We start from the raw sequence: 56,025 nt of genomic DNA on the forward strand, positions 1-56,025 counted from the left end.
CAGCTTATGACAGCTAGGTCCGCTGTGCCGCCGCTGTAGACGCTGCAGACGCAAGATTGCTGCATCTTGCATGAACGGCCGCTACGAGGAAATCGCATTGCAGCATTCAAGATCTGGCGATCGGCAGCTCAAGGCCGCGGTTGAATTATGGTAAGATCTCAGTCGACCATATCTGTATCGCGCTGCGCTAGATCGCTTGGAGCCTGTTCTTGACAATTAGAAATTATGGTCTGTCGTGAGGGCACTACAAATTACCCGGAAAGAGTAATTTCTCAATGCATCAATGACTGTGGCCTGCGTGGCTGTGGTGACCAGCATGGACATCTTCAACTTCGACGTAGAGCATCAAATCTCCTATGCTGGTATTAAGCTGAACCTCGAACACATCTCCCTCAACGAGTGGAGTGGATAGACCGCTCAACATAAGGGCGAGACCATGGGGTTCGAGATGAAGGTCATGATTGGGTTGAACAGGCATACTCGGTATGTCCTGCCAAGCTTCCGCACCATCCTTCAAAACAAAACCAACGAGCTGGCCCGACGAGGCGATTTCACTCTGACCACCATTTACAACAATGGCTGCGGAATTCTCATTCTCAAGTTCCATAAATACCAAAGTGGTGTCATCAGAGGTTGCTCGGGTCCAAGCATGGACAGCGTGAAACCCATCAAGATCTGAAACATGCTCTGAATGGTCGTCATGGTCTGCCGCCCCTGCGGCGAATGGCACCAAAAGTAATATGAGAAAAGCTAAGAGACGCATCGGTTCAGTCCTTTCAGACTAGGCACGCAAGCCCGGAACAACGGGTTGGCGCAGGACGACGGCTGCAGGAACCAAAGAGAGCAGCAATGTTACGGAAATGAAGCCTGCGAGGAGATGGATTTCACTCATCCCAAGTGAAGCCGTTACGAGGATATCAGTGCGCGCGGTCACCACCCCGGAGAAGATCGAAGCGGCCCCAATCCCGATCACTAGACCGAGAACTGAGCCAGCAAGAAGCAACGAAGCACCAAAGCACCAGACGACAGAGACTATAAACCGCGCAGGAGCGCCCAGTGCGCGCAGCAAAGCAATCTGGCGATGAAACAGGCGCGAAATGATGAATAGTCCGAGCAAAACTGCCGCGGCAACGAGTATCTGCGTGACAACCGCCATGAGCGACATGATTTGGCGTATGTCGCCGAGCAGCCTATAGAGTTGAGCAAGGACCGCACCAGGGAAAAAGGCCATGGTCTCGCGATCGCGCGTAAATTCAGAGCGCAGAGCATAATTGGCCCAGAGAGCCTCGGACCGGACGATAACGGCAGGCGTGCCGGGGAAATATTTGGCGGAAAACGGCGGTCCAATCTGATCGCGCCGTTCTGGGGCATGGCCATTGCCAAGACCGTGGACTTCCCACACAAGTTCTACCGGAACCAGAATCGCTCGGTCCCAAGGTGTGCCCGTGGGAGCTAGACGTCCGACGACAACCAGATTTGAGCCTTCATGGGCATCCGCTTCGGCACCATCGCCATGACCATGGGCGGGAGTGAAACTCTCTCCGACCTTAAGAGGAACAAGCGCCCCGACGAGGGCTTCGTGCGAGGTCTTCCACATGCGGCCATTTATCTGATCATCGGCGAGATAGCGGGCGAATTGCGCAGTGGTTCCGATCACCGACGCAGTCCCGTAGCTGTCACCAAAGGCGAGCGGCGCAGCGATTGACACATTTTCGTGATTGGCGATCTCATTGTAGGTTTCTCCATCGAGAAGAGGCATGTCAGTAGGTTGGAGAAACACGGTTGCCATCATGACGGTCAGCTCGCTTCCGGGGGCAGACACGATCAAATCAAACTTGTCGGCAGCCTGTGCCGTGCTGCGTCGCACCCCCCTCTCCTGCGCTAGAAGACCGACCCCCATGCCGACCGAGATCGCAATCAACAGGACGAACAGGATCGAGGATCCCCTGAAGCGCCAAAGAATTGCTCGCACCAACGACCAAGGTGCATAGCCATAAAGGGCGATGGTGCCAACAACCAGAGAAGGGGAAAGCAGCAGGAGTGTCAACAAGATGTCTTGAGACAGAGCTGAAAGGTTGTCCCAGAGCGCGATCATGTGGCTGCCTTTCGGTCTCCGGAGATGATGCCATCGGAGATGGTCAAAACACGGTCCATGCGGGAAATGAGTGACTGGTCATGGCTGACAGCGATCAACGTTGTGCCGCTGCTGCGCGCCAGATTAACAAGGTCCTCAATCAGCCGGTTGGCTGCGGCTCGGTCAAGGCTTGCCGTCGGTTCATCTGCGAGCAGAACAGGCGCTTGTGCGGCCATCGCGCGCGCTATGGCGACGCGTTGGCGCTCCCCTCCCGACAAGCTTACGACATTGCGGTCTTTTGTCTCTCCGCCCAGTCCAAGAAATTCCAGCCTTTCGGCGGCTTTCGTCCTAAGGGTTGCACGCTCTCGGCGCGGGCGAAAGAGCGCGGTCAGTGAGGCATTTTCGCCAGCATTGAGTTCCTCGAAGAGCAGAAAATCCTGGAAAATCATGCCAATTTTATCTGCACGAAAACCAGCACGTTGCTCTGAGTTAAGCCCCAGAAGATCCTGATCGCCCCAGCAAATTTTACCTTCTGCTTCCAATAGCCCAGCCAGCGAATAGAGAAGCGTCGATTTGCCCGCACCAGATGCCCCCACAATCCCGACAAGGGATCCTGCAGGTAGGTCTAGTTCGGGAACAGACAGCAAAAGACGACCACGTTTGCTCGAAACAGAGAGACCAGTAATAGAAAGCGGAAGTCCCATGGATCACTCGTAACTTGCGTTCATAAGTCTGACGAGACTCACAAACCCCGTCTCGGGATCGCGGTAGCTGCCGAGTTCCAGAATGCCGGAGGTGATGATTTTCACGTTATAGGGCACCACATCGACGACTCGCTTGGTATAAACGGCGAGAATATCGCTCGGCCATTCGGCTTCGTTTTCGCAAAAAGGGCAGACAGACATCGGCCTGCGGGTCAACACAAAGAAATTACTCTCCGCCTTGAGCGGCGGGGCCATATAACCATCGACAGAAATCCTCTTTCCTTGGCTCGACTTGGCTAGTTCGGAAATGGCTTTTCGATCATAAAGATAGCGCAACTTGATGGGGCCCTCAGCGGCCAATGCAGGGCGCGCCAGCATTGGGGCTGCGAGTGAAGCGGTCAGGAAGGTGCGGCGCGTCAACAAAGGTCTTCTCCATCAATTGTGCCTAAATAATGCCGGACAAGGCATAACAAGGGACCATGGCGATGCATGGCCCCTTGCATGTATCATATCGTCACGATTACTTGCCGGAATGAGCTGCGTGGTTCATCACGTGGAAGATAACATTCTGCTCGATGGTGCCGTCGACCAGGTGAGCCCAAGGGCCTTTGGCATAGATGGCAACATCTTCACCGGAGTGGGTTTCGGAGGACATTGGAATCAAAGCCTGTTGGAGATAATCTAGATCCATGGCCTCTTCCTGAGTGACTTCTGGGCGAGATCCGGAAAAATCATTCTTGCCTTCGCCTTTTTTCAGGATGGTACCCGAGCCGTTGGTATAGCCGATAACGGAGTAAGGCTTGCCATCGTCAGCTAGCGCCAGTTCTTCAGAGTATTTTTCGCCGGTTTTAGCGATCTTGTAGCACAGACCCTGAATTGGAGTGCCGCGACCACAATAGCCATTGAACGCAATTGCGTGTTCATGGTCGGCGGTGACAATGATCAGCGTGTCTTTGTCGTCGGTCATTTCATCCGCCAAAGCAACAGCTTCGGTCCAGATCATGCCATCTTTAGCGGTACGGGCGAAGTTGCCTGCGTGGTTGGCGTGATCCACGCGACCGGCTTCGACTTCCAGATAGTAGCCTTCATCGTTCTGGCTGAGGAATTCGATGGCCTTTTTCGTCATATCAACCAGAGAAGGCTCGGTGTCCGGACGGTCGGCTTCGTAAGACGTGTGGCTATCGGTCCACATGCCAAAGATTGGCTTGGACAGGTCTAGCGCATCAAACTCGTCTTTGTTGGAAGCATACTGAATGCCAGCCGCCTTGACGTCGGCCAACAGATCAAGGCCATCCTTGCGGTGTCCTTTGCCGTTATTCGGGGTCGTGCTGCCCTTGGGAACGAAGTAGCGGGAACCACCTCCGAGAGCAATATCAATGAAGCCAGACTTCAGTCCATCAACGAGCTGAGACGCGATGTCCTTTTGAGCAGAACAGCCTTCCGGCAGGCTGTCTTCCCAGTTGCGGTTTGCCGTTTTGGAATAGACGGCTGCCGGAGTTGCGTGGGTCAGACGAGCGGTGGTGACGATGCCGACCGACTTGCCCTCCGCTGCGACAATTTCTCCGAAGGTGGTCAGTTCGTTGCCTGCAACAGTGGAGCAATCATCATGGATGCCAGTACCGCCAAGATTGATCGTGTTGAAACGCTGTTTGACACCAGTGTTCATCGCCCCCGCAGTCGGTGCAGAGTCCGGTGTCTGGGCGTTGATGTTGTAGGTTTTAACGATGCCGTTGTAGAAACCGTTCGTCTCGTAGGGAAGAACATGCTCTTCGCCTAGTTCGCCGAGCTGCTGGCCGACATAGAGGCGCGTTGCGTAATTGGTGCCGATGCCGTTGCCATCAGCGATCATGAGAATCACATTCTTGGCGCGACCTGTGTTCTTTTCGCGCGCGATCAGTTCCTGAATGGTGGTTTCTCCAGCAGTAAACCAATCGCTTGTTTTCTGCACATCTGGCAGATCCTGAGCGCTAGCTGCAGTCGTTGCTGTCAGAGCCATAGCAAATATCAATGTCGATCTCATGGGGGAATTCCTGTTGTGTCGTTCGATTAACGGCGACGGAGCCAATGGTACAGGAATGGTTGTAGGGACGCTTTGTTACAGTTATTTGTAAGCTGTCTTGTTTTTTAAGGAAATTTAATACCACCTTTTGATCAAGGCCTTGAATCAGAAAACCTCTGACACGTCACACTCGTACGTGCAGTAGATCGTTTACATTCCGCCGGCATAATGGCAATCGAAAATATGGCATCGCCACATCTCTGGGTGCTTTTAAGTATCGAAATGGCGAGTGCTTTGTCATCTGGCGAGGGAAACTCGCCACTGCCCGCCTCAGGTCAATGTCTTCTGACCGTGCTGTAAAAAAGAAGACCCTGACAGGGCCTTCTTTCATGTTTGATTATGGAATTAAACCGGACAGATCATTTCATCCCAAGCTTGCTGCTGACATCTTTGGCAACGGCTTTGATGGTTTCTGCCGGATCAGACCCGTCAATCACTTCAACGATGCCTGCCGCAATAAGATCAGTAACAGCGACACCTTCTGTACCTGGATAAGAGTACCAAGGACCAGCAAAACTGGATACCTGAGCATGTGCCCGTTTGGCATTTGGGTTTGCCGAATAAAACGCACCAAGATAGCTTTCGTCTTCTAAAACAACCGCGTTGGTTGGAGCATAACCTGTGTTCTCAACAACAATCTTTGCACCCTCGGGTCCAGTCACAAAACGCATATATTTCCATGCCGCTTCTTGTTTTTTTTCATCGTCCGTCAGCATGACGACAGCAGATCCGCCGGTTGGGAAGTAGATCGACGTCTTGTCGTTGGCTGCGGTGATGAAGGGCAAGAGAGTCACGTCGAAACGGTCACCAGCGCCCTCGACCATGCGGGTGAGATAAGAAGAGCTATCGATATAAACGCCCAATGTGCCTGCAGCGAAGGCCTGCCGGGCATCATTGCCGGAGTATTTTTTCATCCCAGCTTCCTTGGCCATGCGGCCGTAGAATTCAGCTGCCTTTACGCCCGCTTCGCTATCAATGGTGATCGCGGTTTCGTCTTCATTGAGCGGGCGGCCGCCATAGGACCCCAGCACCGACTGGAAGCGCCAATCATGTGCCGCAATCCATGCTCCGTCTATTGTTTCACCCAGAGAGTTGATTTTGGCAGACAGTGCGATCAAACCATCAAAGTCTGTTGGGAAATTTGCAACAGACCCACCGGCTTTCTCAACAAGATCAGGATTGACATAAATGACGAGGGTAGAAGCAGATGCCGCCAACGCCCATTGCTTGCCTTTATACTGACCAAGAGACCGAAGTGCGTGGGTGTAACCAGCCTTTTCAAAAGCAGCCTGATCACCGATAAAACCGTCTAGGTCTTTGGCAAGGCCACGAGACTCCAGAATACGCCAACGGTTAAGGCCAAGATAGGCAACATCTGGCAGAGTGCCAGCAACAGACTCGCGCAACAAACGTTGAACACCATCGGCATAGGATTCTGCAGGGCTGTCGAGATCAATTTTGATGTCGGGGTTTTTAGCCATGAAAGCTTCGGACATTTTGTCCTGCACATCAGCCCAAATATTGGGGATGGCATAGTGAACGCGCAAGGTGACATCTTCAGCTTTGACAATACCAGTGGACATTAGGCCAGCAGCAAGAGTTGCCAGAATAAGTTTTTTCATTGGAACATTCCCAATTGAGACATTAATAAAATGTGGGTTTGGGGGTAAAAATCCAAAGGACCCCAGTGAATGGATTTGAGCGGAACGTTTGCTACGTCCTTGTCTTTATTTATTGATTAGGTGGCTTGTTAATCTGCAGTGCCTTTGTAAATGGCATGTGAGAATAGAAAGATGCATGTGTCATCCCTTGATGCCAGCCATGGTCATGCCTTGAATGAAGGCGCGTTGCGCCAAGAGAAAGCCAAGGATCAGAGGAGCGGTGATAATGGTGGCGGCAGCCATGAGTGGGCCAAAATTGGAGCCGGCTTCTTCATCTCGAAAAAACAGAATGCCTCGAGGCGGTGTTGCTAAATCAGGGTCAGAGACCGCAATCAACGGCCAGAAAAGGTCATTCCAATGCGCAACCACCGAAAAAATTGCAAAAGCCGTGGCTGCGGGCCAAGCAAGGGGGAAAGCAATCCGCCAGACGATGGAAACTTCCGATAAGCCATCAACCCGCGCAGCATCCATTAAATCGCGTGGAATGGTCGCAAAATACTGGCGGAATAAAAAAATCCCAAAGACGGAAGCCGCAAAGGGCAGCACCAAGGCACTGTAACTGTCGAGCAGTCGCAACTTGGACAGGCCGAGAAAAACCGGGATCGCCGTAACGTGATAGGGCACCAGAAGCCCTGCCAAAACCAGCCCCATGACGAGAGCCTTACCGCGAAAATCGCGTTGTGCCAGCGCATAGGCGCAGGGCACGGCGATGAGAATTTGCAGCCCGAGAATGCCGAAACAGACCATCACACCGTTGAGCAAAAAACGCCCAACCGGCACCTGTGTGACAGCTTCTAAATAATTGCTCCACTCAAAGCGCGAGGGGATGAAGTGTATGCCCTGCTGAAAGATTTCATCCGCCGGCTTAAGCGACAAAGAAATCATCCAAACAAAAGGCAATAAGATGATTGCGGCCCCTACCAACAACATAGTAAGCGCAAGCGCACGAGAGAGGATGCAAGAAAGTCTCATCGATAATGCACCTTTTTTTCAACAATGCGGACCTGAGTAAGCGTCAAGATCAACACACCAATGAAAAAGACCACGGTGATGGCACTGGAATAGCCCGCTTTGAAATAGACAAAACCTTCGCGATACATGGCATAAATCAGCGTATCGGAGGCAAAGGCAGGCCCTCCCTGTGTTAGGGTGGCCACGGTCTCAAACACGCGAAACGAGCGCGTTGCTGTAATGACCAGAACGAACAAGGTGGTCGGCCCCAACATCGGCCAAGTGACCGTCCAGAAACGATCCCACCAATGGTCCGCTCCATCAATTTCAGCTGCATCATACAATTGAGACGGGATGGCAGACAGGCCCGCCAGAAACAATACCATATTGTAGCCGATGGTTTCCCAGAGCCCGATCACGGCAAGGGTATACATAACCAATCCCCTGTCCGACAGCCATTCCTGACCAGGAAGACCAACTTGCGCGAGCACCTGATTAACGAGGCCAAGGCTGGGATGCAGCAACATCTGAAAAACAGTGGCCATGGCAACAAGGGTCGCCGCCACAGGCATGAAATAGGCGGTGCGTAAGAACGCCGCCATGCGCGGACTCCAACGAGCGACCGACTGAATACCCAGCGCAACGATCAGCGCCAAAAACATCGACAGGGGCATCACCAAGGCAACATAGAGCAGAGTGTTGACCACAGCGCGTCGACCAAAGCGGTCGGTGAACATTGAAATATAGTTATCAAACCCGACCCAATTGAAGCTCTGCGCACCAAATTGATAGTCGGTGAAGGAAAAGAGCGCGACGAGCAAGGCCGGTATAAAAATGAGCACGATCATCGCGATCGTGGCAGGCCCCGTCATGATCATCGTAGTCATGGCTTCTTGAATGCGATGGCGGGTTTTTGCTTTCTGTGCAACAAAAGGGTTCATTCACTCAGCCCTTCCGCCTAATAATGGCATTATCGGACAGGCGTCGGCCGGTTGCATGATCAAAAAGATGAATATCTTTGGCCGCAATATCAAGCCGGACAAGATCGCCCACCTGCGGTATGCGTTCCACATCTTTCTGAGCAATACGCAAGATTGTGCCGTCGTCAAGCGCAACATCAAGCAGCTCTCGTCCCCCCAGATATTCTACGGCAGTCACATGTCCAGATATAAGGCCATCGTCACTGATAAAGAGGCTTTCGGGGCGCAAACCAAGTATGATGAACCTGTCTACAGCCTTGCTGAGCGCAAATGCAGAAAAAGAAGCCGGTAAATTTGCACCATTGGGTTGGATGGTTACAAGATTGATCGGGTGTTCGCCGATGAAAGCTGCGACATCAGTGTTGGCTGGTTTGGCATACAGATCTCTGGGTGGAGCAACTTGGTGAATATGCCCTCCCATCATCACAGCGACCTGATCAGACAGGCTCATAGCCTCGGTCTGGTCATGGGTAACATAGATAAAGGTTTTTCCAGTGCGTTTGTGCAGCCGACCGATTTCTTCACGCATTTGACCGCGCAACTTGGTGTCCAAATTGGAAAGAGGCTCGTCAAACAGGAAGGCAACAGGATCGCGCACCAATGCCCGCCCCACAGCCACCCGTTGTTTTTGCCCGCCTGACAGCTCAGATGGCTTTCGGTCAAGTAAGGCCGTCAGTCCAAGCAATTGGGCAATACAATCGACCTCAGAGCTATTGGCAGCACGTTTACGTTTGGCAGACGCAAGTAAAGACGTAACAAGAGGTAGCCTTTCTAGGCGGCTCATGGAACGCATCGCTAGCGGCAGAACGATATTATCTCGTACGCTCATATGTGGATAGAGTGCATAGGATTGGAAGACCATCGCAATGTTGCGTTCAGTCGCACTTTTATATTGCACATCCTGACCATCAAACAGCACCGCACCGGACGTTGGCTGGTCCAATCCAGCAAGAATGCGCAACAGAGTCGACTTGCCGCATCCTGATGGCCCGAGCAGCGAAGTAAAGCTGCCGTCCGGGATAACCAGATCAACGGCATCAAGAACTCGATTGCCGCCGAACGCGCGTGTGAGGGATTTTAACTGGATCACCTAATGCCCCTGATAGACCTGCAAGGTTTCGTTGTAAGCTATCTTACAATTATGGGAGTTAGATGTTAGTTTTATGACATCTAGCGAAGATGCAGAAGAATTGGTACCAACGCGTTGATGGCGCTCTCAACGGTCTCTAAATGCTGCACCCCATCAATGTCGGGAGCCTGACAGAGACCAAAGACCTGCTTGCCAAAATTGAGACCGAATGCGGCTTCACTATGGGTGCCATATTGGCCGCCAACGGCAACGAGAGCCAAAGAAGATTGCGCAATAATCGCATTGCGCGCATGGCCGATCCCGGTGGCCAGAGGAAAGGTTACATAGTCATTGGCATCCCGCCAATCGTCCCCTCTCAAAAACCCTAATATTTGGCCGCCCTCTTCATATGCTCCACGGCTTGCAGCTTCCATAACGCCGCCGCGTCCGCCACAAAGAATCGGTACATTCAATTTGGCCAAGGCTCGCCCTAGTTTTTCGGCTGCCTCACACATATCTTTGGTCGGCTCGTTGGGACCAATGACCCCTATAGGCAAACGACGTGCCGTCGGACGGCCATAGACATATTGTACAGCGTCAAGTGGAGCCAATTGAGGAAGGTGTTCAATGCGGTCATCACAGTCGGCCACGACTTTAGGGTTCCATCGCCAATGGCGTTCATCGAGCCGTGCACCACTTTCATCTATGAGACATCCATCATCAACTCGGAAATTCATTTATTCGCCTCTTGCCTTCACGTGATCGGACTGTGTAGGATATCTTACACAAAGTTCATTTGTAAGATAACTTACAGCCAATTAAACGTCACTTTTATGACAAGGTCGCGATGATGGATGCTCTATCACCACGTCAACAACAAATTCTTGAACTGGTAGACCGCGTTGGATTTGTGACCATTGAGGCGCTTGCAGAAAGCTTCAAAGTATCTGCACAGACCATTCGCAGGGAAATCATCACACTTGACAGCAAAGGCATCCTGCAGCGCTTCCATGGCGGCGCAGGACGGGCCAACGGCACAGACAAACTGCGCCTTGGGCATGAGTATAAAAGCCAGCAAGAGCATCTCGAAAAAGAAATCATAGCAAAACAAGTTACGCAGCATATCGCGTCAGGTGATACACTTTATATTGACGTCGGCACGACAATGGAACGCGTTGCGCAGGAGCTTAATAAATTTGATCAATTGACGATCTTGACCAACAGCATCCTTGTGGCCACCAAGTTTGATCATGCGCGTCATTCCGTGAATGTGCTTGGCGGTGAAATCGCCGGTCAGGATGGATCCCTGGTTGGGGAGCAAGCCGTTCAGCAACTGCGCAATCTTCGGCTGGACCATGCCTTGATCGGTTGCTCTGCAATTGAGCCAGACGGAAGTGTGATGGATTTTGATCAACGGAAGATAGCAATAAAACAGGCTGCCAAATCGGTTTCGCGGCACAGCTACCTTCTCGCCTCGCAGCACAAGTTTGGCCGTACCGCTTTTGCCCGAATTTGTCATATGGATGAATTTACAACAGTCATTTCAAACACTGGCAAAGGCATTATAACGGCAACCGGGTGACTGTCGGTCCATGAGGTTGCAAACTGCCTTGATTCAGAAGATTTCTTATTCCCGTCATCAATTTTCGCCGCAAGTCATTCAGCATGCGATCTGCTCTATTTTAAGTTCTCGCTTAGCGACCGGGATGTTGAATATTTACTGGCGGAACGGGGGAGATGTTTCCTACGAGACCGTTCGCCGCCAGGTTATGAAGTTTGAATCGATTTATACGAAAACTACTGAAGAAACAACGCTTTGCGCCAGGTACTGTTGTGACCGACAACCGACCATCTTACGCAGCTGCATTCAGAAAAATGAACCTTTCCAATACCCGTGACTTTGGGGGCAGAAAGAATAATCGGGCAGAGAATTCTCACCGAGAAGTTCGAGAAAGAGAACGACAAATGCAACGGTTTAAATGGCGCTGTCAGACAAACTTGAACTTGACCAAAGAGGACCAACATCTTCGACTGTTATGCCGCACAAAGACCTCGCCACTCTGCGAGAGCGGCTTACGGTTCAGCTTGAAATTTAGTCTGCTGTAGAGGCTTCGCTCTTGATTGAAATGGTTGTAAACTGATGCGTGGATGGAAACAGATTTCTGTAAAGTCCGCATGCGCCTAAAGCGGTTTATTGAACGTTCCCTTCGTCGGAACGGAAGGTGCGAATTCTCGGCTCTATTATTCCGCCAGCGACCTGTCTCATGCCAATCGACGTTGCCTAACTCCTTCATCGCGGCACCGTAGGATCGCAATCTGTCTGTTACCAACGAAAGCGGACACCCATGGCGTTTCATGGTTTTCTTGAGGAATTTCAATGCCGATTTATGATCACGGCTCTTCGTGACATAGGATTCCAAGACCTCGCCCTCATGATCTACAGCCCGTCACAACCTCTCGGTGATTGCTACGCACTCACCTGCCGGTCAATGGATAGTGCATTTTGCCGTTGATTTTGACGAAGACGTCGTCCACATGCCACTGTCATTGCGTCAAGCATCTCGACCTTTCAACTCGTTTTCTCCTGATCTCTGAAGCAAATATTGAACCGAACCTGTTCCACCAAAACCAGATGGTCTCATGGCTCACGTCAATGCCGCGCTCGTGCAAAAGGTCTTCAACATTACGGAGAGAAAGTGGAAATCGAACATAAAGCATCACCGCAAGGCGAATGATCTCAGGGCTGGTTTTGAAGTTGCTAGAAGGAGAGCGGCGGCTCATCCTATGAGGATAAATCACCACCGCCCGACTCTCGTCAATTTCCTCTATCTGCGCCGTTGATGCTCAACTCACAAAGGATTTGATAAGATCGTCCCACTGGGGCAGATCATCAACCAATTGATCCCAGAAGCCCTGATCGCGGCGACTATCAAAATCTTTGATATCGACGCCTTGCTGTTCAACCCAGGTATAGTAGCCCAGATTGAAAATACGTTCGCGATCAACACGGTTAAGTTCCAACACATGATCGACAGACGCCCCAATGATTTGCGCGCCAAAGGCCTGTGCCGCAACAGTCTTGTCGAAACGATTGCCGAAATACTTTTGCAAGGCTTTCGGCTGTTCAGTGCTGTACATTTCAGCGCCGTCTGTCGCGACCGTCATGATAACATCATTGGCTCCAAGCTTTTGGTATTTGGCCAGCTTGATGGCTCCCAGGATATTGGCAATCGAGGAGAGGCCTAGATCCGACAGTTTCTCGATTAGTTCGGGCTCCACCCCGCGATAGTCCTTGAGATAGTCCTGACCATCGGCGCGGTTGAATACAAGATTGATCATGTCGGATCCAGCCTCTGACAGGCCAATGACATAGTCCGAGTTCATTACGTTATGAATGAGCGGCACATGCTTGTCGCCGATGCCCTGAATATTATGATCGCCATAGCCATTATAAAGCAGGGTTGGACATTCCAGAGCTTCCACGACAGCAATATCAGCCCCGTAATGCTGTTTGAGATGATCACCAGCGGCCAGCGTCCCCGAAGAACCGGAAGCCGAGACGAAACCAGCCATATTTAACACACCGTCTCCATTGAGCGCATCAAATATCCGGCCCAATGCGGCTCCTGTGATCGCTCGATGGGCAGCATAGTTGCCAAATTCTGCAAACTGGTTGAGGATCACATTATCAGTATCCTGACTGAGTTGGTTGCAGGCGTCATAGATTTCTTTGACATTGCTCTCACAGCCCGGCGTACGGATGATGTCCTCATTGCTGAGAGCCCAGCTTTCCAACCAGTTAAACCGCTCCTGACTCATTCCTTCAGGAAGGACGGCGACCCCGTGACATTCCAGAATGCGCGAAATGGCAATACCACCACGGCAATAGTTACCAGTAGACGGCCAGACAGCACGCTGGGAATAGGGATCAAAATTGCCCGAGACCAAACGCTGCACCAGGCAGGCATAGGCGGGCAAGACTTTATGCGCCTTGATCATCGGAAAACGGTTGCCCAAAGCAATGACAATTTTGGCATCAACGCCTGTCAGTTCCTTGGGCAGCACGATATGCCCGGGCACATCGACGAGCCCTTTACGCTCCGCATCATTGTGCCAATGTACGCGGAAAAGATTGCGTGAATCTGCGGCATCGGGATCAACCGTGGCCAAGTCTGTCGTCATATTCCCCAGATGGGAAACCGGATCAATCAGATCTGCAAATAGAGGCAGGCGAATATCGTATCGGCGAAAAGAGGCGGCAACCCTCTTGAGGGCTGTCTCGTCGGCGACTTCAGGTTTGAATACAAATGTCATGATTTTTTCGGCTCGGTAATTGGGGTATAATTTTCGGGTTCACGGTAACGTTTGAAATTGAAAACATTCTCGCGGATTTCATCACAGCGATCCAAATCGCACTCAAAGAAGACGATTTCATCTTCCAGAGTCTTTGCCTGAGCCACAATCTGTCCGGTCGGGTCAATGATGCATGAGCCGCCAATCAACTCGCACCCTTCTTCCTTGCCAGCCTTGGCAACGCCGACGATCCACGACCCATTCTGATAGGCCCCCGCCTGCATGACGAGTTCATTATGGAAATCTTGCAAGTGGTCATGTTCTGGTGCCTGCGGATAATGCACCGGCGTGTTGTAGCCGATCATGATCAACTCAGCACCGCGCAGACCTAAAACGCGATAGGTTTCCGGCCAGCGACGATCATTACAAAGGCACATCCCCATTTTGCCACCCAAAGCATTGAAGGTCTGGAACCCAAGATCGCCGGTTTCAAAATAGCGACGCTCCAGATGCTGGAATGGGCGCCAGGATTCATATTCGCTATGACCGGGCAGATGGATTTTCCGATATTTGCCAACAATCTCGCCATTTTTGTCAACGATGATCGCCGTATTGAAATGACGGTCCTTGCCGTCTTCGGTGGTCAATTCTGCATAGCCCAGATAAAAACCCATCTGATACTTCTTGGCAGCATCAAACAGAGGTCGGGTTTCTGCGCTTGGCATTTCCTTTTCGAAAAATGCGTCAATATCGGCCTGATCCTCGAAATACCAACGAGGGAAAAAGGTGGTCAGAGCCAATTCAGGGAACACGATCAATTCGGCTCCCAGATTGTGCGCCTCTTCCATAAGCTTGAGCAAACGGACAACAACTTCCGCACGCGTTTCGTCTCGGGCAATAGGCCCAACTTGCGCAGCGGCGACTTTCAGTGGACGGGACATAGCCGTATCCTTATTTTTCTTCAGCTTTGGTTAAAGCGGCTTGCAGCAGTACATTGGCCCCTGCCTTGATGTCTTCGGGGGAGGTATATTCTTCAATATTGTGGCTAATCCCCCCTTGAGACGGAACGAACACCATCGCGGTCGGACAAACCGGTGCAAACATCTGAGCATCATGACCCGCGCCTGAAGACATGCAGCGCACAGAGCGTCCCTGTTCCATGGCCACGTCTGCTATGAGATCAACCATATTCTGATCGAACATCACAGGTTCGAAACGAGCCAAAGTGCGCGAGGTGTAGCGCACGCCTTCGGCCTTGCAAATCGCGGCGATTTCTTCTGCCAGACGTTTTTCCGCCTGTTGCAGTTTCTGCTCATCAATGTTGCGCATATCGACTGTTAGGCGAGCAGAGCGCGCAATCACATTGACCAAATTGGGATTAAGTTCATTGACCCCGACGGTCACAACCTGTCCGTCCCCGATTTCTTCGGCGACCTTGCGTGCAGCAACCGCAACGCTGGCAGCGGCAAATCCGGCATCATGACGCAGGCGCATCGGCGTCGTTCCCGCATGGTTAGAAATGCCCTCGATCACATATTCCGTCCAGGAGATCCCCTGCACACCAGTGACAGCGCCAATCTGCTCTCCCTCTTCTTCCAGAACAGGCCCTTGTTCTACATGCAGCTCAAAAAAGCAGTAGGGATCAATATGCCCCGGCTCGGCCTCACCGGCATATCCGATGCGAGCAAGCTCTTCTGCAATCACAAACCCGTCAGAATCCTTGATGGCCAACGCGGTTTCAAGATCCAGCGATCCACGATCCACCGCACTTCCAAGCATATCGGGAGCAAACCGGGCTCCTTCTTCATTGGTAAATGCGGCAACAACAATAGGGCGAAGCGGAACATAGCCGCTATCCTTGAGCACCGAGATGACTTCCAATCCGGCCAAAACACCCAGATTGCCGTCATACAAACCGCCGGTGGCTACCGTATCAATATGGGACCCCAACACGACTGGAGACAGGTCTTCTCTTCCAGGCAGAAATCCCATGAGGTTACCGATTTTGTCGATAGTCACCCTAAGCCCGAGCTCTTTCATCCAGTCAACGACCCGATCTCGGCCAAGCTTATCTTTATCACTGAGCGCCAGTCGACACACGCCGCCGCCCTCGAGAGCCCCATCCTGCCCCAGAGACATAAGGCGCCCGAGTAAGCGATCACTATCAATACGCAGATTGCTAAAAGTCGGGTGTGTCATCTTCCAATTACCTCATTTGCTGATTTACCAACAATCGCCTTATAGGCTTCCGGATCCGTATCCCCTTCGCTATTAATCACGAAGATTCGACTTTCTGGTCCAAGCCCCATTTGCTTTCGAAGAGAATTGTCCTGCGCTGCCGCAACAAGGCCGGCAAGGCCGGAGATGCCCGTTTCACCAGCCACGACAGGGCGATCGTCGGTGCCCTGTTCCGCCAAATACCGCATCATGACAGGCACTGCGTTATCATTCAGCGTCACCATAAAATCGGCACCCGTCGCAAGCACCGGCCACGCAATGAGAGAAACCTCTCCGCAGGCCAGTCCGGCCATGGCCGAGTCGACATCCCCTGTCACAGCAACCGGCTCACCTGCAACAAGGCTTTCATACCAACAGGCGCATTGGTTCGGCTCAACAAGGATCGTGAGAGGTCGTTTCTCTCCATAGGCCTGCCAGAAACGGGCCGCACTGGCAGACGCCATACCACCAACACCCGCTTGTAAAAAAACATGGCTAACGGGCGGCTCATCCTTCAATTGCTCCAACGCTTCGTCGACCATCAGCATATAGCCTTGGGTCACATCCCGCGGGGCATCTATGATGCTGCCATCCGATGTATCCGGAATGACGAACCAGCCCTCTTCTAAGGCAGTGCTTGCCGCTTTGCGCACAGCATCGTCAAAGGAGCCGTCCACTACACGGATTTCAGCGCCATAAGCCGCAATTGCATTCTTTCGTTGCTGAGACACGGAAGCGCAGACAAAGATGACGCATCGGCAGCCATACTTGCGGGCCCCCCAAGCAACAGAACGCCCATGATTGCCGTCCGTTGCTGCGGTCACTGTCAACGAAGCCATGCGCTCCCTTGCCATGCCGGAGGAAAGATCGGGATTGTCTACACCCGTCTCTGAAGCGAGATAGCGCGCCAATACTCGGCTAACGGCAAATGCGCCTCCAAGGGGCTTGAAACTATTCAAACCAAAACGCGTGGATTCGTCCTTGAAATAAATCTTGCCAACATTCAGTTCACTGGCGAGGTCAGACAGGTCCCTCAAGGGAGAGGGTTCATACCCTGCCCATCCGCAGACCGTCTTGCGCACCACATCTATTCCGTCCTTTTTGAAAGGAAGAGCTGGTAGAACCCGATCCGCCATCGGGTTTCGAGCCGCACGCTCAAGAGAAATATCTATCATGGTCTTTTCTTGTTCTGGTTAGAGCAGCCCTCATAAGCCTTGCCCGATCCACTCAGTGGAGCGCACTTCTTATTGGAATGAGCTTCAGGGTTTGATTGAAAATCCAATCAAACAAACAGTCGCGAAATTTTCATGCCGATACTCCCGCAAACCTGCTATGGCTCCAAATCTGAAACAATAGTAACGATATGTCAATATTGATTGATACACAAATTTCAAATACTGTAGAGGGAAATCAAATCCTCGAGGCGAATATGAACGACACCCGAGCCAAGTCCATCGAAGTCCGCATCCATGAAGAATATGATCATCTTCCTGAATCCGAACGCAAGCTTGCCGACGCTATTCTGGATTCTCCGGGCGACCTGAGCTCCTACACAGCGACCGAGCTGACATCTCTGGCAGGCGTCTCCAAAGCAGCTGGCACGCGCCTTTTCCGGCGTCTGGGTTTTGCCAGTTTCGATGAGGCAAAACAGCTTGCACGGGATCGAACCCACTGGGGATCACCGCTTTATCTGGAGCGCAAAAACCGGAAGAATGTTCTTCCAATTTCTGACTATCTCAATGAAGAGGCCAGCATTCTGAAGAACAGTCTGATGCGATTGAACGCCGAGGACATCGATACTGTATGTGAGAAGATCATCGCCGCCCGCAGAATCTTTCTTCTCGGCTACAGAAACAGCAATATGCTCGCCAACTATCTGCGCTGGCAATTGTTGCAATTTAGGGGAGATGTTCATCTGCTACCAACGGGAGGTGAGACAGTCGGTGAATTCACTGCCGATTTCTTGCCCGACGACTTGCTGATTGTCTTTGCGCTCAGACGTCGCCCAATTCGGCTAGACGCCATCATGAAAGCGGCCAAAGACAAAAAAATCCCTATATTGCTGTTCATTGACCCGACCGCACGGGGCCAACCGGGTCTGGCAAACTGGACCTTCACGATCCATGTCGAAACCAGCTCCTCATTCGATAGCCTTTCAGGTGCCTTATCGGTCGCTCGCTATATCGCCATAGCGTCACTTAACCGAGCCGGTTCCCGGGGAAGGGTTCATCTTGAAGGCATCGAGCACCAGCATGAAGTGCTGGGGGAGTTCGAATAACTCATCATCCATGCAAAAATTTGGGTTACACGATTTCCGCCTCCCTTCCTTGTCTTGCGCCAAACACATATTCTCATCACGGCCTAGAAGATGCCAGCCACAGTCTCATTCAAACCGACGAACAGCTTTTCTTCCTTTGAAATTTTTGTCAAAAGTGATAGTTCTGCAAGCTGATTTTGAAAATTATTTTTCATCGAAAGATAATGAAGGCAAAAATGAGCGATCAGAAAAAACCCAAAACAATAGATATCAGAATCTCTGAAATCTACGACCAGTTGACCAATTCAGAGCGCAGACTGTCCAATGTCGTGATGGAATCCCAGAGCAACCTCGCCAGCTTTACAGCCGGTGAGCTGGCCGATAGAGCCAATGTTTCCAAGGCCACCGCCGCTCGATTCTTCAAGCGTTTGGGCTATGCCAATTACAATGAAGTTCGTCGCATCAACCGCCAGACAGAAGACTGGGGCTCTCCTCTCTACGAGTTGACCGGCATTGGCACCAAACGCCTGTCACAGGGTGATTTCGGACTGCATATTGCGCAAGACCTCCAAAATTTAACACGCACAGCAGAAATGCTAGATGCAGAGAACCTCGCAGAAGCTATCGATAAACTGGTCAACGCAAAGCGAATTTGGTCGCTGGGCTTTCGCAATTCGACGGCATTGGCATTTTATGCCCGTGCCCTGCTCACCAATCTCAAACCAGATGTGCGCCTAATCCCGAGCGCTGGCATGTCTTTTGGCGAAGAGCTGGCGGGCATGAACGAAGACGACGCATTCCTCATTTTCGGCTTTCGCAGAAGACCGGCTCAATTGCGCGATGTAATGGAAGCTATCCATGCAGCAGGCCCCACAAGCATCCTGATTACGGACATGACCGCAAGCCGCACATCACAGCTAGCGACGATCACTTTGCGTTGTCATTGCAGAGGACACACCATGTTTGACAGCTATGCCACCCCGATGAGCCTGATCAATTACATCTGCTCCGGCGTGAGCCAGTCTCTTGGAGACCAGGCCGTACAGAGACTAAGAGAGATTGAGCAATTGCACGGCAAGCTGGATCAGCTGGACGCCTCGGTTACAGAATGAAAAGTGCATAAAACTTAATCAATTGCCCAAAATTGAAACAAATTTTTCATATTGATCTTTTTATGAAAAAGTATTTTAATTCAGGTGATCACTGTCAACGATGATCGACCTAACCAGAACAAGCAACACTCTCAACAAGAGTGACTTGAAAGGGAATTAATATGGCTTTTCATATCAATCGCCGCGACCTTATAAAGACCGTGGCTGCCGGTGCTGCATTGAGCGCACTATCTCCGATCAACCGTGTCATGGCGGCAACTGAAATATCCTGGATGACTTGGGAAAATTTGGCTAAGCCTGAATATCTCAAGGCATTCGTAGATGCCAATAAAGGCATCGACATTGCAAAAACCTTCATTGGCACCGATGACGAACAGTTCGCTAAACTTCGCGCAGGCGGTGCCGATTCGGTCGACCTGATTACCCCTGGTCTCGATAAAGTTGAATATTACGTTGAATCCGGTCTGCTGCAGCCGATCGATTTCGACAAGGTCTCAAACGGCAAATTGCTCTATGACGCCTTCAAGTCGTCCCCCTTGGGCAAGAAAGACGGCAACACCTACGGCATCCCGTTCTACTGGGGCATCAATCCGGTTGTATACCGCGCCGACCTGATGGATGAAGAACCCGATTGGTCCGTTTTCTTCGAAGGCGAAAAATACAAGGGCAAGCTTGCCATGCGCGATTATGCGCTGGAAGGCATCATGATTGCCGCCATGTATCTGGGTATTCCGCGCGAAGAAATGTTTGTCATGGATGACAAACAACTGGCTGAAATCAAGAAGGTTCTTATGGCGCAGAAAAAACTCCTGCGTACCTATTGGAATTCCATTTCTGATTTAACCAACCTGTTTGCCTCTGGCGAGGTCGTCTGTGCCTTCTCATGGGTGCCCCCTTACTATGACCTCAAGGCTCGCGGTCTGGACATGGGTATGGCGAAACCGAAACAGGGCGTTATAGGCTGGTGCGACACGCTCGCGATTCCTGCTGGTGTTGAAGGCGAGAAGCTGGATGCCGTCTTTGAACTGGTTAACTATCTGCTTGGACCGGATTATGGCAAGGAACTGGCTGTTGGCGGCCCTTACGCGCAAAGCACCTCTTCCGCACGTGACCTGATTTCTGATGAACAGAAAGACAAAATCTTCATCAGTGACCTTGAGGTCATGGACTCATTCGTCTGGAAACAAAACCCGCCTCGCTACAATGAGTGGGTTGCTCTCTGGAACGAAGTCAAAGCTAGCTAAATCCAAATAATACTTTCCGCATTTTGCAAGGCATCTGAAATGAATAAGAAAACCCCTCCTCTGTTAACGGGGATCGCGGTTCACAAGGAATATGGTCCCGTGCATGCCGTTCGCGGCATAGATTTCACTATCGAGTCAAATACTTACGTGACACTCTTAGGGCCTTCAGGATGCGGAAAGACCTCTCTTCTACGCATGATCGGAGGGTTTGAAGATATTTCCTCCGGCATGATTGAATTGGATGGGCAGTCTCTGGCTGGCACCCCAGCAAACCAGCGCCCCATCAACACCGTTTTTCAAAGCTATGCGCTCTTCCCTCATCTCTCCGTCAAGGAAAATGTCGCATTCGGCCTTGCTTACCGCAATATGTCCAAGGACGAGATGGAGAAAAAAGCTGAAGCGGCGCTTTCCATGGTGCAGATGCTGGAAATGGCTGATCGACGTCCGCGTCAACTGTCCGGCGGTCAACAGCAGCGCGTCGCATTTGCCCGCGCGATTGCCAATGAACCACGAATCTTATTGCTGGACGAACCACTTTCGGCTCTTGATCGCCGCATGCGCAAAGATATGCAGATTGAACTGAAAGATTTGCAGCGGCGGCTTGGCACGACCTTTTTGCATGTCACCCACGACCAGGAAGAAGCCTTTGCGCTCTCCGATCATATCATGGTGATGAAGGATGGTGAAATCGAGCAGCAAGGCACCCCAACAGAGATTTATCGTCATCCCGCGACCGCCTATGTCGCTGACTTCATCGGTGGAGCCAATCTCGTTCAAGGTAAAATCACGGCTCTCGCCCCCGATAACAACGCAGTCATCGAAACCGCTGTCGGCACGTTTACCGCTCCAGCTTTGCCTAACTTGAAAGCTGGTGACAAGGCAGCCCTTGTGCTGCGTCCGGAACTGATGTCCCTGTCATCATCGGAAGGCATCCCCGCCAAAGTAACCCACACCGTATTCCGTGGTGCCGAATGGCTTATCGAAACCCGCCTTGCCGATGGCACTGAGCTTAACCTGATGCTTCAGGATGTCGAACCGCCAGCACTGGATAGCAATACAACCCTCGCCTTTGACCTGGATCGCGCATGGATCACGGCTTCGAAAGGAACGGAATAGCCATGAGAAGCACAACTATCGGCAATTCTTTATCGGTTCCGGTTTTTGCAGCAATTACCGCCCTATGCATCGCCCCTCTGGTCATTCTGTTTGTTTATTCCTTTTTCTCAGTAAACTTCGTGGCCATCATCAAGGACCCATCCTTCAAGAATTACATTCGGATCGCAGGCAGCAGCACTTATCGCTGGTTGATTTTCAAGGCTTTTCTGTCCGGTGCAGGCATTGCCACGGTCACCGCAATCATCGGCTATCCAGTGGCTTGGTTTATCGCCAAGCGCGTGACCGTCTACAAATCGGCACTTCTAACGCTGCTGCTCGTGCCCCTTTACACTGGAGATTTGGTGCGTATTTTTGCCTGGCGTATCTTGCTTGGCGCAGAAGGCGTGCTCAATAGTCTTCTCATTTGGATGGGGTTGGTGGAGAAGCCCATCAGTGCCTTGCTATTCTCTCCATTGGCCACCCATATCGTGCTTGCCTATAATTACTTGCCCTTTATGGTCATCGGTCTCTGGCTCGCGTTCGAGGCTTTGGACGACCGTCTGCTTGAAGCAGCCCAAGATCTGGGTGCCGGTTCGCGCAGTGCCTTTCTACGGGTCACCATGCCTCTCACCATGCCCGGCCTCATCGCCGGAAGCTTGATGGTTTTTGTCATGGTCGTTGGGGATTACCTGACGCCTCAACTGCTTGGCGGTGCCTCTGGCATTACCATCATCAGCGCCATCAACGATCTTTTTGGGACCGCTTTCGACTGGCCTCTGGGCTCGGCCATCGCGTGGACCATGTTGACCATTCTTGCCCTGTTCTTCGCGCTTGCCGCCATTGTCATCAGTCGCTCTACGCTGGGCAAGGCGCTCGTGGGAGGTGAAGCATGATTAGTCGAAAACAGACAATTCTTGCCTATGGCTGGATCTGGCTTGTCTATATCCTGATGTATCTGCCCATTGCCATCATCGCAGTCTTCTCCTTCAACGCCTCTGAAATCATAGCTTTCCCCCTTCAAGGCTTCACCACCGACTGGTATGCTCAGGCCTTGACCGATACGCGTCTGCTGGGGGGCTTGAAACTAACTTTTCTCGTTGCAATCCCCACAGCGCTCTTTGCGACCATTTTGGGTGCTATGGCTGCGTTGGCGCTGACCCGTTACCCCATGCGCTATCGCTTCCTTCTGCTCATCTTCGTTCTCATGCCCTTTCTCATCCCGAAGGTCATTCTGGCACTTGCCCAGCTCATCCTTCTGGCAGATCTCGGTATCGGACGCAGCCTATGGACCATCATTGCAGGGCAAACCATCGTCATCCTGCCCTTCACAACGCTGGTCAACGCCTCGGTCCTGATGCGCATCGACAAGCGCCTTGAAGAAGCCGCTTTCGATCTTGGTGCCGGACATTTTTCTGCCTTCTGGCGGGTCACCCTGCCTCTGATGAAAAACGGTCTGATGGCCTCATGGTTCATCGCCTTTGTGCTGTCCTCTGCCGAATATGTTTTGACATCCTTCCTCAGCGGACGAGAACAACCGCTCTCCATTCTGGTCGCATCAGATTTTCGTTTCAACGTGTCTCCTGCGCTGGACTCCATCGCGCTTATGCTGGTCGTTGCCAATATCGCGCTCATCGGCCTTGGCGAGTTCATTCGCCGAAGAGCACAAAAATAATTTAGAAAGGGCTATCTCATGGCTGATTTTGACTTGTTGATCCGGGGCGGCACATGCGTCACGGCGGCTGACACCTTTTCTGCCGATGTCGCCATTAAGGATGGGGTCATCGCCGCGACGGGCAGGGAATTGGGCTCTGCTGACAAGGAGATCGACGCCTCGGGCTTGCTGGTCATGCCCGGCGGCATTGATAGTCACGTTCATCTGGCCCAACCCTCTGCCTCGGGCACACCGCAGATGGCGGATGGTTTCGAAACCGGCACGCGCTCGGCAATTGCTGGTGGGACGACAACCGTTATTCCTTTCGCCCAACAACCCCGTGGTGTCGGCCTGCGAGAAACCCTTGAGTCCTACCACGAAAAGGCGCGAGGTCAGGCCTATTGTGATTACGGCTTCCATCTGATCATCACAGATCCGACTCCACAGGTTCTTGGACAGGAATTACCCGCTCTGGTCAAAGACGGCTACACATCTTTCAAGGTCTTTATGACTTATGACGATATGGTACTGAATGACAGGGAACTGCTGGAAGTCTTCGATTGCGCCAAAGATTGCAAGGCATTGGTCATGGTCCATTGCGAAGGCTACGATGCCATTCGCTTCATGACTGAAAGACTGGAGCGCCAAGGCAAAACTGAGCCTTACTATCATGGCGTTTCACGCCCGCAGATTGTCGAGCGAGAAGCGGCCCATCGCGCCATCAGTCACGCCCAATTGATCGATGTGCCCATCATGATTGTACATGTCTCTGGCAGGGAAGCGATGGAGCAGATCCGCTGGGCTCAGCAAAAGGGCATCAAGATTTTCGGAGAAACCTGCACCCAGTATATTGCCCTCACAGCCGATGATATGAAGGGCTTCAACATGGACGGAAGCGGTAGCAAATATGTATGCTCGCCTCCCCCTCGTGACCATGAAAGCTGGGATGCCATCTGGGAAGGTATCCGCGGAGGCGTGTTCCAAACATTCTCATCTGATCACTGCCCGTTCTTTTACGATGGACCGCAAGGTAAAATGACAGGCAAGGCAAAGGCGTCCTTCCGCTGGGTGCCGAACGGATTGCCAGGCGTTGAAAACCGCATGCAAGTCTTTTTTTCAGAGGGTGTCAGCAAAGGGCGGATCACACTCAATGAGTTTGTGGCCCTTACCTCGACCAACCACGCCAAAATGTATGGCCTGTATCCGAAGAAGGGGTCCATTGCACCGGGCTTTGACGCCGACATTGTGCTCTGGGATCCGAACAGAGAGGAAGTCATAACGCAAAGTGCCATGCATCATGCTGCAGACTACACTCCCTATGAAGGACAAAAAATCAAAGGGTGGCCAGTCATGACATTGCTGCGCGGCAAAAAGGTTTGCGAAGAAGGCAAGATCACAGGCGAAGTCGGCGACGGGACTTTTCTCAAGCGAGATTATTCGGCCTTTGTCTCTTAACCACCCGAATTGAAACATTGTAACCGTACCGAGTGAAATTATGCCGCACAAACTCCTCGCCAACTTGCAAGAGGGCACTGTCAGAGGAAAATCTTGAATACTTAAATTGGCTTTGGGTCCACGTGGAAGGATCTAGAAAACCGTTAAAGCTCAATGGCGATGGAGTTTCGATTAGGCATTCGAGCCAAGTAAAGAATTTTCCTCTGACACTACCGAAATCGAACACAAAGCATCACCGCAAGGCGAATGATCTCTGAGCTGGTTTTGAAATAGCGAAAAAGGGGGGGTGTCATCCTACGAAGATAAGTCACCGCACTGCCCGCCTCAAGCAATTTACTCTGACCTTACTACGATAGATCATCAGAGTGGCGGGAAGCTATCTGCAATGGCAGCTTGGCTCACAACTGCCCCACGGTTTTCCATGCTCTCGCGGCATGATTCCGGTCTGTCGAAAACGCCCGGCATTAATCCTGACGGATGCTTTTTCGTCAGCGCAAAATGAAAAGTGACCAGCAGCGTTATTCGTCTTCATCAGCATATAACTGTCTGAGCGCATTGATATTGACGATTAGAATTTTACCGTACTTAGCATCTATCCATCCTAATTTTTCCCACGCGACCAACCGTTTGTTGATAGTTTGGCGGGTCGTGTTAATAATTGTCGCCAGATCGTCCTGTGTCAGATAGAGATTGATCAGAACTCCCCGTTCGTGCGGCTCACCATATCCCTCAGATAGACTCACTAGCCGCTTTGCCAAGCGTGCAGACACCGATAAAAGTGTGCTGTCATGCAGCATGGCGAAGGCATTGCGTACCACTTTACACAGCAGTAACGCCAGAAATCGATTAAAAATCGGGTAACTTTGCAGAAGGTGTTCTACATCGCAGGGTTTGAGTGTCAGGAGTGTGGTTTTACCGATCGCCCTGGCGTCGTGGGTACGGAGGGATTTATCGATCATGCCAATTTCGCCGAACCAGTTGCCAGGCGAAAGATAGCGGAAAATACATTCTCTGCCGTCGGCAGAGACTGTACTTGCCTTTACGGAACCGGTGATGACCGCATAGATGCCAAGCGATTCATCACCGCGATAGTGAATGATTTCGCCATTCTCGTATTGATACAAATTGGCGCGGGACATAATCTGTTCAATGAGATAGTCCGGTAGTGCTCGAAACCAACTGCTACCAAGTAGAATATGGTTGATCTCTTCCGACGAAATGACGAGGTTATGTGACGGTACTTCGGTCAATATCTTAACCATCGTTGTGGCTCCTGAGGACGTTTGTTGTCGTAGCACTGTATCATTTGCTATGAACAAATTGGCGCAGATATTTTCCCTCACTGTCCGATTCATTATGGGGTGCTGGCGGAGTATTCATCGGCTTTTCAATGCCGAAACGACGCAGGATAGCAACATCAGACTGCCCATAGCCGTCACTTCTGCGACACACAGGGCGACAATGGCAATCAGCGGAATGCTATCAACCAGACCGGAAACTGCACTTCCAATTGCACCGGACATGAAGGTGATAGAGGCATCATAACGACGTTCCTGTAGCTTTTCCGACATACGCGGCACGTAATACACTGCGATAGCAGCGCACAGCGGCAGAATAGTGGTGACGAAACCAACCAATAAGTCAACTTTGGTGCCCATCAGCATGGAGATTTACGTCGGCAGAAAGAAGTAGAACCCATACCCGCACCGTAATCCTGATCAGGCATCAATAAAGCACGCGTAAATCCAGCAGTGATTTCTACACACCTTTTGGTCCGTGGGCAAGCGGTGCGTCAAACAGAAAATAGCTGGTGACGCATGCGCGGATATACTGCGGGAGCCAGAAAGTCAGATAAAGAATGACCCCGGGGAAGAAACCCGCTTCTCTGACGCCAAGCAGGAAGCGTAAGAAGATAAAAACCGACACCGTGTGGGCGAACATCATTGACGCAGACACAAGGCCCGAGGTCACCATAATACCCGCAAGCCAAACGCGAGCGCCGATACGATAAAGAAGATACCGGCGCCGAAAGCGTAAGCCGCATAACTCAGGCCGGTATCCAGCTGAATAGTCTTATTTAGCAAAGCCAATGTTGGAACGATCCAGATAGGCCATAATAAACTTCAACGTAACCATCGGGTTGATCCGACGTATGGATTTACGGATTGGAAGTGATAAATCCTGATCAGTAGGGTCGAGCATAAATCACCTCTTTGTATTTGTCATTATTGTGGTGGCCCAGGCGCGTGCCCGGGCGATAAAGGTTGGTTATCTCACGCTAAAGCGCTCAAGAGCCTCCTGACGAAGCGTGGTGCCTGCACCTGGCGCGGTGGGGAGAGAGTAGTACCCTTCATTGACTTCAACCGGATCGACGAAACAGTCCAGCGTCCAGGGAATAAATTCCAGCAATGAGCAGGAAGGATGCGCCATCACCAGATGCAGCTGCGCTTGCATCATGTCACCGTGATGTGGTGTTACCGGCAGATTGAAAGCCAGGCCAAGATCGGCAATTTCCCATACCGCCGTCAGACCCCCGCAACGTGTTGCATCCGGTTGCAGGTAGTCCACCGCACCCGCCAGTACAAACTCTTTAAAGGAATCGAATTGATAGAGCAGCTCACCCAGCGCAATCGGCGTGTTGATACGTTCAGCCAGCATACGGTGGCTCGCGACGTCATCGTGCCACATCGGCTCTTCAAACCAGGTGATATCGAAATCCGCGAGCCGCGAGCCGTACTGCTTGGCGGTACTGATGTCCCATTTGGCGTTCGCGTCGACCATCAGATTCACGTCATCGCCAATCGCCTTTCTGACAGCCTCAATACGTTTGAGATCCTCTCGCGGGTCCGGCTTACCGATTTTCATCTTTATGGCATTAAATCCTTCTTCAAAAATCATTTTTTTGCAGTCATCAACCAGCTCCGCCGTATCGCGGACCAGCCAGCCGCAGTCAGTGTTATAGGCGAGAACGCGGTTGTTTTTCGAACCGCCAAAGACTTTCCACAGAGGCTGCTCCACCATTTTTGCTTTGAGATCCCACAGCGCGATATCAATGGCGGAGAGCGCCATTTGCATCAAGCCGCCGCGACCGACCCAGATATTGGTCGAACTGCGTGACATCTTGCGATGCAGGTAGCGAACTTCGCTGGCGTCCTCGCCGATCAGCATTGGGCCGAAAACGTCCTGAATGATGGTGGTGATAAGGCGGTCGGTGGTGATGTCGGCGTGCGTCCCGGTATAACCATAGCCAACAAGACCGGTATCCGTTTCGATCATCACCCCCGGCATTCCCCAATGGGTAATGCTATGGGTTGAGTCGCCAATAATATTTTTTGTAACCGGCACATGCATAATAAACGTGGTGAGTTTGGTGATTTTCATTGCGGATTCCTGTGTCTGAATGTCCTAACGGATGGCAGCACCGTAGCAACGGCCTTCCCGCAAGTCTGTCAAACGGTTGACACTTCCTCGGAAGCGGAGGGATTAACTGAGTTTTTAAACGGATCGCAAACTTGGCCGCTGCCCGATGGGGGAACCGGCGATTGATCTTGCTCTGCGCCCTAAAAAGGGAATCGTTCAGAATTAGAGTTTTCACGCTATTCTTTCGGCAGGGAGAAGGAACGAAAGCAATAAAAGCATCGAAGTTTTCGAACACCCAGAAGGCATTTATTCTGAAGCTGAGTGACGATTGCGTGCCTGTTGCAGAGATCTATAGGAAAGTCGGCATCAGTCAGGCGACTATTTCAACTGGAAAAGAAGTATGGTGGATTAACGCCTGATGAGACGCGCCGGCCATCCTCGACTGGTTCGTTCACAACGCCTGTCGCATCAAATTGGAGGGACAATCTTTCCGAAAGACTCAAGCCAATATGGGTGACGAAACCGACCTCACATGATACCTAAACCTTAAGGCCTCAAAACGGTCTGCAAAGGGTGTCCGAATGCTCCAGAATCCGCAAACGAGATGAGCAGATTTCGCCATCGGCAGTTGGGGCGCGTAATCGGAGCCTTGTATCCGATTGTTTAATAGGATCAATATTTACCGCATCAATATTTGGAGCTATCCGCTGAAGACTAGCTCTCTTCACAGTTTCATGAATTTTCTGTAACCGCTGTTCTGCTGATAATAGAACCAAACCTTGATGGCGTTGCCTATCGACTTTTTACCGCCCCGTCCAGATTTACCTATAGCTCCCCAAATGCTGCACAGTGCATGAACGGCAGCTTCCTGAAAGCCGCAGCATTTTGTCCGATCAAACTCACACTATGCGGACAAAGCTGCCACTTGTAAAAGTTGTGAATTAGGCTATTGATCTTTCTGGGAATAGTATCAAAATAGGTCTTTGTTATGAAGAAATTTTTCGTATTTACGATCTTTCACATCTGGGCATCTTTGACCATCAGCGGACCAACAATTGCTGGAGGCTACGAGTGCAGTTTTACGACTTCATGCTATGAAGAAACCGGATGTTTGTCGAAGACATTGGTCGTGGAAGTGATCGACAAATTGGGAAAAACAGCGGATCTCGTCTCCCCGGGGAATACTTTCCCCATGATAAAGTACGAAGATGAAGATGATGGGATAGCCTCTGGTACCGTAGCTTACACTTCGCTCTTAACAATGGACAGCATGTATATGTTGACGATATATCCCAACCAATCATCTAGGCTTAGCGTCCACGCATATCTGAACGATGCATATGCATTGCAATTCCGAGGTACATGTGCGGTCAAATAGGGCTCATTGCGGCCTAGTGCAACGCGATACAGATGTGGCCGACCGTGGCCCGCCACATGCATTCTCGGCCCAAACCGGGCATTGGCCGAGCGCCCGATATTGCAATGCAGCTTTCTTAAGGCTGCCATTCGTTTCGCGTGCAGCATGTCTTCACCTCAGACTTCAGCAACGCGGGACTTTGCAGACATTTGCTGCATCGCTGTGGCTTCGCACCCTTTACGGGAAAATAAACTTGTAAAATGGTGAAACCTAACCTTGTTGATGCACTTCACCAAAAGAACAGAGTGCCCAAATCAGAAACTGCAGATAGTTTAAAAAACAAACACATTTATTTGCATTACAGCACTGGTACTTTAAAATCCTCTAGAATGTTGAGCAATTCTGTTGAGGCCCTATTTCGGTGTTGCCGAAACAATGCACCCGCCTTTTTTGCTTCCCCGTTGCGCAAATATTCGAGGATTTTTCGATGATCTTGGGTTGATTTGACTGGTTTTTTCCGCAATCTCAGCGTCATCATTCGGGCTCTGTGGGCTTGATCGATAAGTGCGGAGACAATTTTGTTGAGGCGCTCATTGCCATTTATCTCCAATAGGGCTCGATGGAAGCGATCATCTGCTTCTGCCCATGCAATAAGATCATTTGCATCCAAGGCTTGTTCCATTTCCGAGGTGGCTTGTTCCAGAGGGGCTAAATCTTCTTCTGTCAGACCACGGCGAGCAATGTTTTCTGCAGCGCTAGGTTCCAGCGCCGAAAGGATTTCATAAATCTCACGCATGTCTTTGGCTTGGATTGGCAACACTCTAACGCCACGCCGCGGAATCAATTCAACAAGACCCTCGCTCTGCAACTGGATCAAGGCTTCACGCACAGGCGTACGGCTCATGTTGAGCCAAGCGGCTACTTCCGGTTCAGGAGCTTGATAGCCAGGCAACAATTCGTTGGTGAGAATTGCATGCTTAAGTCGATTGTAGGCATCGTCTACAAACGTTCGTTTAATCACTTTTTCTGGCATTGGAACAGGTTGCATTGTCATTTAGAATCCCTTCAGGGGACTATAGGCAGCGCAAAACAAAATTCAAAGCTATATTCAATAATGCATTCATCAATGCAAGAAACATAGGTTATTGATCTGCGTGCAAACAATTCTGAAACTGATATCTTTGCACGCAAATCCTCACATGAATCCAGAAGCATAACTGATCAGGAACCAAAGGAGAGCAGCCACTCCTAAAGCGCCGAAGATTTCTGGCCACCAGCCAAAATCGTAAATTTGATTCTCAGGTTCATCGGCAAGTTTCATGTCAAATTTTCTCCTATTTACCCAAGCTCGGTAACCACAGGGCGATTTCGGGGAAGATGATTACAAGTGTCAATCCAATCAACTGGAGCCCGATGAACGGCAGAACAGCGGCAAAAATCTCCTGTAATGTCACGTCTTTGGGGGCTACACTTTTGAGGTAAAAGCAAGCGGGCCCGAAGGGCGGTGATAACATATAGATTTGGATATTCATCGCGAACAGGACACCAAACCACACAGGATCATAACCAAGATTCACAACGACAGGAGCGAAGACAGGCACTGTAATAAATACAATGGCGATCCAATCCATAAAAGTGCCCAGTAGCATGATTATCGCCATCATAATGAGGATGACAACGATTGGAGCAACGTCCATACCCGTAAGCAATCCTTTGATGAACGAAGTGCCACCCAAAATATTGTAAATGCCAACCAAACTGACGGCACCAACGATCAACCAAACGATTGATCCGGTGGTTATCACTGTAGCCCAAAGTCCTTCACGCAAGCCTTTCATAGACATTTCACCCCGAAGCCAAGCGATCAACACAGAGCCGGTTGCGCCCAACGCTGCCGATTCAGTTACGGTTGCAAGTCCAGTATAGATTGAACCCAGGACACCACCGATCAACAGGAAGGGCAAGATAAGTCCTTTGAGGTATTTTACCCTTTTGGGCAGTGGCAAATACGCTTCAGGTGCGTCGTAGGCAGGACCCAAAGACGGGTTCAACCGGGTGCGAATGAGTATATATGCCACATAAAGTGAAGCGAGCAAAAAGCCTGGTAAGAAACCTGCGGAAAAAAGGTCCTTCACAGAAACACCGGCTTCGGATCCATATACAATTAATACCACGGAAGGTGGGATCAGGGTCGCGAGTGAACCTGACGCAGCAATGGTGCCGATAGACAGCTTTCTATCATAGCCAAGTCGGAACATTTGTGGCAGGGCAATAAGCCCCAACAGGACAATCTCGCCGCCGACGATGCCAGACATAGCCGCCAAAATGACTGATACAAACACAGTCTGAACGGCGACGCCGCCTTTCATCCGCCCGCCCAGAATTGCCATTGAATCAAACAGGTCTCTGGCTATTCCTCCTCGCTCCAAAATATTTGCCATAAAAACAAAAAATGGAACTGCGACGAGTGTGTATTTTTCAAAAACATGAACAACATTAGATGACACAAGGATCAAGCCAGGTGCTCCGAAGCTGAGCAAAGCCGCTGATATAGAGACCAGCAACGTGGACGCCCCCAGAGGGACCCCAACAGCCATGAGAGTAAATAGGCTTGCCACAATAAGCAGGGTAATGACTTCAATGCCCATTGATTAATCCTCCAAATCTGCACAGAGATTTACATGGACGGGGTCTTTTTCGTTTCCATTTTTTCTCGTCTTCAAAAAATTTGCCAATAATTGTAGGGCATAAAGCACCAATGCAACCATCAGCATAACCTTCAGATAGGAAGGGACCGGCGGATTAAATGCACTGCCTGACCGTTCCATATGTGCAATTGCCTGCATAGATGGTTTCCAGTTGGCCCACATAAGTCCCGATACGGCTAACAGACTCAATAAGAGAGCTATTTTACGCATAGCGTTCCACATTTTAGCACCAACAATGAGCTCCATCACAGTCACAGTAATGTGCCTATTTTGTTGGGTGACTGCGGCAGCCGATAACATCCAGGCTGTCCCACACATTGCTATGATGGCTTCGGTAGTCCAAACCGTTGGTGCGTTCAAAACGTAACGGGTAAAAACTTCATACACCGATAGAATGATCGCTGCGAGGTAGAATGCCCCGCAGGATTTACCTATGAACACACTTAGGCGCTCAACCAGTTCCACGAAACGTTGGCGCATTGCTTCCTCCCAAACCACGTCCTGATATAAAAAGAGTGACCAGCAAAACCAGTCACTCCAGTAACAACCAATTTTCGTTTATTTTAGAAGACCTTCTGCTTTCATAAATGCAAAATGGACGTCGAGCGCTTTTTGAGCTTTAGGAGATTTGGCTGCTGTTTCTTCCCAAGATTTGACAGCGATTGTGCGAAAAGCATCACGATCCTCTTGAGCCCAATTGATGACCTCAATATTCGGATCAGCCTGATCACGTTCAACCAACTTTTTGTCTTTTGCATCAAGTGCGTTCATGAGATCAGCATAAGCAGAATAGAACCAATCAGTTAGTCCTTGTTGCGTTTTTGTGCTCATGCCATCCCACAGTTGTTTATTTATAGTAAACTGATGCACTGCCATGGAGTGGATGCCAGGATAGAGCGGGAATTTTGCAATTTGGTGGAAACCGTTTTGATCGTTGTTAACATAGGCTGATGCATCAGCCGCATCCACGATGCCTTTTTCAAGCGATGTAAAAACTTCGGAGAATGGGATATTGGAAGGGCTTGCTCCTGCTGCGCGGAATACGGTGGCTGCGAGTCCTTCTGGTGAACGAATTTTAAGACCCTTGAGATCACTTACGCCACGAATAGGCACTTTAGAGACAAGGGCTTCTTTGGATACTGCTCCGCAGCCAACAACTTTCAACTTACCTGGCAACGTAGAATCCCAAAGATCCTGTAGTGCAGCGGCACCTCCGCCATCTTTACAGAATTTCTGTACCTGTGCTGGAGTGTCGTAGCCCGCAATCAAGTCACCCAAAATCGCAAAAGCTGGATCGCGGCCTGAGAAATAGGCGATGGACGTCAGATCACCAGACAGCACGCCAGCAGCAACAGTATCTGGCGTTTCATTACGCGGAACAACTGACTTGATTGGCAAAAATTCGATCGCAAGCTCCCCATCGGTCATTTCAGGCAGCTTAGGCGTCCAATGCTCATTCATGTATTTAAATGAAAAGCCACCGGACTGCGTGGATGTTTGTACGCGCAGGGTTTCGGCCGAAGCTGTGCCTGCGATGAGTAAAGCAACAGCCGAAGCTGCAATTGCTGATTTCTTAATCATGTATCTCCTCCCGACTTGGTCTAGATAGCCAAGCCAACCTGACATCAATCAAGCGAACATGCGAGATTACGTTCATGTAAACATTCATTTTTTAATCTGTCAATGTATTCATTAATTTATTTGACGAAAGGTTCTAAATGTGAGACTAATTTGGAACAAAACCAGATTATTGACGCACTATTATTATTATTAAATGTTATTTATCAATAGTTTATAGTATTTCAAACCAATCGGTGATGTGGTGCCCAGTCAATTTATCGGATCAAAATTTTTCTGTTTTTTTGATAAAAACTTGGAACTAAATGCCTAGGAGAATTAGATTATGTCGAAAAAAACTGAAGTTGCTTTGATTAAAGGGGACGGGATTGGCATCGATGTCACCGACGCTACTGTTGCTGTTGTAAACGCCGCTTTGGATCGAACAGGCGGCGCAAAACTCATCTACAAACCAATCAATGCCGGGGCTGCTTACTTTGGTGAGACGGGGCGCGATATTGAGCTGGGCGGTGAAGATGCTGCGGGCAAGTGCGACGCAATCTTTTTAGGAGCCATTGGTCTACCTTCTATACGTCATCCTGACGGTACCGAGATCTCACCGCATCTTCGTTTGCGCGACCAGTTTGGTCTCTATGCCGGCGTTCGCCCTATTCGCGCTTATCCAAATGCCCCTCAAAGATTGGCTGATCCCAAGGCGCAAAATATCGATATGATTATTTTGCGGGAATCGACGGAAGGCTTATTCTATTCGGCTGCTGTGCATGGCAGAAGTCAAATCATAGAAGATGTCGAGGTAAAAGACACCTTGCGCGTTACGCGAGCCACCAGTGAAAAACTGCATCGGTTCGCTTTCCGATTGGCAGAAAAACGAAAAGCACGCGGAAAACTGGGCAGATTAACCTGTGTTGATAAAGCCAATGTGTTCACTTCAATGGCGTTTTTCCGCAAAATATTTGATGAGGTGTCTAGGGAGTTTCCCGACGTAGATGTGTCCTACAATTATGTGGATGCCATGGCACTCGATCTTATTCGTCAGCCCTGGAATTTCGATATTATGGTCATGGAAAACATGTTTGGTGACATCCTATCGGACCTTGCAGGTGGGCTTGTTGGCGGCATGGGCATGGCCTGTTGTGCCGAAATCGGTGATGCGCATGGTCTATTCCAACCAGCTCATGGCAGTGCTCCCGATATCATAGGCCAAGACAAAGCCAACCCTCTGGCCGCGATCCTCAGCGGATCTCTCATGCTTGACTATTTGGCCGAGAAATCAGGAGAAGAATGTTTTGCCGATGCTTCTCATCTAATTGACTCTGCCGTGGAAATCGGATTCTCGGAAAATCTCCTTCGGCCGATGGAATTTGGCGGTGATATGGGAACAAAAGCAGTTACCAAAACCATCATTGAACTAACAAAAGGCAAGCAGTGATCACGCGCTGGGACCATTAGGCAATAGGGAGATTGGAATGTCCATAATACTCGGTGCTATAGCTGATGACTTTACTGGTGCGACAGATTTGGCAAACACACTTGTGAAGCAGGGAATGCGGGTGGTGCAAGTCATTGGCGTCCCAAGTGGCCCGCCTGAGTTGGGAGATGCACAAGCTGTTGTTGTCGCACTAAAATCACGAACGGCTCCGGTTGATGAGGCAGTTTCTCAATCGTTGACTGCCTTGGATTGGTTGCGCAGTCTTGGGGCAAAGCAAATCTTCTTCAAATATTGCTCGACTTTTGATTCGACAGACAAAGGCAATATTGGCCCAGTCTCAGATGCCTTACTTGAAGCTCTTAACGCTGAAATGGCCATTGTTTGCCCGGCATTTCCAACCAATCACAGGACCATTTATCAAGGCCATCTTTTTGTCGGTGATCAGCTTTTGTCAGAGTCACCGATGAAGAACCACCCGCTTACACCCATGTGCAACTCCAACTTAGTTGACTTAATGAACAAGCAAAGTGCCCATTCTGTAGGGTTAGTCCCTGCGCTCGCGGTTCGGATGGGCGCGATGGAAATTATCCAAAGCCTTGAACAAAACACTAGGGATAGACACCGGTTTGCAGTTGTTGATGCTGAAACCGATGAGGATCTGTTGGAAATCGGTATCGCGATTTCGGATCACCTACTTATTACAGGCGGATCCGGTATCGCACTGGGGCTCCCTCACAACTATCGTCGTGCCGGTTTGATGGGGACCGGCCAAGATGCGGCAACCCCGCAAGTTCCAGGAAAGAAAATGGTTTTGGCGGGCAGTTGCTCCACTGCGACACGGGCTCAGCTAGAATATATCAAAGGACGCTGGCCCACCTACCAACTCGATATGGATAAATTGACTGAACCTGAAGAAGAAATCGTAAAAGTCTGTGCATGGGCTGACGCCCAGCCGCACGACGCTCCGATCGTTATCTATGGTTCGGCTGAGCCAAAACAAGTCGCCATCGCACAACAAAAATTTGGCGTTGAGCAGTCAGGGCAAATGATGGAATTTGCGCTTAGTTCTTGCGCTAAGAGACTCTTTAAATCAGGATTTCGACAAATCGTCGTGGCAGGTGGAGAGACTTCAGGGGCGGTCGTGTCTGCGTTAGAGGTTACCAATTTGCGCATAGGATCAGAAATTGCCCCTGGAGTGCCGTGGACTGAGTCATTGGGTGATCAACCAATGGCTTTAGCGCTGAAGTCTGGAAATTTCGGTAAAGAATCGTTCTTTGAAGACGCTTTCGAAATGCTGTCATGAACGAGACCAAGCTGCGCGACGAAATCGTTGGCTTGGCCAAGTCGATGTTTGATAGGGGTCTGACTTTTGGCAGTTCAGGCAACATCAGCGTCCGGCTTGATGATGGTTGGCTGATGACTCCAACGGGGTCAACAATGGGGACACTCGATCCAGCTCGCCTTTCAAAGTTAGACATTAATGGCCGTCTCATAAGTGGTGACAAGCCAACCAAAGAAGCCTTTTTACACACCACTATGTATGAGCGACGCCCCAAAGCCAACGCAGTAGTTCACTTGCATTCAACACACTCTGTTGCTTTGGGCTGCCTGCATGATGTCGATCCCGCTAACGTTTTACCGCCTCTCACCGCATATTTCGTAATGCGCATTGGCACACTGCCACTCATCCCATATTTCGCTCCTGGTGATTTGAAGTTGGCTGAAGCGGTTGGAGAAATGGCGTCTCGACATCACGCAGTTTTGTTGGCCAACCACGGACCGGTCGTAGCAGGGAAAACGCTTCAAGATGCTGTCTATGCGACAGAAGAGCTGGAAGAGACTGCTAAGCTATTCCTAGCCTTGCAAAATTTGAGAACACGACCGCTAACATCCGAACAAGTCGCTGACTTGCACAGACGGTTTCCCCAAAATATCTGAAGTTCAATGTTCCCCAAAAGGAGAATGCAATGTTTGTTGTTTGTGTAACATTTTCAATCATACCCGAGCACATTCGAGGATTTCGGACGTTGGTGTTGGAACAGGCGCGCAACACTTTATCAACCGAAGTTGATTGCCATCAGTTTGATGTTTGCGTGAATGTGAACGAGCCAGAAAAAGTGTTTCTCTATGAGTTATACACCAACCCGGCCGCATTCGATTATCATCTAAAGACAGGTCACTTCATGGCGTTCAACAAGACAACAGAAATGATGGTGCTATCCAAAACCGTAAACACGTATCAGCAGGTTCAATAGTAAGCTGAATTTGTTCCCCATCAGCGCATGCGAGGCCAATTTGGTTGATAGGCTAAGAGCGGGTTTGAGACAAGCAGCGGTCAAAGAGTGTCGTCCTTTGCGCGCATGCCAGAACCATCTCTTCATGAAGGTCTTGAAAGGGCTCGCAGTTGACTAATGCACCGTAACAATGCGGCTTTCTCAAAGCCGCCGTTCATTCAAAATGTAGCATTATTCAGCAGACAGAAGACTTTATCGCAAACGAAGCAGACGATCTTTACCTTATCGTTTGGTTGCTCACTAAGGTGCACCAGCAGATAGGCAGTTCAACAGGGAAGTCCGATGACCCATTCGAACGAGACTAAGTCATTGTCCCAATCCACCCAAAATTTTACTTCACCAATCCATGAGTTTTAGGAAAACCTGCATGTTAAGATTTCTCAATATGTTGCATGTCAAATCAGTTCATTTGGACCCATTGGCCTTGACGTCAAACACATTGGAACCTAAAATATTATTGGCGCAGCGGTGGAACCATATCCGCGATCTTGAACATATAGTTGACCGTTTCCTTGCGGCTGATGGGCTATGGTTTGAGATGTTCAATGTGTCGAATGATGATAATTTCGTTGCTGAAAGCACGACTGAATTAATTAGAGCCTATTATCAGGGCGTTCCATGTCGCGACATGGGGCAGACTGCAACCTTCTATTCCCAGTAGAAGGCCAAAAGACTACTCACCTACCAACCCAACTATAGCTGGCGCATGTTTCTAGATGGCTAGGCCATCATCCAACAAGTGCGGTCCGCAGGGCATTTTATTGAGCCCGGATTGATCCGGCTGTATTGGTGTCAAACTTCAGGAGAATTTGAAATGGCAAAAATCGGTTTTATGGGCCTTGGCCTTATGGGCAGCGGCATGGCAGCAAGCCTCGTCAAGGCAGGTCATGACGTCACAGTCTGGAATCGCTCTCAGGGCAGCAAATGCACAGAGATTGAAAAGCTCGGTGCCAAGCTAGCTCCTACCCCGGAAGGTGCGGCAAAGGATGCCGACATGGTGATTTCGATGGTGGCCGACGATATCGCATCGGAGCGGGTGTGGATGGCTGAGGATGGCGCCCTCTCTGCCGCCAAACCCGGAATGATCGCGGTGGAATGCTCTACCATCTCCCACACCCATGTGAGGCGATTGGCAGAGGAGGTTAGTAAAAAGGGCGCGATCTATATCGATTGCCCGGTCAATGGTCCTCCGGCTGATGCAGCCACCGGCAATCTGGTTTTACTGGTTGGCGCAGATCCCGAGGATCTGGAAAAGGCAAGGCCCATTCTTGAGGTGATTTCCAAATCCATCTTGCATTTTGGTGCGGTAGGTACCGGCACCGGCTTCAAACTTTTGAACAATATGCTGGGTGCTGTGCATGTGGCCGCCATCGCCGAAGTGTCCCACCTAGCCCAAAAGCTGGAACTGAATGCTGAAACCCTCATTGCGGCAGTGGAAAGCGGCCCCTGCGCCAGTCCCCACACCGTGCGTATGATCCGCGCCATGGCCCACAACAAGCTATCCGAGCAGACCGGCCTCGCCATCGGTTTGCGCGAAAAGGATACTCGTTATTGCATGGCTATGGCTGAGGCCAATATGACGGGACTTTCTATCGGCAAGGCCGCCTATGGCTGGTATAAAGAAGCCCTCTCCAGTGTCGCAAAAGAGGATGATTCCGCCATGCTGCAAGTTATTGCCGCAAATAACGGCTTTGTGCCTGAACAATAGGGTCCAGACTGCCAGTCATCTCCAATCACGCCATATCTAAGTCAAACAGTGATATCCGACATAGTCTGCTACACCATTCCGGAGCTATCCAGTAAGATCAGATAGCTCCGGTAAAATGGCAGAGAGTATCAGGCAATTGCTTGGGGTATGCTGACTGAGATTAGAGATCTTTTCGCCAGTAATATGACGAAGACCATGCGAATATCTTGCATGAGGGTGGTGCCAGACAAACTTGAAATTGACCAAAGAGGGCCAGTATCTTCGAGTGTTACGCCGCACAAAGACCCCGCCACTCTGCGAAAGCGGCGTTACGGTTTAGCTTGAAATTTAGTCTGCTGTAGAGGCCTCTCTCCTGATTGAAATGGTTGTAAACTGATGCGTGGATGGTCGGTGCGAAGTCTCGGCTCTATTATTCCGCCAGCGACCTGTCTCATGACAATCAGCGTTGCCGATCTCCCTCATCGCAGCGCAATCGGATCGTAATTTGTCTGTTACCAACGAAAGCGGATGCCCATGGCGTTTCATGGTTTTCTTGAGGAATTTCAATGCCGCCTTACGATCACGGCTCTTCGTGACATAGGATTCCAATACTTAGCCCTCGAGATCAACTGCCCACACAGATAGTGCCCTCCGCATTGCTCGCGTGATGAGGCCCTCCACAAAATCGGCATCCATCATCAAAATCAATGGGCGAGCAATCTCGGTCACATCATGGAACTGGTTGGCACCATAACCAAACAATCTTGGAACGACAGTTTCAAAGCGCGTAGTTTTGTTGCACCGGTCCACTTACGCAACTTTCTCCTTCTTTTTCCTCATCGAACCAGTAGAGAAGTATAACGAACGCGGACCTCCCAAACCAAGAGTTGTAAGGGGTCAATCTATGCCAGAAAATTCAGAAAATTCACTATTATCAAGTGTCGATAAAATATTTGACGACTCATCTTCTCTCTGTCTTCTAGGAGACGGAATGAAAGAACGAATCAAAGCTTGCAACCTAACATTAACCATTCGGTTTGGCGTCCGCCTGAGAGGAAAAGTCTTCAGCTTTACAGGTTGGCGTTCGGTTCACAGCGAACATCAACATCCTGCCAAAGGTGGCATCCGATATGCCCCCAACGTAGATCAGGAAGAAGTTGAAGGTTTGGCTGCGTTGATGACCTACAAATGCGCCCTCATGGGCATTCCCTTTAGTGGTTCCAAAGGCGCGCTGCAGATTAACCGAAATGAATGGGAACCGCATGAGTTGGAGCGCATCACGCGCCGCTTTACTCAGGAATTGGCCAAACGCAATCTGATTGGCCCAAGTCAGAACGTCCCTGCTCCAGATATGGGCACGAGCGAAGTGGAAATGGCATGGATCGCGGACGAATATCAGCGGCTAAATCGCCTCGATATTAACGCCTCGGCTTGTGTGACTGGTAAGCCACTTTCCCATGGGGGAATTGAAGGCCGCATCGAAGCAACGGGTCGCGGTACACAATACGCTATTCAGGAATTTTTCCGCTCTTGGCCAGACAGAGAGAAAATTGGTTTGGATGGCGACTTGCGCGGCAAGCGTGTCATCATTCAGGGGCTTGGCAACGTAGGGTATCATGCAGCCAAATTCCTGTCGCAAGAAGATGGATGTATCATTCAAGGGGTAATTGAGCATGACGGCGGCGTTTTTCGCGCTGAAGGACTGAATATTGAGAAGCTGCGCCAACATATGAACACCCACGGTGGCGTTTGTGGATTCCTTGATGCAGAGAGTTTTGAAGACGGCAGCAAGATGCTTGAGATGCCTTGTGATATTCTTATTCCTGCAGCGCGGGAAAATGTGATCACATCCAAGAACGCCGCCAACATTCAAGCCCGTCTTGTGGTCGAAGCTGCAAATGGTCCCATCAGCTACTCTGGCGACCAAATCCTTCGGGAAAAAGGCGTTACAGTTATGCCTGATATTTATGTCAACTCCGGTGGTGTAACCGTCAGCTATTTCGAATGGATCAAAAATCTGGGCCATATGCGTCTTGGCCTTCTCGATCATCAACGTCAGGAAACCCAAAATCGCCGCATTGCTGAGATGTTGGAATCAATGACCGGTGTCAAAATTCCCAAAGACCAATGGGATGCCTTTGTTCGCGGTAGCGATGAAATAGATTTGGTGCGTTCTGGTCTGGATGAAATGATGCGCCAAGCATTCCAGCGCATGGTGGAGGTTTATCAAACCCGAGAGGGTGTGGAAGATCTCAGGACGGCAGCTTACGTGCTCGCGATTGAATCTGTGGCCAATTCCTATAAAGCAAGCGGCATCTAGAACACTTAATGCCAGCAACGAGGACTTGCAAAGCATCAATCAACTCGTATCCATCCAAGATCTCAAGCCAAGGAAGATCACTTCCTTGGCTTTTTCATGTTCTTAGCTTTTTGTTTTTTGCATTGATTTGATAGCACAGTGGCAGAAATTCAAGGCTTTAAAGACCTTGTCATACGCCACGCCGAGTTGCCTGAATGTGGTAACAAAAAGCCCCGATTGGCATAATGGCCAACCGAGGCTTTTGAGGATTTTTCAAGCTCACCAACGCTGATATCAAATAACCGGTGTTGGCAAGGGACGGCCTTCGAACTGAGCAAGAAGATTGTCAAAAACCAGTTTGCCCATGGCTTTTCTGGTCTCAACTGTGCCACTGGCGTGATGTGGCTGCAGCAGCACATTATCGAGGGCAACAAAACGCTGGTTCAAGGCAGGTTCCCCTTCGAAAACATCAAGACAAGCAAACCCAAGCGCCTTTTTCTCAAGGGCATCGAGGAGTGCGCTCTCATCGATATTTGATGCACGCGAAACATTGATCAACATGCCATTAGGGCCAAGAGCTTCGATCACTTTCTGATCGACCACATGTTTGTTTGCCGGTCCACCAGTCAATGTAACAAAGAGAAAGTCGGAGCGTTCGGCCAAAGTCTCAGCGCTCGGTTCAAATGCCCAATCCTTGGCAAATTCCCTTGGTTCCAAATCGCAATAGGCAACATCCATATCGAAACCAGCACAGCGTTGTGCAACTTCATAGCCGATACGACCCAACCCAAGAACCCCGACACGTTTACCAAACACGCGGGTCTGTAAAGGAAAACCACCTTTGGTTTGCCAATTGCCTGAACGGACCCAATCTTGAGCCCCAATGATTCCTCGAGATGCAGCAAGCATCATAGCAACACCAAGATCTGCGACATCGCCGGTCAGGACGTCAGGAGTGTTGGTTACCCGTACGCCGGCCGCTTTTGCAGCATCCAGATCAACCGCATCGAAGCCGACACCATAAACGGAAATAATTTCAAGATTTGGCAGTGCCTCGATCAAAGCCTTATCGGCACCCAATTCGCCACGGGTCGCAATACCGCGGATTTTGTCGGCGCATTCAGCAACAAAGGCTGCCTTGTTCTGAGCTTCGAAATAGCGATGAACCTCAAACTGTTTTTCCAATCGTTCCACATCCCATTCCGGATATGGCCCAATTTGCAAGATATGTGGTTTCTCCAAAACTATTCTCCTCAAAAAATGCAATACAAATGGTCTTCATCCGCAAGCGTCAACTGACCAAAATACAAAAATGCCGAAACCGGCCAACCGCGATCAGAAATACTGATTTTACGATTGGTCGTTTCCGGCAATTTAGCAGCCATTATGACAAGGCTTCACATGCACGGATAATGCGCTTACATCCATCCGCAATGATGTCTTCGCTTGTCGCTACGGAAATCCGGAAATAGGGAGACAATCCATATGCATTCCCCGCAATAACCGCGACACCTTCAGTCTCTAGGATGTAAAGAACAAAATCAGCATCCGTTTCAATCACTTTGCCATCCGGCGTTTTCTTGCCCAGCACACCTTCGCAGCCCGGATAGACGTAAAAGGAGCCTTCGGATGCACGACAAGTAAGGCCGGGAGCCTTATTCAGTAACGAGGTGGCTAGTTCGCTGCGTTTTTTGTAGACTTCAAGCCATTCCGCAACAAAGCCCTGATCACCAGTCAACGCAGAAACGGCTGCAGCCTGACTTACAGAGGATGCGCAAGATGCCATCTGTGACTGAAGCGTATTGATGGCCGTAACCAAAGCCACAGGGCCAGCACCATAGCCAATACGCCAGCCTGTCATCGCGTAGGTTTTTGATACGCCATTGATCAGGAACGTTCTGTCAATGAGGCCTGGTTCAACAGCAACTGGGCTTACTACTTTCTCACCGGTGAAAACAATCTCGTCGTAGATGTCATCAGTAAGAAGCCAAACTTGTGGGTGACGCATTAGAACGTCTGTGACCACTTTCATCTCTTTAGCTGAATAAATAGCGCCAGTTGGGTTGCTTGGGGAGTTCAGGATCAACCAGCGGGAGTTCGGTGTGATTGCAGCTTCAAGCGCTTCAGTTGTCAGTTTGAAGCCGGTCTCTTCACCACAAGGAACAATCACCGGCGTGCCGCCACAAGCAAGAACCATGTCGGGATATGATACCCAGAATGGAGCGGGAATGATGACCTCATCCCCTTTGCCGACAGTTGCCATCAGCGTGTTAAAAATAACCTGCTTGCCGCCATTGCTGACGGTAATTTGGTTCATTCCATAGTCAACGCCTGTGGTCTTTTTCAAGCGGTCTGCGATGGCTTTACGCAGGGGAAGAATGCCGGGTACCGCTGTGTATTTGGTTTCGCCACGCATGATGGCATCACACGCATCTTTTTTGACAGAATCGGGTGTATCAAAGTCGGGTTCGCCGACTGTGAGATTTACGATATCACGCCCCTCCTCACGCAACTGACGTGCGCGATCAGCTGCCGCTGTGCTTGGTGAGGGTTTGATGCGCTTAATGCGATCTGCAAGTTTTAATTCAGACACGATGTCCTCCGTGTTTTATAAGTTAGGTCATGCACCGAATAGTAAGTTTGGCAACCACAGGACGAACTCTGGGAAGAGAGCCAAGAAAGCGATAAATGCGAGCATGAGAGCAACAAAGGGCATGGTTACCCTTGTGATATATCCAATCCCGTCCCCCGTCACACCTTGAATAACGAACAGGTTGAAGCCGACTGGCGGCGTGATCTGTGCAAGTTCGACCACAATAACCAGGAAGATACCGAACCATACTTTGTCAAAACCGGCGGCAGTTACCAGCGGCAAGACAACAGGCAAGGTCGTCACGATCATGGAAAATCCTTCAAGGAAGCAACCGAGAACAAGATAGACGGCTGTCAGTGCAACAATCAGCATGAAGGGAGTGAGCTGGAGTTCAGCAACATATTCTGCCAGAAATTCTGCAATTCCCAAGAATGACGTGATATTGCCCAAAACGGTTGCGCCGACGATGATAAGACCAATCATACTACAGGTCTGCATAGAGCTAAGTGCCACATCCCTAAAGGCCTGCAGATTTAGCCCCCCTTGAGAACCAGCAACAAGGATCGCACCGAATACGCCCACTGCGGCGGCCTCAGAGGGCGTTGCAAAGCCTCCATACATAGAACCAAGCACAGCAAGAATAAGGAATACGACAGGGGCCAATTCCTTCAATGCAGCAAAACGAACGGCCCAAGAAGCATTGCGTAATTGTCTTTCGGACTCTGGGATCAAGTCGCGATTGATAGTTGTCCGCAGCATGATCATGCCCATGAACAGGACAGCAAGAAGAACTCCTGGGAGGAAGCCAGCTGTGAACAGCCGTAAAACAGATTCTTCTGCCAGAACCCCATAAATGATCATCACGGTACTCGGTGGGATAAGGAACCCCAAAGTACCTGCACCGGCAAGACTTCCGATAGCGATGTCACGAGAATAGCCGCGGCGCAGCAGTTCGGTAAGGGAAATGCGACCAACAACCTGTGTTGTTGCCGCGGACGATCCGGAAATAGCCGCGAATATCGAACATGCCACCACATTGACGTGCAAGAGACGTCCGGGAAGCAACCCCATCCAAGGCGCAAGGCCATTGAAGAGCGATCGAGACAAATTTGTCCGGAACAAAAACTCTCCCATGATCACAAAAAGAGGGAGGGCAACCAATTCACTGGTCGTAAGAATGTTAAAGAAATACTGCGGTAGCAGTTTATCAATCGGGATATCACGAAAGATGGTCACCATCGTGATACCGGTTCCCATCAGTGACAACCCGACCCAAACACCTGACCCAAGAAAAAGGACCAAGATCAGCAGTAGTGATCCAATAATAGCTGTCATAATCCTATTCCTCCGGCTTTTTCAGATCTAGATCTTCACTGGAAGCAACCTTCAGACTGATGTCTTCCAACCGGTACCCAAGAATACTCCTAAGCAATCGTTCGAACATCGCCATTGTCAACAAGCACGATCCAAGCGTCATACCAGCCTGCGGGATCCACAAAGGTGTGAAACTGGCGTAGGACACATTGCTGTCAACAAAAGATCGCAGTGTGAAGTTTATTAATGACCAAGATAGGAAACCGGTAACGAACGTTCCAACTGAGGTTGCCCAAATTTCAAAGGCGGCTTTGGTCTTGTTTGGAAGTGCACCAAGAAGAGCTGTCACTCGGATGTGAGAGCCCGCTCTGAGTGTGATGGCAGAGCCCAGCATGAATGCGACTCCCATCAAATATCCGCTATACTCCCAGGCAACAGGGATATTGCTAGGAATACCAGGGATGACTTTTGAAAGGGTTGCAAGGGCAACTTCAGAAAAGACCAGTATTGTTAAAATGGTCAGGCACAAGGCAGCGAGAATTCCTCCACCTATGGCGAGCGCACTTATTACTCGCACATAGATGGAGAAGATCCCTCTAACCCAGGTCTGATCAGCACAGACTTCTGGGTCGTTCATGCTTATTCTCTCCCGAGTTCAGCAAGATACTGATCAACGATCGATTTTGCTTCTGGAACACGAACAAGATATTCTTCTAGAAGAACTTTGGTACGCTGTTGGATATCCGCGAACATTTCTGTAGGAATATCGACAACTTCCATGCCATTTTCCTGCATTTTAGCGACGCTTTCCAAGTCTTTATCTCGCGCAACGTCCCAGAAAACGGGTTCCAGTTTTTGGGCAGTATCTTCGATCGCTTTTTGATCATCAGCGGACAACTTGTTCCATGTATCAAGGTTGATACTCACAATGTTGCTGCCCCATGTGTGGTTGGATGGGTAGATATATTTCAAGAATTCCCAGAATTTGCCGTCAACACCGGAAGTCGCTGATGTTGCAACGCCTTCAACGCGACCAGAAGCCAAGGCAGGGATAAGCTCACCCCAAGGAATCTGCACACCGGCCATGCCGATGGCTTTCATCGTATCAACTGTGGTTTTGTCAGCGCCCCGGATTTTGATGTCTTCTAGCTTGTCAGCAGTATCAACATTCACTTTTAGATACATATACTGTTTTGGTGACGGTACATAATACAGGAATTTTTGATTGTATTTTGCAGCTACTTTTTCGATTTCAGGACGCCAGAATTTGTGCAAAACCTTCAGGTCAGCCATTGAGCTGACGAGGAATGGTACATTTTCGAGTCCAAACAGAGCTTCATCACCAATCTGTTGGCTACCCAAAACGTCAGCCATTGGAATCAGGCCATCACGAACAGCGCGAAGATGCTCAGGACCCTTAAAGCCCAGCGCGCCACCGGCATGAACATTGATTTTGACATTGCCGTCGGTTGCTTTTTCAACTTCTTCTGCAAATTTCTTTACATTCTGAGTGCCATAGTTGGACTCAGGAAGAACTTCGGATAGATCCAGTGTGACCGCTGACGCAAAGGTCGGCATGATGAGAGCAGAAGTAGCCAGAATAGCTGCTGCGCCACAAACGACATTTCGAATAGAATTTAGCATATGAACTCCCGTTGGTTGATGGTGATGAATAACCGCGGATGTATGTTCCGTCATGTTATTGTCCTCCGTTTTTTGAGACCGAGATCTCTAGTCTTTTCCTCCAGCATCATCCGCCGTGTGACGAATGAATTCCAGTCCTCCAACTGCTTGGAATGTTGGAAGTATTTCCAAACAACTGATGTTTGCATATGATGGTGCACCCACCGCATCTCCAATTGCATTCGCGATGTCTTTAGGCTGCAAAATCTCGTAGCCCTCAACGAAGTCTTTTTGTGCCTGTTTGGGATTGCCGTGCACCTTGCCGAAAATCTCTGTAGCCACACGTGCCGGACAGATTTCGGTAACACGAATGCGCTTACCAAGAACGTCTGTGCGCAACTGGTTTGTCAGTGCACGCACACCAGCTTTGGTGGCATGGTAGACCGTGTTACTTTTGAATGGATATGCCGCAGCAATAGACGTAATATTGATAATATGTCCGCGATCACGTTCGATCATGCCAGGCAACACAGCACCAATACCATGTAAGACCGCACCGAAGTTGATTGTAACCTGAGCATCGATCTGATCAGCGGAAAGGGTATGAATGGACCCTTTATGGTCGACCCCTGCGTTGTTCACGATAACATCGACTTCAAGCGACTTCAGCAATTCGCGGTATGCTGCGGTGTCAGAGATGTCGATGGCATGTGGAACACATTTAACTCGGGAAGCAAGCTCTTCAAGCTTGTCCTGATTGCGACCAATCGCGTGGACGGTGAGACCTTCTTGAGCAAAACGCTCAGTAATTGCGCTCCCGATACCACCAGAAGCACCGGTTACCAGCGCGACCTTATAATCTGAAAAAGCCATTCTTACCTCGCATATTTATAATGATGTTTAGTAAACCTATAAGCTTGAGTGCGTGCCGGATAAGAGTATTTGGTTCTGCACTAAAAGAATTTGGCTATATTTCATTTTCGGGAGGAATTGTTATGCTGACAAACATCGGTTGAAATTATTTCACCAACTTGACAATTGTGCAGGACCATTCGCACATGCGTCACTGAAGCATCGGCGTGGAAAACAAGCTATGGATACAAAGAGGCTAAGCTATTTTGTAAAAATCATCGACAAGGGAAGCCTGACCCGGGCAGCAGATGCGCTGAATATAGCGCAACCAGCCCTGAGCCAGCACTTGATCAGTCTTGAAGCACATTTCAAACAACAGCTGGTTGTGAGGAGTAGGCACGGCGTTACGATGACGGAAGCGGGCAAGGCGCTCTACCGACACGCCCAGATTGTTCTTAAACAAATGGACCTGATGTCGAGTGACGTTTCCGAAGCCGCGAAAGTCCTATCCGGCAGTGTTTCCGTTGGACTTGCACCTTACAGTACAACGTCAACCCTTTCGCTGTCTTTGCTAAAGGAAATCAAACGGCAATATCCAGAAATCATGCTGCATGTGAATGACAATTTTGGGAGCGTATTTAGCGAGCTTGTGATGAATGGCCGGATGGATCTCGCTTTAATTTATGACCCAGGCATGATGCGCGGCGTGAACTTTCAGCAGGTCGCGGTTGAGGAGTTGTTTCTAATTTCACGCCGTTCGGCTGCGTTGCCCAGTGACGTTAAAGAGGCGGTTCCACTGACATCCCTTGAAAATGTGCCACTACTGTTACCAAGCCGTATCCATCTGCTTCGATCCCTGGTTGATACTGCCTTTGAAACGTCGCACGTCGTCCCCAAGATCGTCGCTGAAATCGACTCGATGGAAACGCTTGGAGCTGCCATTTCCGAGGGCATTGGATCGACCATTCTACCCTGGTCAGCAGCGAGCCGCATGACAGACTTCAAACAGTTGATTCTTCGCCCCATAAAAGACCCAGCCATCGAAGCTACGATATCTGTCTGTGTTTCCGACAACATCCCCTTGTCCGAGCCTGCTATGGCTGTTCACGATGTCCTATTTCGCTTGGTGCGCGAACTCATCGCATCCAATCAATGGCCTGGCGTCAGGCCTCCACAATGACCCAAGTATAAGCCGAACCGATCATACCAGATTCAATTCGTGTTTGTGGAGATGGTTCATAGAGGCCTACCTTTTCGATAAGATAACTCCAATCGAAAGGGTAGTTTATGGCGCACGTTATTGAGAATATCGAGCGGCCCGATGCATCTGTTGTCGAGGCAATTTCTCACTTTACACCGGCAACAATTCATGAGGCTCAAGGGCGTCGTGGCGCTATAGCATCAAGAATCAAGCCAATTTACAACGGCATGACAGTCTGCGGTCCGGCCATAACGATCAGAGCCCACCCCGGCGACAACATCATGTTGCAGCTTGCAATCAGCATTGCAAAGCCGGGAGATGTGCTCGTATTTGCAACTGACGAGTCAAGCGAACAAGGCTGTTTTGGTGAAGTTCTGGGCACATGGGCACAGGCTCGCGGTATTGCGGGCCTTGTCACAGACAGTGGTGTCCGCGATGGGCCAGCCCTAAACAAAAATGGCTTTTCAGTTTTCAGCCCGGGCCTTTGCATCAAAGGAACCGTGAAAGAAACACCAGGCTTCATCAACCAACCGATTTCTTTCGGCGGCGAAATCATCAATCCCGGTGATATTATCGTTGGTGATGATGACGGTCTTGTTGTCGTACGCCCCCATGAAGCGATGGAAATTGCTGCAGAATCCAAAAAACGCGATGATGCAGAAGCCGTTTTGATGGCAAAACTGAAAGAGGGCACCAACTTGCTGGAAGCTGTTGGCATGGACAAAAAAGCAGAAGCCAAAGGCATCACCTTCGATCGCTAACCCGTCAATGAAGAAGACCGGAAAGGGAAAATTCCTCCATGATGGACCCGGAAGCCCTCAAACTCCTGATGCAACTTGCGGCAGATCCTGATACCGCCGCACGGGAACTTCATAACGAGGAGTTCCATGTAAAGATCGCTGCATCTGGTATGGACCGATTTGCTATGGTTCAATCTGATCTTTCCGGTGACGTATCACAACGTTCGCAAACCACGGAGCTTCAATCCTCCCAAGCCTCGATTGCGGTACCATCGTGTCATCCCCCCCTTTTGCGGTCTTCTTCATGCTTCTCGTTTTCGGGCTCTCCCTTTGTGTCCGACGGCAATACAATCAAGCAGGGTGATGCGATACGCGTAATCGGTCCATAAAAATGCTCAATCCTGTTGTCGTACCATGCTCTGTCAAAATTACTAAAGTTTATGAAAAAGACGGTCGGTATGCCGTTTCAAAACGAGCGCCGTTTCGGATTTCGTAGGCGTTATGCTTGCAATAGTATCAATCGCAAGCCTACGTAAATTCGCACAACGATCCACTGGATCAAGCGTATGGATGGGCATTTGTTTAAAGAGCATGACATCCTGCCCTATGGCGGCTTTCTGATTGTCAAAATGATCGTTCAAGCGGACAGCAAAATGTCGTTCCGGACCATTTCAAAAACAATTTGGGAGATAATCGTCGGGACAACAAAAACCAACATCCCAATGCTACGCGACATCCTCAAGAGCGATTTGGTTCAAAGAGGCGGCGTTGAAGCCCACTTTCTGGAAACAGGCACCTAAAAATGACAAATAAAGCTGGAACTTTCGCGAAATCAAAGGACCACGCACAAATTAGTTTGCTTGGCACAACTGCCATGCTTTTCGAAGCGCCTGGAAAATTTGATCTCCAAAGCCAACGGAGAATTTGGGCGCTGGCTGATGCCGTGCAAGACTGGGCAGACATCAAAGAAGCCGTTCCGGGCATGACCAATCTCATGTTGACTTTTAAGGAACCTCCACAAGACCCCAAAGCCATGGAAACAGCCCTTCTGAAAGCTTGGGATAAAGCCAATACTTGGAATATCCAAGGTAAGACAGTCGAGATTCCGGTCGTCTATGGTGGCGAACTTGGCCCACATTTGCACGATGCCGCGAAACTTACGGACTTGTCCATCGATGAGGTCGTCTCAATTCATGCGTCTGGTGACTATGCGGTGTTTGCGCTTGGCGCGCACCCCGGCCTTGGATATCTGGGCATCACCGACAAACGCATTTGGGTCCCACGCAGAGAGGTTCCCGTGTTGAGCGTACCGGCTGGATCCGTCTCTATAGGCGGCATGCAAACCGCAGTTTCCGCGTCGGCTGGCGCGAGTGGATGGCATACGTTGGGCCACACAGATATTGAGTTTTTCTTCCCTGAAAAAACACCACCAACACTTCTTGCAGCGGGTGACTCAGTGAAATTCCGTGTCGAAAGGATCATTCGATGATTAAGATTGTTTCCACTATCGGATTGTCCACGGTTCAAGATCTTGGACGGGACCAGAATTATCGGCATGGAGTGAGCATCGGCGGCGCCATGGACCGGTTAGCCCTTGCATTGGGCAATGCATTACTGGGCAACCCAGAAGGCGCAGCCTCAATCGAAGCTACACTTTATCCGTTCAAGATTGAGTTCCTCTCCGATATGGATTGTGCAGTCACTGGCGCTGATTCCAGCGCCGATCTGGATGGGCAGCGGCTTCCCACGAACTGGGCCTTCAAGGCAAAGCAGGGCCAAGTTCTTACGCTCAACCGCCTTGTATCTGGGTCCTTTGCCTATATCGCCCTGCGTGGTGGCATCGATGTACCCGAAATTCTAGGGTCGCGGGCGACTCACTTGCGATGCACTTTTGGCGGATACGAAGGACGCATGCTCAAGCCGGGTGATATATTGAACGCGGATAGGCCACAACAAAACGCGCGCACCTTGCCTGAAGGTGGCTTTGGTGCTGAATCGCCACAAACAGCTCTGACAGCCCCCAAAAGCCTCTATCATAGCGATAGCGGGATAACATTGATGCGCTATTTGCCCGCCGCGGAACATCCCCATTTTGATGACACTTCTCTGAAAGATCTTGTTCAAACGCCTTGGCAAATCACACCTCAGAGCAGCCGCGCGGGCTTCCGATTGTCCGGCCCTACTCTTCGTCTCAAAGAGACATTAGAAATGCGATCCCACGGCATTGTGCCCGGTGTTATTCAGGTTCCTCCGGGCGGTGCGCCTATTGTTCAAACGGCAGATTCGCAGACTTCGGGGGGCTACCCCAAAATCGGCACGGTCATAGAGCCCGATCTTTGGCGTTTGGCACAAACCCGAATTGGCTCGAACATCCAGTTTGTTGAAACCACCTATGCAGAGGCGATAGCTGCCCACAGGGAAATGCAGGCTTATTTGGCCAATGTCCGTTCCTTGACAGAGACTTACAGGGATTTTCTTCAATGACCATCCGTTCAAAACTCGAGCAGCTCAAAACAAGATTTTTAGACATCGTTGCGCTTGCAAAACCGTCCAATTCGCACGCGTTGGAGATTGGCGAGAGTACTCTCCCCTTTCCTGCAGGCGTTAATGGCAGCTCCCGGTCGGCAAATTCGACGGCCAGTAAAAAGCTGGTTGCTCGAGCCTCGGGTGTTTATCTGCCAACACACCCCGATCAATCGATGCCAGCAGCTCAGCTCGGCGATATTGTCACAAAAGGCGACCGTTTGGGCTTCATCAAAATGGGCCCTCTATTAACACCGATCGTTGCGCAAATCGATGGCTCAATCACCAATATATGCTGTCAGTCGGGACAAACCGTCGAATACGGCACCGTGTTGTTTGAAATCGAACCAAAAGGCACATCGCTATGAAAATTGATTTGAACTCCGATCTGGGCGAAGGATTTGGCCCTTATACAATCGGGGATGATGAAGCTCTTCTCAAAATCGTAACGTCAGCCAACATCGCTTGCGGTTATCACGCTGGGGATGCAGTGATTATGGACCGCACAGTTCGGGCGGCCTTGGCAAACGGTGCCGATATTGGGGCTCATGTCGGCTTCCCTGATCGTTTGGGATTTGGTCGCCGTCCAATGATGATGGATCTGGCTGAGCTTGAGAAGCACGTCATTTATCAACTTGGCGCCTTGGCTGGAATAGCCAAAGCGGCGGGTCACAAAATGACGCACATGAATTTTCATGGCGCTCTTGGTAACATGGCATTTGTCGAAAAGGACCTAGCCGAAATGCTAGTCGACGCAGTCGCGTCTTTTGATCCCGACCTGATACTACTGTGCCTTGCGAACACAGAGTTTTCCAGAGCCGCTGAAAATAAGGGCTTCCGTACGGCCAATGTATTCCTAGCCGATCGCGCTTATGACGACCATGGTATTTTGGTAAAACGAGGTCTGCCCGGAGCGGTGATCAAAGATCCTCTAGCGGTCACCGAGCGAGTGCGCCAGTTTCTTTCCGACGGCGCAATCATCAGTATCAATGGCAAAAGGCTCACGACTCCGATTCACACCATCTTAGTTCACGGCGACACACCAGGCTCAGTCAATCTGGCCAAGTCTATCCGGACACTGATCAAGGCAGAAGGACATGAGATCGCCCCTTTGTCAAAAATCCTGGTTTGAATGATGTTTGAGATTGCGGAGTATCTTTCCGACTGCGCGAAGATGCTCCCTTTTACCCACGATGAGGCAAGGTTTGCTGAGGCACCGATCCACCCAACATAAGTTCGGGCTTCAGCCTTAAGTGCTCACTTAAGTTGGGATCAAAGTTTTTTGATCCTGCGTCTGACAGGATTCTAAAAAGCAACTCTGACGCTTTTGCCGACAAGCCGAGGATCAACCCCGATCGTTGATATTGGAGGATGACAGAAACGCGACATTTTTTAAAACCGATGGTTCAAAATCGTAAACGGTGTGCTTGTAAATCGGCATTTTCTATCGCTGCAATAAAGCCTTTTCGCCGCGCACCGGCCCGCGTGCCAGCATTTTGTGATTCTCCAAGAAACCCTATCTTGCAATATCTCGGCTGATTTTCCAGTGTGACCGACACAACATAGAATATGCGCTTCCGGTCTGCGCCGTAGCATGAATTCAATAAGCCCTTCTTCCTTCTCTGCCATATAACAGGTGTGTCCGATTAACCGTAGCTTCCCCACCTTGGAACGCTCTTCTGTCAAAACATGAACAGTTTGAGCCATTTGCTGATTGTTCAGCGATGGGAAAAGAACAGAAACGATCCCAGAGCGTCTGGAAGAGAGGCTGCCAACCGTTATATCCGGAACAGACCCAAGCGCCTTGACCGCTTCCAGAACCCGTTTTCTTGTTGCCTAAATGACAAACCCAGCTTCTTTGTGGGCACAAGACACCATCATAGTAAAAACACCCGCTGCTTTTGCGACATCCCTCATCGTGATTTTTGAAAAATCGTGTCTGTGGACCATGAACGTGCTTTGTTATGAAATTCGTCCCCAGACTGGGGTCTGTTCCCGAACATAAATCAGATTGCCGAAATAATGGCGTGTCTTTCTCTGCTAAAGCACTAAAAAGACACCCATAAACTTTACCACTGAGTATGAAATAATCCTTCACGATCAATGCGTTCGTAGGTATGAGCACCGAAAAAATCCCTCTGCCCTTGAAGCAGGTTGGCCGAGAGCCGCGCACTCCGGTAGCCGTCATAGTAGGCTACAGCTGATGACAACGCAGGAATAGGAACCCCTTGCTTGATGGCAAGATGCAGACAGGAACGCCAGTCCTTCTGGCAATCAGCAAGCTTTTGAGCGAAGACGGGCGCGCACATCAGGTTTGCCAAATCCGGCGTTTCCAAATAAGCCTTTGCAATGTCATCCAGCATGGAAGCCCGGATAACACATCCATTGCGCCAAATCTTGGCCACTTCAGTGATATCAATATCCCATTTTTGCTCCTTCGAGGCGGCTGTAATCAGTCCCAAGCCTTGCGCATAAGCAACAATCACTGCAGCCACGACAGCATTGCGCAAGGATCCAATAGATGATCCGGCAGCCACCGCCGCATTGCAACGCGGGCCTTCCAGTTTTGCCGAAGCAAAGACCCGCTCATCTTTCATAGCGGCCATAGATCTGGCGAAAACAGACTCCGCGATTGTTATTGCAGGCACACCATAATGGAGCGCCGCTTCAGAACTCCATCTCCCCGTCCCCTTCTGTCCAGCGTTGTCCATGATCATATCGATCAACGCACCAGAACCAAGATCATCCTTCTTTTGAAGAACTTTCGCGGAGATTTCGATCAAATAGGACTGCAAATCCGTTTCGTTCCATTCATCAAAGACCCGTCCACACCACTGCGCATCGAGATGATAGACATCGCGCATGATCATATAGGCTTCCGAAATGATCTGCATAATCGCATATTCAATGCCATTATGAACGGTCTTTACAAAGTGCCCCGCCCCATCGCTTCCGACAAGAGCGCAGCACGGCGCATCTTCATATTTTGCAGCAATTGCATCCAACATCGGCCGGGCACGTTCATAGGCATCCTTGTTGCCGCCTGCCATCATAGAAGGGCCGTTGCGGGCACCTTCTTCTCCGCCAGAAATTCCAATACCGAAAAAGTGCATCCCCTTTTCGTTGAGAAGACGTTCTCGTATTATGGTTTCCTGAAAATGGGAGTTCCCGCCGTCAATCAGGCTATCGCCCCGCTTGAGTAAAGGTATGAAAGACTGAATCATCGCATCAACTGGCTCGCCAGCCTTCACCATAAACAGGATGAACCTCGGCGAAGCCAGTTCATCAACGAGGCTCCGTTTAGAATCCACCAGAGTGACCTGTTTTGTCAGGTCAGTATTGACCTCATTTGCCAATTGTTCTGCGAAACTTTCTCTAGCCTTTTCCCATGGATCAAATACGGCGACTTCAAACCCTTTATCGGCGAAGTTTAAAGCCAAATTTCTTCCCATGACGCCGAGTCCGACGATACCGATATTATGACGTCCCATATTTCCCTCTTCCAGAGCTTCTAAAAGTCAAACCATAGTATAAATTTAACTACACACCCTACATGGTATCGATATCATTCGATATATTCAGAATAATTATGGGGGCATAACTTTATTATATATGCACAACAGGATCTAGAAGGTGATTTGTACC

The 56,025-nt window shown here is 50.1% G+C and carries 56 protein-coding genes and 2 pseudogenes; 25 read left to right on the top strand and 33 right to left on the bottom strand.

Going from position 1 to position 56,025, the window contains the following annotated elements; genetic code table 11:
* Window positions 1–280: 280 nt before the first annotated feature.
* The 10 genes from C0081_RS03565 to C0081_RS03610 all read right to left on the bottom strand — a co-directional run bounded on the left by C0081_RS03565 (window position 281) and on the right by C0081_RS03610 (window position 10,235).
* Window positions 281–763 (bottom strand): copper chaperone PCu(A)C, encoded by a 483-nt coding sequence (locus C0081_RS03565; protein WP_101532445.1) that lies wholly within the window; start codon window positions 761–763, stop codon window positions 281–283.
* A gap of 18 nt (window positions 764–781) precedes the next feature.
* Complete coding sequence (locus C0081_RS03570; RefSeq protein WP_101532446.1) at window positions 782–2,095, bottom strand: ABC transporter permease family protein; 1,314 nt, start codon at window positions 2,093–2,095, stop codon at window positions 782–784.
* Window positions 2,092–2,778 (bottom strand): ABC transporter ATP-binding protein, encoded by a 687-nt coding sequence (locus tag C0081_RS03575; RefSeq protein WP_101532447.1) that lies wholly within the window; start codon window positions 2,776–2,778, stop codon window positions 2,092–2,094. The genes C0081_RS03570 and C0081_RS03575 overlap by 4 nt, the downstream gene beginning before the upstream one ends.
* 3 nt (window positions 2,779–2,781) lie before the next feature.
* Complete coding sequence (locus C0081_RS03580) at window positions 2,782–3,198, bottom strand: hypothetical protein (RefSeq protein WP_210200375.1); 417 nt, start codon at window positions 3,196–3,198, stop codon at window positions 2,782–2,784.
* Window positions 3,199–3,298: 100 nt separating this feature from the next.
* Window positions 3,299–4,798, bottom strand: coding sequence for an alkaline phosphatase (locus C0081_RS03585; protein ID WP_101532449.1), 1,500 nt, complete (start codon window positions 4,796–4,798; stop codon window positions 3,299–3,301).
* A gap of 398 nt (window positions 4,799–5,196) precedes the next feature.
* Entirely contained in the window at window positions 5,197–6,459 is a 1,263-nt protein-coding gene (locus C0081_RS03590; RefSeq protein WP_101532450.1) for an ABC transporter substrate-binding protein, read from the bottom strand.
* A 180-nt stretch (window positions 6,460–6,639) separates the two neighbouring features.
* Window positions 6,640–7,470 carry a carbohydrate ABC transporter permease gene (locus C0081_RS03595; protein ID WP_101532451.1) on the bottom strand — a complete coding sequence of 277 codons (831 nt, stop codon included), beginning with the start codon at window positions 7,468–7,470 and terminating at the stop codon, window positions 6,640–6,642.
* Window positions 7,467–8,390: a carbohydrate ABC transporter permease gene (locus tag C0081_RS03600; RefSeq protein WP_101532452.1), complete on the bottom strand. Its 924-nt coding sequence runs from the start codon at window positions 8,388–8,390 to the stop codon at window positions 7,467–7,469. Before C0081_RS03600 ends, C0081_RS03595 begins: the two co-directional genes overlap by 4 nt.
* Window positions 8,391–8,394: 4 nt before the next feature.
* Window positions 8,395–9,519, bottom strand: a complete 1,125-nt coding sequence (locus C0081_RS03605) for an ABC transporter ATP-binding protein (RefSeq protein WP_101532453.1) — start codon at window positions 9,517–9,519, stop codon at window positions 8,395–8,397.
* An 80-nt stretch (window positions 9,520–9,599) separates the two neighbouring features.
* Window positions 9,600–10,235 carry a TIGR00725 family protein gene (locus C0081_RS03610; protein ID WP_101532454.1) on the bottom strand — a complete coding sequence of 212 codons (636 nt, stop codon included), beginning with the start codon at window positions 10,233–10,235 and terminating at the stop codon, window positions 9,600–9,602.
* Between the two features lie 110 nt (window positions 10,236–10,345).
* Here C0081_RS03610 and C0081_RS03615 point away from each other — a divergent pair, with 110 nt between their 5' ends.
* Window positions 10,346–11,080 (top strand): DeoR/GlpR family DNA-binding transcription regulator, encoded by a 735-nt coding sequence (locus C0081_RS03615; RefSeq protein WP_101532455.1) that lies wholly within the window; start codon window positions 10,346–10,348, stop codon window positions 11,078–11,080.
* Window positions 11,081–11,274: 194 nt separating this feature from the next.
* On the top strand, window positions 11,275–11,604 hold the full coding sequence (locus C0081_RS23830) for a DDE-type integrase/transposase/recombinase (protein ID WP_425349443.1): 330 nt from the start codon (window positions 11,275–11,277) through the stop codon (window positions 11,602–11,604).
* On the opposite strand, the pseudogene C0081_RS23835 reads toward C0081_RS23830, so the two are convergent.
* The 5 genes and pseudogenes from C0081_RS23835 to C0081_RS03645 form a co-directional block, all read right to left on the bottom strand.
* Window positions 11,487–12,279 (bottom strand): annotated as a pseudogene (locus C0081_RS23835) (IS6 family transposase). The gene C0081_RS23830 and the pseudogene C0081_RS23835 sit on opposite strands and share 118 nt — an antisense overlap.
* A gap of 63 nt (window positions 12,280–12,342) precedes the next feature.
* Window positions 12,343–13,812 (bottom strand): pyridoxal-5'-phosphate-dependent protein subunit beta, encoded by a 1,470-nt coding sequence (locus C0081_RS03630; RefSeq protein ID WP_101532456.1) that lies wholly within the window; start codon window positions 13,810–13,812, stop codon window positions 12,343–12,345.
* Entirely contained in the window at window positions 13,809–14,732 is a 924-nt protein-coding gene (locus C0081_RS03635) for an N-carbamoyl-D-amino-acid hydrolase (protein ID WP_101532457.1), read from the bottom strand. The genes C0081_RS03630 and C0081_RS03635 overlap by 4 nt, the downstream gene beginning before the upstream one ends.
* A gap of 10 nt (window positions 14,733–14,742) precedes the next feature.
* Window positions 14,743–15,990, bottom strand: a complete 1,248-nt coding sequence (locus tag C0081_RS03640; protein WP_101532458.1) for a M20 family metallo-hydrolase — start codon at window positions 15,988–15,990, stop codon at window positions 14,743–14,745.
* Window positions 15,987–17,183, bottom strand: a complete 1,197-nt coding sequence (locus C0081_RS03645) for a diaminopropionate ammonia-lyase (protein WP_101532459.1) — start codon at window positions 17,181–17,183, stop codon at window positions 15,987–15,989. Before C0081_RS03645 ends, C0081_RS03640 begins: the two co-directional genes overlap by 4 nt.
* Before the next feature lie 254 nt (window positions 17,184–17,437).
* Between C0081_RS03645 and C0081_RS03650 the strand changes: the two genes are divergently transcribed.
* The 7 genes from C0081_RS03650 (at window position 17,438) to hydA (ending at window position 24,822) form a co-directional block, all read left to right on the top strand.
* Complete coding sequence (locus C0081_RS03650) at window positions 17,438–18,286, top strand: MurR/RpiR family transcriptional regulator (RefSeq protein WP_180966749.1); 849 nt, start codon at window positions 17,438–17,440, stop codon at window positions 18,284–18,286.
* Window positions 18,287–18,501: 215 nt separating this feature from the next.
* A complete protein-coding gene (locus C0081_RS03655) occupies window positions 18,502–19,377 on the top strand; it encodes a MurR/RpiR family transcriptional regulator (protein ID WP_180966750.1) in 876 nt (291 codons plus the stop codon).
* Window positions 19,378–19,538: 161 nt separating this feature from the next.
* The gene (locus C0081_RS03660; protein ID WP_210200376.1) at window positions 19,539–20,621 is read left to right on the top strand and encodes an extracellular solute-binding protein; all 1,083 of its coding nucleotides are present in this window, start codon (window positions 19,539–19,541) and stop codon (window positions 20,619–20,621) included.
* A gap of 39 nt (window positions 20,622–20,660) precedes the next feature.
* Window positions 20,661–21,737, top strand: a complete 1,077-nt coding sequence (locus tag C0081_RS03665; protein ID WP_101532462.1) for an ABC transporter ATP-binding protein — start codon at window positions 20,661–20,663, stop codon at window positions 21,735–21,737.
* 2 nt (window positions 21,738–21,739) lie between these two features.
* Window positions 21,740–22,609, top strand: coding sequence for an ABC transporter permease (locus tag C0081_RS03670; RefSeq protein WP_101532463.1), 870 nt, complete (start codon window positions 21,740–21,742; stop codon window positions 22,607–22,609).
* On the top strand, window positions 22,606–23,388 hold the full coding sequence (locus tag C0081_RS03675; protein ID WP_101532464.1) for an ABC transporter permease: 783 nt from the start codon (window positions 22,606–22,608) through the stop codon (window positions 23,386–23,388). The genes C0081_RS03670 and C0081_RS03675 overlap by 4 nt, the downstream gene beginning before the upstream one ends.
* Before the next feature lie 18 nt (window positions 23,389–23,406).
* A complete protein-coding gene (hydA, locus tag C0081_RS03680; protein ID WP_101532465.1) occupies window positions 23,407–24,822 on the top strand; it encodes a dihydropyrimidinase in 1,416 nt (471 codons plus the stop codon).
* A gap of 518 nt (window positions 24,823–25,340) precedes the next feature.
* On the opposite strand, the gene C0081_RS03685 is transcribed toward hydA, so the two are convergent.
* From C0081_RS03685 to C0081_RS03695, 5 genes are all read right to left on the bottom strand, one after another.
* Window positions 25,341–26,084, bottom strand: coding sequence for a Crp/Fnr family transcriptional regulator (locus C0081_RS03685; protein WP_101532466.1), 744 nt, complete (start codon window positions 26,082–26,084; stop codon window positions 25,341–25,343).
* A 114-nt stretch (window positions 26,085–26,198) separates the two neighbouring features.
* Window positions 26,199–26,486, bottom strand: a complete 288-nt coding sequence (locus C0081_RS23350; protein ID WP_210200377.1) for a hypothetical protein — start codon at window positions 26,484–26,486, stop codon at window positions 26,199–26,201.
* Between the two features lie 94 nt (window positions 26,487–26,580).
* On the bottom strand, window positions 26,581–26,796 hold the full coding sequence (locus tag C0081_RS23355; RefSeq protein WP_210200378.1) for a hypothetical protein: 216 nt from the start codon (window positions 26,794–26,796) through the stop codon (window positions 26,581–26,583).
* Between the two features lie 99 nt (window positions 26,797–26,895).
* The gene (locus tag C0081_RS23650; protein ID WP_280952856.1) at window positions 26,896–27,024 is read right to left on the bottom strand and encodes a hypothetical protein; all 129 of its coding nucleotides are present in this window, start codon (window positions 27,022–27,024) and stop codon (window positions 26,896–26,898) included.
* A gap of 66 nt (window positions 27,025–27,090) precedes the next feature.
* Window positions 27,091–28,203 carry a mandelate racemase/muconate lactonizing enzyme family protein gene (locus C0081_RS03695; RefSeq protein WP_101532467.1) on the bottom strand — a complete coding sequence of 371 codons (1,113 nt, stop codon included), beginning with the start codon at window positions 28,201–28,203 and terminating at the stop codon, window positions 27,091–27,093.
* A 248-nt stretch (window positions 28,204–28,451) separates the two neighbouring features.
* Between C0081_RS03695 and C0081_RS23505 the strand changes: the two are divergent.
* Window positions 28,452–28,614 (top strand): annotated as a pseudogene (locus C0081_RS23505) (transposase); the annotation flags it as partial.
* 1,283 nt (window positions 28,615–29,897) lie between these two features.
* On the opposite strand, the gene C0081_RS03710 reads toward C0081_RS23505, so the two are convergent.
* From C0081_RS03710 to dctP, 5 genes are all read right to left on the bottom strand, one after another.
* Window positions 29,898–30,593, bottom strand: coding sequence for a GntR family transcriptional regulator (locus C0081_RS03710; RefSeq protein WP_101532470.1), 696 nt, complete (start codon window positions 30,591–30,593; stop codon window positions 29,898–29,900).
* Window positions 30,594–30,734: 141 nt separating this feature from the next.
* On the bottom strand, window positions 30,735–30,860 hold the full coding sequence (locus C0081_RS23655; protein WP_280952857.1) for a hypothetical protein: 126 nt from the start codon (window positions 30,858–30,860) through the stop codon (window positions 30,735–30,737).
* A gap of 13 nt (window positions 30,861–30,873) precedes the next feature.
* Window positions 30,874–32,187, bottom strand: coding sequence for a TRAP transporter large permease (locus C0081_RS03715; RefSeq protein ID WP_101532471.1), 1,314 nt, complete (start codon window positions 32,185–32,187; stop codon window positions 30,874–30,876).
* Window positions 32,188–32,190: 3 nt separating this feature from the next.
* Window positions 32,191–32,727: a TRAP transporter small permease subunit gene (locus C0081_RS03720; protein ID WP_101532472.1), complete on the bottom strand. Its 537-nt coding sequence runs from the start codon at window positions 32,725–32,727 to the stop codon at window positions 32,191–32,193.
* Window positions 32,728–32,805: 78 nt separating this feature from the next.
* The gene (gene dctP / locus C0081_RS03725) at window positions 32,806–33,828 is read right to left on the bottom strand and encodes a TRAP transporter substrate-binding protein DctP (RefSeq protein WP_101532473.1); all 1,023 of its coding nucleotides are present in this window, start codon (window positions 33,826–33,828) and stop codon (window positions 32,806–32,808) included.
* A 322-nt stretch (window positions 33,829–34,150) separates the two neighbouring features.
* On the opposite strand from dctP, the gene C0081_RS03730 reads away from it, so the two are divergent.
* The 6 genes from C0081_RS03730 (at window position 34,151) to C0081_RS03755 (ending at window position 39,256) form a co-directional block, all read left to right on the top strand.
* Window positions 34,151–35,254 (top strand): isocitrate/isopropylmalate dehydrogenase family protein, encoded by a 1,104-nt coding sequence (locus tag C0081_RS03730; protein WP_101532474.1) that lies wholly within the window; start codon window positions 34,151–34,153, stop codon window positions 35,252–35,254.
* 37 nt (window positions 35,255–35,291) lie between these two features.
* Complete coding sequence (gene otnK, locus C0081_RS03735) at window positions 35,292–36,557, top strand: 3-oxo-tetronate kinase (protein WP_101532475.1); 1,266 nt, start codon at window positions 35,292–35,294, stop codon at window positions 36,555–36,557.
* Window positions 36,554–37,192, top strand: coding sequence for a 3-oxo-tetronate 4-phosphate decarboxylase (gene otnC, locus C0081_RS03740; protein WP_101532476.1), 639 nt, complete (start codon window positions 36,554–36,556; stop codon window positions 37,190–37,192). The genes otnK and otnC overlap by 4 nt, the downstream gene beginning before the upstream one ends.
* A gap of 29 nt (window positions 37,193–37,221) precedes the next feature.
* Window positions 37,222–37,509, top strand: a complete 288-nt coding sequence (locus C0081_RS03745; protein ID WP_101532477.1) for a putative quinol monooxygenase — start codon at window positions 37,222–37,224, stop codon at window positions 37,507–37,509.
* Window positions 37,510–37,915: 406 nt separating this feature from the next.
* On the top strand, window positions 37,916–38,209 hold the full coding sequence (locus C0081_RS03750) for a hypothetical protein (protein WP_101532478.1): 294 nt from the start codon (window positions 37,916–37,918) through the stop codon (window positions 38,207–38,209).
* 153 nt (window positions 38,210–38,362) lie between these two features.
* On the top strand, window positions 38,363–39,256 hold the full coding sequence (locus C0081_RS03755) for an NAD(P)-dependent oxidoreductase (RefSeq protein ID WP_101532479.1): 894 nt from the start codon (window positions 38,363–38,365) through the stop codon (window positions 39,254–39,256).
* Between the two features lie 327 nt (window positions 39,257–39,583).
* Here C0081_RS03755 and C0081_RS23840 read toward each other — a convergent pair whose 3' ends face one another.
* On the bottom strand, window positions 39,584–39,844 hold the full coding sequence (locus C0081_RS23840; RefSeq protein WP_210200379.1) for a DDE-type integrase/transposase/recombinase: 261 nt from the start codon (window positions 39,842–39,844) through the stop codon (window positions 39,584–39,586).
* A 382-nt stretch (window positions 39,845–40,226) separates the two neighbouring features.
* Here C0081_RS23840 and C0081_RS03765 point away from each other — a divergent pair, with 382 nt between their 5' ends.
* Window positions 40,227–41,555, top strand: coding sequence for a Glu/Leu/Phe/Val family dehydrogenase (locus C0081_RS03765; protein ID WP_245417853.1), 1,329 nt, complete (start codon window positions 40,227–40,229; stop codon window positions 41,553–41,555).
* 273 nt (window positions 41,556–41,828) lie between these two features.
* On the opposite strand, the gene C0081_RS03770 is transcribed toward C0081_RS03765, so the two are convergent.
* The 6 genes from C0081_RS03770 to C0081_RS03795 form a co-directional block, all read right to left on the bottom strand.
* Window positions 41,829–42,776: a 2-hydroxyacid dehydrogenase gene (locus C0081_RS03770; protein ID WP_101532481.1), complete on the bottom strand. Its 948-nt coding sequence runs from the start codon at window positions 42,774–42,776 to the stop codon at window positions 41,829–41,831.
* Between the two features lie 142 nt (window positions 42,777–42,918).
* The gene (locus C0081_RS03775; RefSeq protein WP_101532482.1) at window positions 42,919–44,127 is read right to left on the bottom strand and encodes an aspartate transaminase; all 1,209 of its coding nucleotides are present in this window, start codon (window positions 44,125–44,127) and stop codon (window positions 42,919–42,921) included.
* Between the two features lie 27 nt (window positions 44,128–44,154).
* Window positions 44,155–45,462 carry a TRAP transporter large permease gene (locus C0081_RS03780; protein ID WP_101532483.1) on the bottom strand — a complete coding sequence of 436 codons (1,308 nt, stop codon included), beginning with the start codon at window positions 45,460–45,462 and terminating at the stop codon, window positions 44,155–44,157.
* Window positions 45,463–45,466: 4 nt separating this feature from the next.
* On the bottom strand, window positions 45,467–46,078 hold the full coding sequence (locus C0081_RS03785; protein WP_101532484.1) for a TRAP transporter small permease subunit: 612 nt from the start codon (window positions 46,076–46,078) through the stop codon (window positions 45,467–45,469).
* Window positions 46,079–46,080: 2 nt separating this feature from the next.
* The gene (locus C0081_RS03790; RefSeq protein ID WP_101532496.1) at window positions 46,081–47,085 is read right to left on the bottom strand and encodes a TRAP transporter substrate-binding protein; all 1,005 of its coding nucleotides are present in this window, start codon (window positions 47,083–47,085) and stop codon (window positions 46,081–46,083) included.
* Between the two features lie 87 nt (window positions 47,086–47,172).
* Window positions 47,173–47,937, bottom strand: coding sequence for an SDR family oxidoreductase (locus C0081_RS03795; RefSeq protein WP_101532485.1), 765 nt, complete (start codon window positions 47,935–47,937; stop codon window positions 47,173–47,175).
* A gap of 220 nt (window positions 47,938–48,157) precedes the next feature.
* On the opposite strand from C0081_RS03795, the gene nac reads away from it, so the two are divergent.
* The 8 genes from nac to C0081_RS03835 all read left to right on the top strand — a co-directional run bounded on the left by nac (window position 48,158) and on the right by C0081_RS03835 (window position 53,512).
* Window positions 48,158–49,096, top strand: a complete 939-nt coding sequence (gene nac / locus C0081_RS03800; protein ID WP_101532486.1) for a nitrogen assimilation transcriptional regulator NAC — start codon at window positions 48,158–48,160, stop codon at window positions 49,094–49,096.
* Window positions 49,097–49,203: 107 nt separating this feature from the next.
* Window positions 49,204–49,878, top strand: coding sequence for a 4-carboxy-4-hydroxy-2-oxoadipate aldolase/oxaloacetate decarboxylase (locus C0081_RS03805; RefSeq protein ID WP_101532487.1), 675 nt, complete (start codon window positions 49,204–49,206; stop codon window positions 49,876–49,878).
* Window positions 49,879–49,916: 38 nt separating this feature from the next.
* Entirely contained in the window at window positions 49,917–50,246 is a 330-nt protein-coding gene (locus C0081_RS03810; protein WP_101532488.1) for a hypothetical protein, read from the top strand.
* Between the two features lie 177 nt (window positions 50,247–50,423).
* Window positions 50,424–50,657, top strand: coding sequence for a hypothetical protein (locus C0081_RS03815; RefSeq protein ID WP_101532489.1), 234 nt, complete (start codon window positions 50,424–50,426; stop codon window positions 50,655–50,657).
* Window positions 50,658–50,659: 2 nt separating this feature from the next.
* Window positions 50,660–51,346, top strand: a complete 687-nt coding sequence (pxpB, locus tag C0081_RS03820; RefSeq protein ID WP_101532490.1) for a 5-oxoprolinase subunit PxpB — start codon at window positions 50,660–50,662, stop codon at window positions 51,344–51,346.
* Window positions 51,343–52,341, top strand: coding sequence for a 5-oxoprolinase subunit C family protein (locus C0081_RS03825; protein ID WP_101532491.1), 999 nt, complete (start codon window positions 51,343–51,345; stop codon window positions 52,339–52,341). The genes pxpB and C0081_RS03825 overlap by 4 nt, the downstream gene beginning before the upstream one ends.
* A complete protein-coding gene (locus C0081_RS03830) occupies window positions 52,338–52,748 on the top strand; it encodes an acyl-CoA carboxylase biotin carboxyl carrier protein subunit (RefSeq protein ID WP_101532492.1) in 411 nt (136 codons plus the stop codon). Before C0081_RS03825 ends, C0081_RS03830 begins: the two co-directional genes overlap by 4 nt.
* Window positions 52,745–53,512 (top strand): LamB/YcsF family protein, encoded by a 768-nt coding sequence (locus tag C0081_RS03835; protein ID WP_101532493.1) that lies wholly within the window; start codon window positions 52,745–52,747, stop codon window positions 53,510–53,512. The genes C0081_RS03830 and C0081_RS03835 overlap by 4 nt, the downstream gene beginning before the upstream one ends.
* A 937-nt stretch (window positions 53,513–54,449) precedes the next feature.
* On the opposite strand, the gene gndA is transcribed toward C0081_RS03835, so the two are convergent.
* Window positions 54,450–55,871, bottom strand: a complete 1,422-nt coding sequence (gene gndA / locus C0081_RS03840) for an NADP-dependent phosphogluconate dehydrogenase (RefSeq protein WP_101532494.1) — start codon at window positions 55,869–55,871, stop codon at window positions 54,450–54,452.
* Between the last annotated feature and the right edge of the window lie 154 nt (window positions 55,872–56,025).

The sequence above is a fragment of the Cohaesibacter celericrescens genome (assembly GCF_002866925.1).
Classification (GTDB): Bacteria; Pseudomonadota; Alphaproteobacteria; order Rhizobiales; family Cohaesibacteraceae; genus Cohaesibacter; species Cohaesibacter celericrescens.

Coding starts and splice junctions, on each gene's coding strand:
- C0081_RS03710 (WP_101532470.1), bottom strand. CDS start 30,593: ATGACAATGCAACCTGTTCCAATGCCAGAAAAAGTGATTAAACGAACG.
- C0081_RS03835 (WP_101532493.1), top strand. CDS start 52,745: ATGAAAATTGATTTGAACTCCGATCTGGGCGAAGGATTTGGCCCTTAT.
- C0081_RS03670 (WP_101532463.1), top strand. CDS start 21,740: ATGAGAAGCACAACTATCGGCAATTCTTTATCGGTTCCGGTTTTTGCA.
- C0081_RS03635 (WP_101532457.1), bottom strand. CDS start 14,732: ATGTCCCGTCCACTGAAAGTCGCCGCTGCGCAAGTTGGGCCTATTGCC.
- dctP (WP_101532473.1), bottom strand. CDS start 33,828: ATGATTAAGAAATCAGCAATTGCAGCTTCGGCTGTTGCTTTACTCATC.
- gndA (WP_101532494.1), bottom strand. CDS start 55,871: ATGGGACGTCATAATATCGGTATCGTCGGACTCGGCGTCATGGGAAGA.
- nac (WP_101532486.1), top strand. CDS start 48,158: ATGGATACAAAGAGGCTAAGCTATTTTGTAAAAATCATCGACAAGGGA.
- C0081_RS03610 (WP_101532454.1), bottom strand. CDS start 10,235: ATGAATTTCCGAGTTGATGATGGATGTCTCATAGATGAAAGTGGTGCA.
- C0081_RS03650 (WP_180966749.1), top strand. CDS start 17,438: ATGAACGACACCCGAGCCAAGTCCATCGAAGTCCGCATCCATGAAGAA.
- C0081_RS03570 (WP_101532446.1), bottom strand. CDS start 2,095: ATGATCGCGCTCTGGGACAACCTTTCAGCTCTGTCTCAAGACATCTTG.
- C0081_RS03645 (WP_101532459.1), bottom strand. CDS start 17,183: ATGATAGATATTTCTCTTGAGCGTGCGGCTCGAAACCCGATGGCGGAT.
- C0081_RS03810 (WP_101532488.1), top strand. CDS start 49,917: ATGATGGACCCGGAAGCCCTCAAACTCCTGATGCAACTTGCGGCAGAT.
- C0081_RS03715 (WP_101532471.1), bottom strand. CDS start 32,187: ATGGGCATTGAAGTCATTACCCTGCTTATTGTGGCAAGCCTATTTACT.
- C0081_RS03600 (WP_101532452.1), bottom strand. CDS start 8,390: ATGAACCCTTTTGTTGCACAGAAAGCAAAAACCCGCCATCGCATTCAA.
- C0081_RS03780 (WP_101532483.1), bottom strand. CDS start 45,462: ATGACAGCTATTATTGGATCACTACTGCTGATCTTGGTCCTTTTTCTT.
- C0081_RS03830 (WP_101532492.1), top strand. CDS start 52,338: ATGACCATCCGTTCAAAACTCGAGCAGCTCAAAACAAGATTTTTAGAC.
- C0081_RS03665 (WP_101532462.1), top strand. CDS start 20,661: ATGAATAAGAAAACCCCTCCTCTGTTAACGGGGATCGCGGTTCACAAG.
- C0081_RS03590 (WP_101532450.1), bottom strand. CDS start 6,459: ATGAAAAAACTTATTCTGGCAACTCTTGCTGCTGGCCTAATGTCCACT.
- C0081_RS03730 (WP_101532474.1), top strand. CDS start 34,151: ATGTCGAAAAAAACTGAAGTTGCTTTGATTAAAGGGGACGGGATTGGC.
- C0081_RS03790 (WP_101532496.1), bottom strand. CDS start 47,085: ATGCTAAATTCTATTCGAAATGTCGTTTGTGGCGCAGCAGCTATTCTG.
- C0081_RS03720 (WP_101532472.1), bottom strand. CDS start 32,727: ATGCGCCAACGTTTCGTGGAACTGGTTGAGCGCCTAAGTGTGTTCATA.
- C0081_RS03585 (WP_101532449.1), bottom strand. CDS start 4,798: ATGAGATCGACATTGATATTTGCTATGGCTCTGACAGCAACGACTGCA.
- pxpB (WP_101532490.1), top strand. CDS start 50,660: ATGACAAATAAAGCTGGAACTTTCGCGAAATCAAAGGACCACGCACAA.
- C0081_RS03565 (WP_101532445.1), bottom strand. CDS start 763: ATGCGTCTCTTAGCTTTTCTCATATTACTTTTGGTGCCATTCGCCGCA.
- C0081_RS03655 (WP_180966750.1), top strand. CDS start 18,502: ATGAGCGATCAGAAAAAACCCAAAACAATAGATATCAGAATCTCTGAA.
- hydA (WP_101532465.1), top strand. CDS start 23,407: ATGGCTGATTTTGACTTGTTGATCCGGGGCGGCACATGCGTCACGGCG.
- C0081_RS03615 (WP_101532455.1), top strand. CDS start 10,346: ATGATGGATGCTCTATCACCACGTCAACAACAAATTCTTGAACTGGTA.
- C0081_RS03755 (WP_101532479.1), top strand. CDS start 38,363: ATGGCAAAAATCGGTTTTATGGGCCTTGGCCTTATGGGCAGCGGCATG.
- C0081_RS23350 (WP_210200377.1), bottom strand. CDS start 26,486: ATGCTGATGGGCACCAAAGTTGACTTATTGGTTGGTTTCGTCACCACT.
- C0081_RS03595 (WP_101532451.1), bottom strand. CDS start 7,470: ATGAGACTTTCTTGCATCCTCTCTCGTGCGCTTGCGCTTACTATGTTG.
- C0081_RS03750 (WP_101532478.1), top strand. CDS start 37,916: ATGTTAAGATTTCTCAATATGTTGCATGTCAAATCAGTTCATTTGGAC.
- C0081_RS03805 (WP_101532487.1), top strand. CDS start 49,204: ATGGCGCACGTTATTGAGAATATCGAGCGGCCCGATGCATCTGTTGTC.
- C0081_RS23355 (WP_210200378.1), bottom strand. CDS start 26,796: ATGGTGACCTCGGGCCTTGTGTCTGCGTCAATGATGTTCGCCCACACG.
- otnC (WP_101532476.1), top strand. CDS start 36,554: ATGAACGAGACCAAGCTGCGCGACGAAATCGTTGGCTTGGCCAAGTCG.
- C0081_RS03695 (WP_101532467.1), bottom strand. CDS start 28,203: ATGAAAATCACCAAACTCACCACGTTTATTATGCATGTGCCGGTTACA.
- C0081_RS03640 (WP_101532458.1), bottom strand. CDS start 15,990: ATGACACACCCGACTTTTAGCAATCTGCGTATTGATAGTGATCGCTTA.
- C0081_RS03825 (WP_101532491.1), top strand. CDS start 51,343: ATGATTAAGATTGTTTCCACTATCGGATTGTCCACGGTTCAAGATCTT.
- C0081_RS23655 (WP_280952857.1), bottom strand. CDS start 30,860: ATGAAACTTGCCGATGAACCTGAGAATCAAATTTACGATTTTGGCTGG.
- C0081_RS03795 (WP_101532485.1), bottom strand. CDS start 47,937: ATGGCTTTTTCAGATTATAAGGTCGCGCTGGTAACCGGTGCTTCTGGT.
- otnK (WP_101532475.1), top strand. CDS start 35,292: ATGTCCATAATACTCGGTGCTATAGCTGATGACTTTACTGGTGCGACA.
- C0081_RS03745 (WP_101532477.1), top strand. CDS start 37,222: ATGTTTGTTGTTTGTGTAACATTTTCAATCATACCCGAGCACATTCGA.
- C0081_RS03765 (WP_245417853.1), top strand. CDS start 40,227: ATGAAAGAACGAATCAAAGCTTGCAACCTAACATTAACCATTCGGTTT.
- C0081_RS03660 (WP_210200376.1), top strand. CDS start 19,539: ATGGCTTTTCATATCAATCGCCGCGACCTTATAAAGACCGTGGCTGCC.
- C0081_RS03815 (WP_101532489.1), top strand. CDS start 50,424: ATGGATGGGCATTTGTTTAAAGAGCATGACATCCTGCCCTATGGCGGC.
- C0081_RS03675 (WP_101532464.1), top strand. CDS start 22,606: ATGATTAGTCGAAAACAGACAATTCTTGCCTATGGCTGGATCTGGCTT.
- C0081_RS03685 (WP_101532466.1), bottom strand. CDS start 26,084: ATGGTTAAGATATTGACCGAAGTACCGTCACATAACCTCGTCATTTCG.
- C0081_RS03575 (WP_101532447.1), bottom strand. CDS start 2,778: ATGGGACTTCCGCTTTCTATTACTGGTCTCTCTGTTTCGAGCAAACGT.
- C0081_RS03785 (WP_101532484.1), bottom strand. CDS start 46,078: ATGAACGACCCAGAAGTCTGTGCTGATCAGACCTGGGTTAGAGGGATC.
- C0081_RS23650 (WP_280952856.1), bottom strand. CDS start 27,024: ATGCTCGACCCTACTGATCAGGATTTATCACTTCCAATCCGTAAATCC.
- C0081_RS03630 (WP_101532456.1), bottom strand. CDS start 13,812: ATGACATTTGTATTCAAACCTGAAGTCGCCGACGAGACAGCCCTCAAG.